This is a genomic window from Streptomyces griseoviridis (assembly GCF_005222485.1).
In the GTDB taxonomy this organism is placed as follows: domain Bacteria; phylum Actinomycetota; class Actinomycetes; order Streptomycetales; family Streptomycetaceae; genus Streptomyces; species Streptomyces hintoniae.
Window position 1 is genome coordinate 6072835 of the sequence record NZ_CP029078.1, and the last position, 56709, is coordinate 6129543.

At 72.4% G+C, this 56709-nt stretch carries 49 protein-coding genes, 1 pseudogene and 2 riboswitches (2 of these 52 cut by a window edge); of the genes and pseudogenes, 22 read left to right on the forward strand and 28 right to left on the reverse strand.

The genetic code is table 11. The features are described from left to right. Positions 1-1888, forward strand: partial view of a glycosyltransferase family 1 protein gene (locus tag DDJ31_RS26385; protein ID WP_127177891.1) — the 3' portion only. The gene continues 731 nt to the left of window position 1, outside the view; 1888 of the gene's 2619 nt are visible here — the last part of the coding sequence; its start codon lies beyond the left edge, outside the window; its stop codon occupies positions 1886-1888. 58 nt (positions 1889-1946) lie between these two features. On the opposite strand, the gene DDJ31_RS26390 is transcribed toward DDJ31_RS26385, so the two are convergent. The 8 genes from DDJ31_RS26390 to glgX all read right to left on the reverse strand — a co-directional run bounded on the left by DDJ31_RS26390 (position 1947) and on the right by glgX (position 16548). Beyond that, the gene (locus tag DDJ31_RS26390) at positions 1947-2468 is read right to left on the reverse strand and encodes a DUF1990 family protein (RefSeq protein WP_127177890.1); all 522 of its coding nucleotides are present in this window, start codon (positions 2466-2468) and stop codon (positions 1947-1949) included. A gap of 73 nt (positions 2469-2541) precedes the next feature. Further along, positions 2542-4203: a M4 family metallopeptidase gene (locus DDJ31_RS26395; protein ID WP_127177889.1), complete on the reverse strand. Its 1662-nt coding sequence runs from the start codon at positions 4201-4203 to the stop codon at positions 2542-2544. A gap of 317 nt (positions 4204-4520) precedes the next feature. Beyond that, positions 4521-6566, reverse strand: coding sequence for a M4 family metallopeptidase (locus DDJ31_RS26400; RefSeq protein ID WP_127177888.1), 2046 nt, complete (start codon positions 6564-6566; stop codon positions 4521-4523). A 429-nt stretch (positions 6567-6995) separates the two neighbouring features. Further along, complete coding sequence (locus DDJ31_RS26405) at positions 6996-8747, reverse strand: ABC transporter ATP-binding protein (RefSeq protein ID WP_127177887.1); 1752 nt, start codon at positions 8745-8747, stop codon at positions 6996-6998. Continuing rightward, positions 8744-10465 (reverse strand): ABC transporter ATP-binding protein, encoded by a 1722-nt coding sequence (locus tag DDJ31_RS26410; protein ID WP_127177886.1) that lies wholly within the window; start codon positions 10463-10465, stop codon positions 8744-8746. The genes DDJ31_RS26405 and DDJ31_RS26410 overlap by 4 nt, the downstream gene beginning before the upstream one ends. A 13-nt stretch (positions 10466-10478) precedes the next feature. Further along, entirely contained in the window at positions 10479-12419 is a 1941-nt protein-coding gene (locus tag DDJ31_RS26415; protein WP_127177885.1) for an ABC transporter ATP-binding protein, read from the reverse strand. Next, the gene (locus DDJ31_RS26420; RefSeq protein WP_127177884.1) at positions 12416-14251 is read right to left on the reverse strand and encodes an ABC transporter ATP-binding protein; all 1836 of its coding nucleotides are present in this window, start codon (positions 14249-14251) and stop codon (positions 12416-12418) included. The genes DDJ31_RS26415 and DDJ31_RS26420 overlap by 4 nt, the downstream gene beginning before the upstream one ends. 65 nt (positions 14252-14316) lie before the next feature. Beyond that, the gene (gene glgX / locus DDJ31_RS26425) at positions 14317-16548 is read right to left on the reverse strand and encodes a glycogen debranching protein GlgX (protein WP_127177883.1); all 2232 of its coding nucleotides are present in this window, start codon (positions 16546-16548) and stop codon (positions 14317-14319) included. A 153-nt stretch (positions 16549-16701) separates the two neighbouring features. Here glgX and DDJ31_RS26430 point away from each other — a divergent pair, with 153 nt between their 5' ends. The 7 genes from DDJ31_RS26430 to DDJ31_RS26460 all read left to right on the forward strand — a co-directional run bounded on the left by DDJ31_RS26430 (position 16702) and on the right by DDJ31_RS26460 (position 23975). After that, positions 16702-17934: a L,D-transpeptidase gene (locus tag DDJ31_RS26430; RefSeq protein ID WP_127177882.1), complete on the forward strand. Its 1233-nt coding sequence runs from the start codon at positions 16702-16704 to the stop codon at positions 17932-17934. 166 nt (positions 17935-18100) lie between these two features. Continuing rightward, entirely contained in the window at positions 18101-19345 is a 1245-nt protein-coding gene (locus DDJ31_RS26435; protein ID WP_127177881.1) for a L,D-transpeptidase, read from the forward strand. 89 nt (positions 19346-19434) lie between these two features. Further along, positions 19435-20202 carry an enoyl-CoA hydratase/isomerase family protein gene (locus DDJ31_RS26440; RefSeq protein WP_127177880.1) on the forward strand — a complete coding sequence of 256 codons (768 nt, stop codon included), beginning with the start codon at positions 19435-19437 and terminating at the stop codon, positions 20200-20202. A gap of 274 nt (positions 20203-20476) precedes the next feature. Further along, positions 20477-20980: an ATP-binding protein gene (locus DDJ31_RS26445; RefSeq protein WP_127177879.1), complete on the forward strand. Its 504-nt coding sequence runs from the start codon at positions 20477-20479 to the stop codon at positions 20978-20980. A 325-nt stretch (positions 20981-21305) separates the two neighbouring features. Continuing rightward, positions 21306-22085 carry a polysaccharide deacetylase family protein gene (locus DDJ31_RS26450; protein WP_127177878.1) on the forward strand — a complete coding sequence of 260 codons (780 nt, stop codon included), beginning with the start codon at positions 21306-21308 and terminating at the stop codon, positions 22083-22085. After that, a complete protein-coding gene (locus DDJ31_RS26455; RefSeq protein ID WP_127177877.1) occupies positions 22085-23263 on the forward strand; it encodes a beta-propeller fold lactonase family protein in 1179 nt (392 codons plus the stop codon). Before DDJ31_RS26450 ends, DDJ31_RS26455 begins: the two co-directional genes overlap by 1 nt. A gap of 91 nt (positions 23264-23354) precedes the next feature. Beyond that, positions 23355-23975: an ADP-ribosyltransferase gene (locus DDJ31_RS26460; RefSeq protein ID WP_127177876.1), complete on the forward strand. Its 621-nt coding sequence runs from the start codon at positions 23355-23357 to the stop codon at positions 23973-23975. Here DDJ31_RS26460 and DDJ31_RS26465 read toward each other — a convergent pair. Continuing rightward, positions 23929-24597, reverse strand: a complete 669-nt coding sequence (locus DDJ31_RS26465) for a GNAT family N-acetyltransferase (protein ID WP_127177875.1) — start codon at positions 24595-24597, stop codon at positions 23929-23931. The two genes, DDJ31_RS26460 and DDJ31_RS26465, sit on opposite strands and share 47 nt — an antisense overlap. Before the next feature lie 136 nt (positions 24598-24733). On the opposite strand from DDJ31_RS26465, the gene DDJ31_RS26470 reads away from it, so the two are divergent. Then, positions 24734-24946 carry an EF-hand domain-containing protein gene (locus DDJ31_RS26470; RefSeq protein ID WP_127177874.1) on the forward strand — a complete coding sequence of 71 codons (213 nt, stop codon included), beginning with the start codon at positions 24734-24736 and terminating at the stop codon, positions 24944-24946. Positions 24947-24995: 49 nt separating this feature from the next. Here DDJ31_RS26470 and DDJ31_RS26475 read toward each other — a convergent pair whose 3' ends face one another. Next, entirely contained in the window at positions 24996-25784 is a 789-nt protein-coding gene (locus DDJ31_RS26475) for an ABC transporter ATP-binding protein (protein ID WP_127177873.1), read from the reverse strand. 270 nt (positions 25785-26054) lie between these two features. Here DDJ31_RS26475 and DDJ31_RS26480 point away from each other — a divergent pair, with 270 nt between their 5' ends. Continuing rightward, complete coding sequence (locus tag DDJ31_RS26480) at positions 26055-26786, forward strand: FadR/GntR family transcriptional regulator (protein WP_127177872.1); 732 nt, start codon at positions 26055-26057, stop codon at positions 26784-26786. A 66-nt stretch (positions 26787-26852) separates the two neighbouring features. Next, the gene (locus tag DDJ31_RS26485) at positions 26853-27512 is read left to right on the forward strand and encodes an NADPH-dependent F420 reductase (RefSeq protein WP_127177871.1); all 660 of its coding nucleotides are present in this window, start codon (positions 26853-26855) and stop codon (positions 27510-27512) included. A 27-nt stretch (positions 27513-27539) separates the two neighbouring features. On the opposite strand, the gene DDJ31_RS26490 is transcribed toward DDJ31_RS26485, so the two are convergent. Next, on the reverse strand, positions 27540-28094 hold the full coding sequence (locus DDJ31_RS26490; RefSeq protein ID WP_127177870.1) for a glycoside hydrolase family 25 protein: 555 nt from the start codon (positions 28092-28094) through the stop codon (positions 27540-27542). Between the two features lie 136 nt (positions 28095-28230). Beyond that, positions 28231-29133: an alpha/beta fold hydrolase gene (locus tag DDJ31_RS26495; protein WP_276319304.1), complete on the reverse strand. Its 903-nt coding sequence runs from the start codon at positions 29131-29133 to the stop codon at positions 28231-28233. 82 nt (positions 29134-29215) lie between these two features. Between DDJ31_RS26495 and DDJ31_RS26500 the strand changes: the two genes are divergently transcribed. Beyond that, entirely contained in the window at positions 29216-29716 is a 501-nt protein-coding gene (locus DDJ31_RS26500) for a CGNR zinc finger domain-containing protein (protein WP_240678072.1), read from the forward strand. Positions 29717-29947: 231 nt separating this feature from the next. Here DDJ31_RS26500 and DDJ31_RS26505 read toward each other — a convergent pair whose 3' ends face one another. The 3 genes from DDJ31_RS26505 to DDJ31_RS26515 all read right to left on the reverse strand — a co-directional run bounded on the left by DDJ31_RS26505 (position 29948) and on the right by DDJ31_RS26515 (position 31945). Beyond that, positions 29948-30502, reverse strand: a complete 555-nt coding sequence (locus DDJ31_RS26505; RefSeq protein WP_127177868.1) for a hypothetical protein — start codon at positions 30500-30502, stop codon at positions 29948-29950. Between the two features lie 91 nt (positions 30503-30593). Then, a complete protein-coding gene (locus tag DDJ31_RS26510) occupies positions 30594-31475 on the reverse strand; it encodes an SDR family NAD(P)-dependent oxidoreductase (protein WP_127177867.1) in 882 nt (293 codons plus the stop codon). Further along, positions 31472-31945, reverse strand: coding sequence for a MarR family winged helix-turn-helix transcriptional regulator (locus DDJ31_RS26515; RefSeq protein ID WP_127177866.1), 474 nt, complete (start codon positions 31943-31945; stop codon positions 31472-31474). Before DDJ31_RS26515 ends, DDJ31_RS26510 begins: the two co-directional genes overlap by 4 nt. A 417-nt stretch (positions 31946-32362) precedes the next feature. Between DDJ31_RS26515 and DDJ31_RS26520 the strand changes: the two genes are divergently transcribed. Then, entirely contained in the window at positions 32363-34078 is a 1716-nt protein-coding gene (locus DDJ31_RS26520) for an FAD-binding oxidoreductase (protein ID WP_127177865.1), read from the forward strand. A 53-nt stretch (positions 34079-34131) separates the two neighbouring features. On the opposite strand, the gene DDJ31_RS26525 is transcribed toward DDJ31_RS26520, so the two are convergent. Then, on the reverse strand, positions 34132-34419 hold the full coding sequence (locus tag DDJ31_RS26525) for a hypothetical protein (protein WP_240678071.1): 288 nt from the start codon (positions 34417-34419) through the stop codon (positions 34132-34134). A 284-nt stretch (positions 34420-34703) separates the two neighbouring features. Between DDJ31_RS26525 and DDJ31_RS26530 the strand changes: the two genes are divergently transcribed. Next, positions 34704-36941, forward strand: coding sequence for an MMPL family transporter (locus DDJ31_RS26530; RefSeq protein WP_127177864.1), 2238 nt, complete (start codon positions 34704-34706; stop codon positions 36939-36941). A gap of 573 nt (positions 36942-37514) precedes the next feature. Next, positions 37515-38201 carry a DUF4232 domain-containing protein gene (locus tag DDJ31_RS26535; RefSeq protein ID WP_127177862.1) on the forward strand — a complete coding sequence of 229 codons (687 nt, stop codon included), beginning with the start codon at positions 37515-37517 and terminating at the stop codon, positions 38199-38201. Positions 38202-38303: 102 nt separating this feature from the next. On the opposite strand, the gene DDJ31_RS26540 is transcribed toward DDJ31_RS26535, so the two are convergent. Then, positions 38304-38918, reverse strand: coding sequence for a helix-turn-helix domain-containing protein (locus tag DDJ31_RS26540; protein ID WP_171480908.1), 615 nt, complete (start codon positions 38916-38918; stop codon positions 38304-38306). A gap of 125 nt (positions 38919-39043) precedes the next feature. Here DDJ31_RS26540 and DDJ31_RS26545 point away from each other — a divergent pair, with 125 nt between their 5' ends. Then, on the forward strand, positions 39044-39751 hold the full coding sequence (locus DDJ31_RS26545; protein WP_127177860.1) for a B3/B4 domain-containing protein: 708 nt from the start codon (positions 39044-39046) through the stop codon (positions 39749-39751). 125 nt (positions 39752-39876) lie between these two features. On the opposite strand, the gene DDJ31_RS26550 is transcribed toward DDJ31_RS26545, so the two are convergent. From DDJ31_RS26550 to DDJ31_RS26560, 3 genes are read right to left on the reverse strand one after another with little or no spacing between them, the layout of a single operon-like run. Next, positions 39877-40905: an alpha/beta hydrolase family protein gene (locus DDJ31_RS26550; protein ID WP_127177859.1), complete on the reverse strand. Its 1029-nt coding sequence runs from the start codon at positions 40903-40905 to the stop codon at positions 39877-39879. Positions 40906-40921: 16 nt separating this feature from the next. Then, a complete protein-coding gene (locus DDJ31_RS26555; RefSeq protein ID WP_127177858.1) occupies positions 40922-41272 on the reverse strand; it encodes a hypothetical protein in 351 nt (116 codons plus the stop codon). 14 nt (positions 41273-41286) lie between these two features. Next, entirely contained in the window at positions 41287-41787 is a 501-nt protein-coding gene (locus DDJ31_RS26560) for a TetR/AcrR family transcriptional regulator (RefSeq protein WP_127177857.1), read from the reverse strand. 571 nt (positions 41788-42358) lie between these two features. Between DDJ31_RS26560 and DDJ31_RS26565 the strand changes: the two are divergent. After that, positions 42359-43264 (forward strand): annotated as a pseudogene (locus DDJ31_RS26565) (non-reducing end alpha-L-arabinofuranosidase family hydrolase); the annotation flags it as partial. 170 nt (positions 43265-43434) lie between these two features. Here DDJ31_RS26565 and DDJ31_RS26570 read toward each other — a convergent pair. From DDJ31_RS26570 to gcvT, 8 genes are all read right to left on the reverse strand, one after another. Then, positions 43435-44400 (reverse strand): LysR family transcriptional regulator, encoded by a 966-nt coding sequence (locus DDJ31_RS26570; protein ID WP_127177855.1) that lies wholly within the window; start codon positions 44398-44400, stop codon positions 43435-43437. A gap of 42 nt (positions 44401-44442) precedes the next feature. After that, positions 44443-45156: a hypothetical protein gene (locus tag DDJ31_RS26575; RefSeq protein WP_127177854.1), complete on the reverse strand. Its 714-nt coding sequence runs from the start codon at positions 45154-45156 to the stop codon at positions 44443-44445. Between the two features lie 243 nt (positions 45157-45399). Further along, positions 45400-46299 (reverse strand): nucleotidyl transferase AbiEii/AbiGii toxin family protein, encoded by a 900-nt coding sequence (locus DDJ31_RS26580; RefSeq protein ID WP_127177853.1) that lies wholly within the window; start codon positions 46297-46299, stop codon positions 45400-45402. Then, positions 46299-46913 (reverse strand): type IV toxin-antitoxin system AbiEi family antitoxin domain-containing protein, encoded by a 615-nt coding sequence (locus DDJ31_RS26585; RefSeq protein ID WP_127177852.1) that lies wholly within the window; start codon positions 46911-46913, stop codon positions 46299-46301. The genes DDJ31_RS26580 and DDJ31_RS26585 overlap by 1 nt, the downstream gene beginning before the upstream one ends. Before the next feature lie 240 nt (positions 46914-47153). Next, positions 47154-48521 (reverse strand): L-serine ammonia-lyase, encoded by a 1368-nt coding sequence (locus DDJ31_RS26590; RefSeq protein WP_127177851.1) that lies wholly within the window; start codon positions 48519-48521, stop codon positions 47154-47156. A gap of 191 nt (positions 48522-48712) precedes the next feature. Beyond that, positions 48713-49975 (reverse strand): serine hydroxymethyltransferase, encoded by a 1263-nt coding sequence (gene glyA / locus DDJ31_RS26595; protein ID WP_127177850.1) that lies wholly within the window; start codon positions 49973-49975, stop codon positions 48713-48715. Between the two features lie 14 nt (positions 49976-49989). Then, entirely contained in the window at positions 49990-50367 is a 378-nt protein-coding gene (gene gcvH, locus DDJ31_RS26600) for a glycine cleavage system protein GcvH (protein ID WP_127177849.1), read from the reverse strand. Positions 50368-50545: 178 nt separating this feature from the next. After that, complete coding sequence (gcvT, locus tag DDJ31_RS26605) at positions 50546-51664, reverse strand: glycine cleavage system aminomethyltransferase GcvT (protein WP_127177848.1); 1119 nt, start codon at positions 51662-51664, stop codon at positions 50546-50548. Positions 51665-51733: 69 nt separating this feature from the next. Then, positions 51734-51841: riboswitch (glycine riboswitch) on the reverse strand. Then, a riboswitch (glycine riboswitch) is annotated at positions 51842-51954 on the reverse strand. It abuts the riboswitch before it with no gap. Positions 51955-52127: 173 nt separating this feature from the next. Between gcvT and DDJ31_RS26610 the strand changes: the two genes are divergently transcribed. The 5 genes from DDJ31_RS26610 to DDJ31_RS26630 all read left to right on the forward strand — a co-directional run. Beyond that, positions 52128-52832: an AAA family ATPase gene (locus DDJ31_RS26610; RefSeq protein WP_164785111.1), complete on the forward strand. Its 705-nt coding sequence runs from the start codon at positions 52128-52130 to the stop codon at positions 52830-52832. A gap of 40 nt (positions 52833-52872) precedes the next feature. After that, complete coding sequence (locus DDJ31_RS26615; RefSeq protein ID WP_127177846.1) at positions 52873-53664, forward strand: enhanced serine sensitivity protein SseB; 792 nt, start codon at positions 52873-52875, stop codon at positions 53662-53664. A gap of 93 nt (positions 53665-53757) precedes the next feature. Then, positions 53758-54558, forward strand: a complete 801-nt coding sequence (locus DDJ31_RS26620; RefSeq protein ID WP_127177845.1) for an enhanced serine sensitivity protein SseB C-terminal domain-containing protein — start codon at positions 53758-53760, stop codon at positions 54556-54558. Positions 54559-54849: 291 nt separating this feature from the next. Then, positions 54850-55857 carry an ABC transporter permease gene (locus tag DDJ31_RS26625; protein ID WP_127177844.1) on the forward strand — a complete coding sequence of 336 codons (1008 nt, stop codon included), beginning with the start codon at positions 54850-54852 and terminating at the stop codon, positions 55855-55857. 70 nt (positions 55858-55927) lie between these two features. Continuing rightward, positions 55928-56709, forward strand: the 5' end (the start) of a protein-coding gene (locus tag DDJ31_RS26630) for an ABC transporter substrate-binding protein (RefSeq protein ID WP_127177843.1). The gene runs 1012 nt beyond the window's last position; only the first 782 of its 1794 coding nucleotides appear in the window; it begins with the start codon at positions 55928-55930; its stop codon lies off the right edge, out of view.

The window sequence follows — 56709 nt, forward strand, 5'->3', positions numbered from 1 at the left end:
CGAACACCGGCTGCTCCAGGAGATGCTGCTCGGCATCGGCGGGGTGCGGGCGGTGCGCGCGTACTGCCGGCTCACCGGACACCCGCGACCCGAGGTCTTCCACACCAACGAGGGCCACGCCGGGTTCCTCGGCCTGGAACGCATCGCCGAACTCGCCGACGACGGGCTGGACTTCGACGCCGCCCTGGAGGCGGTACGGGCCGGCACCGTCTTCACCACCCACACCCCGGTGCCGGCCGGCATCGACCGCTTCGACCGCGACCTCGTCGCCCGGCACTTCGGCCCCGACGCCGAACTCCCGCGCATCGACGTCGGCCAGATCCTCCGGCTCGGCAGGGAGACCTACCCGGGAGGCGAACCCGACCTCTTCAACATGGCCGTGATGGGCCTGCGCCTCGGACAGCGCGCCAACGGCGTCTCCCTGCTGCACGGGCAGGTCAGCCGGGAGATGTTCGCCGGCCTCTGGCCCGGCTTCGACGCCGAGGAGGTGCCCATCACCTCGGTGACCAACGGCGTCCACGCGCCGACCTGGGTGGCTCCCGAGGTGCTCAGGCTCGGCGCCCGGCAGGTCGGCGCCCAGCGCACCGAGGACGCCCTCACCGTCGGCGGCTCGCAGCGCTGGGACGCGGTCGCCGACATCCCCGACCTCGACATCTGGGAGCTGCGCCGCACCCTGCGCGAGCAACTGGTGACCGAGGTACGGCGCAGGCTGACCGTGTCCTGGCGCCAACGCGGCGCGGGCACGGCCGAGTTGGGGTGGATCGACGGGGTGCTCGACCCGGACGTCCTGACCATCGGGTTCGCCCGCAGGGTCCCGTCGTACAAGCGGCTGACGCTGATGCTGAGCGACCCCGACCGGCTGAAGGGCCTGCTGCTGCACCCCGAGCGGCCGATCCAGATCGTGGTCGCGGGCAAGGCCCACCCGGCGGACGACGGCGGCAAACGCCTGGTGCAGGAGCTGGTGCGGTTCGCCGACGACCCGCGGGTGCGGCACCGGATCGTCTTCCTGCCCGACTACGGCATGGGGATGGCGCAGAAGCTCTACCCGGGCTGCGACATCTGGCTCAACAACCCGCTGCGCCCGCTGGAGGCGTGCGGCACGTCGGGCATGAAGGCCGCCCTCAACGGCTGCCTCAACCTGTCGGTCCTCGACGGCTGGTGGGACGAGTGGTTCCAGCCCGACTTCGGCTGGGCGATCCCCACCGCGGACGGCGCGGGCACCGACCCCGACCGCAGGGACGCCATAGAGGCGGCCGCCCTCTACGACCTGCTGGAGCAGCGGGTCGCGCCGCGCTTCTACGAGCGCGGCAGGACCGGACTGCCCGACCGCTGGATCGAGATGGTCCGCCAGACCCTCACCCTGCTCGGCCCCAAGGTGCTGGCGGGCCGGATGGTCAGGGAGTACGTGGAGCGCCTCTACACCCCGGCCGCCCACGCCCACCGCGTGATGACCCCGGACACGGCCCGCGCGCTGGCGGGCTGGAAGGAGCGGGTGCGGGCGGCCTGGCCCGGGGTGCGGGTCGACCATGTGGAGACGACGACGGCCACCCCGACGGCGGAACTCGGCTCGACGCTCGGCCTGCGGGTCCGCGTCGCGCTGGCCGGCCTCGGCCCCGAGGACGTCGAGGTCCAGGCGGTCTCCGGCCGGGTGGACCCGGAGGACCGCCTCACGGACGCGACGGCGACCCCCCTCAAACCGGTCGGCACCCCCGACCTGGAGGGCCGCTGGCTCTACGAGGGCCCGCTGGCCCTGGACCGCACGGGCCCCTACGGCTACACGGTCCGCATCCTCCCGTCCCACCCCCTGCTCGCCTCCCCGACCGAACTGGGCCTGGTGACGACACCGACGGAGGACGCGGCGGCGGGGGCGGGGGTGCTGCTGCGGTGAGCGCGCGCCGGGCGCCCGGTCGGCGGGCGTCCGGCCGACGGCGTCAGGGCGCCGGCCCTCAGTCCTCCGCCAGGTCCGCGCAGAGCCGTCGCAGGGTCGCCCCGCAGCGGCGGGCGTACGCCTGCTGGAGGGCTCGGGCCGCCGGGCCCGCCGCTCGGGCGTACCACTTCTGGCCGCGGCTGAAGGCGGCGACCGTCAGCCAGACCGTGCCGTCCCCGGTGCGGTCGACGGTGAAGGACTCCTCGCCGGACTCGGGGTGGCCGGCCAGGGTGCCGTAGGCCCAGCCGCGGCGGCGCGGCTCGTCCTGGGTCCACACCACCCGGCAGGGGGCCCGAATGATTCCGGCCAGGGTGACGGTGACGTCGACGTCGGGGGCCGCGCGGTCGGCGTCGGTCTCCATGCCGACGCCCATCGCGCGGTGCATCTCCCAGGTGAGGACCGCCTCCGAGGCTCGGCGGAAGACCTTCTCGCCCTCGCCGATGCGGGTCCGCACATGGAGGGAGTGGTAGCCGGGCGGGCAGAAGGCCGGATCGTCGCGGGTCGCGCCGACCGGCTCGTACGTGAAGTGCGGCGAGGACATGGCACCCAAGAGTAGGGCGGCCCCCGGGATCAGCTACCTCCCGGGGGCCATTGTTCGGTCAACTACCTTGCGCTCAGGTCACGTTGACGGCGGTCCAGGCCGACGCCACCGCGTTGTACTCGGTCGATCCCGAGCCGTACAGGGCGGCCGCGGCGGAGAGCGTGCCGGTGCGGGCCGACTTGTAGTTCGTCGTCGACGTGAAGTACGTCGTCAGCGCCTTGTACCAGATCTGCAGCGCCTTGGCGCGGCCGATGCCGGTGACCGTGGAGCCGCTGTACGTGGGCGAGTTGTAGCTGACGCCGTTGATCGTCTTCGCGCCGCTGCCCTCGGACAGCAGGTAGAAGAAGTGGTTGGCGACACCGGACGAGTAGTGCACGTCCAGGTTCTTCGTCGTCGAGGACCAGTAGTTGGCGGAGGCGCCGTCCTTGCTGGGCTGGTCCATGTACCGCAGCGGCGTGCCGTTGCCGTTGATGTTGATCTTCTCGCCGATGAGGTAGTCGCCGACGTCGGAGGCGTTGTTGGCGTAGAACTCCACGCCGGTGCCGAAGATGTCGGAGGTCGCCTCGTTCAGGCCGCCGGACTCGCCCGAGTAGTTGAGGCCCGCGGTGTTGGAGGTGACGCCGTGGCTCATCTCGTGGCCCGCCACGTCCAGCGAGGTCAGCGGGTGCGTGTTGGACGAGCCGTCGCCGTACGTCATGCAGAAGCAGCTGTCGTCCCAGAACGCGTTGACGTACGCGTTGCCGTAGTGGACGCGGGAGTAGGCGGCGACACCGTTGTTCTTGATGCCGTTGCGCCCGAAGGTGCTCTTGTAGAAGTCCCAGGTGGCCTGGGCGCCGTAGGCGGCGTCCACCGCGGCCGTCTGGTCGGTGCTCGAGCTGGAGGCGGCGCCGGTGCCCCAGGTGTCGTCCGCGTCGGTGAACAGGGACCCGGTGCCGGAGGTGCTCCGGGCCAGGTTGTAGGTCTTGTGACCGCCGCGCGTGGTGTCGTACAGCTGGTACGTCGAGCCCGACAGCGTGGTGTTGAGGGTGACGGTGCCCGAGTACAGGCTCTTGCCGGTGCCGGTCTCGATGCCCTGGTACTCGTAGAGCTTCTTGCCGCTGGCCGCGTCGGTGATGACGTGCAGCTGGTTCGGGGTGCCGTCGTCCTGGAGGCCGCCGACGACGGTCTCGTAGGCGAGGACCGGGGTGCCGTCGCCGGCCCAGATCACCTTGCGGGGGGCGGCGTCGGCGGCGGTGGCGGCCGAACCGGCGTCCTTCGCGACGGTCAGCGCCTGCTTCTCCGCCTTGGCCGCGGCGATCTGCGGCTTCACCGAGGCGACCTTGATGGTCGCCTTGACGGCCTTGGTGACGCCTCTGGTGGCGCCGGTCGCCGACTGGTGGACGATCAGGTCGCCGCCGAGCACGGGCAGGCCCGCGTAGGTGCGCTCGTAGCGGGTGTGCACCGAGCCGTCGGTGTCCTTGAGGACGTCCTTGACGACCAGCTTCTCCTTGGCGCCGAGACCTATCTCCTGCGCGGTCTCGGTGGCGTCGGCCTGGCGCTCCTCGACGAGCGAGGCGCGGGCGCCGGCGGAGAGTTGGAGCGGCGCCGCGGCGAGCGGGGCCTTGGCCGTGGTGTCCGCCGGGGTCTGGGCGGCGGCCGGACCGGTGGTCAGACCGGTGGCGAGCAGGGCTCCGGCGGCAACAGCGGTGGCGATGGCCAGAGTCGAGCGCTTGTGACGCGTGTAGAGGGGGGTCACACAAGCTCCTTGGAGTGGGGAGTCCGGACCGGCGTGGGGCGTCCGGCCGGGAGTTGCTTGAGGTTGTGCGGCGGTTGTGAGGAAGAGTGGCATCAAGGACGCGTACATGTCAGTCCCGCGAAGTGATGTTGGCTGAATATCGACGTCCGAGTGAACATTGCGGGAATGTGAACCCGCTTGACCTCCGTAAAGGCCCAACCAGCGGGCGGCATGGTGTTGGCAAAAAACTGGTCCCGCCCAGAGGCGTGGGAGGGCGCCGCCCCGGGGATTCGAACCGCCGGGGCGACGCCCTGGCACGGGCCCGCGGGCCCCGCGCCCTACGGGAAGGTCAGCGAGAACCCGTTGAGCTGACCGGTGTCCTGGGCTGCCTGGTCCTGGACCTTCAACTTCCAGGTGCCGTTGGCGACTTCGGCCGAGGCGTCGACGGTGAACGTCTGCTGGACGTTGTCCGCCGAGTCCGACGGGCTGGCGTTCTTCAGCCGGTACGCGGCCCCGCTCGGACCCACCAGATCGATCGCCAGGTCACCCCGGTAGGTGTGGGTGATGTCGACCGAAACCTGAAGGGCCGACGGGGCGTTGCCGGTCCGTCCGGTGACCGTCACGGACGACGTGACGGCCGCCCCGTTGTCCGGAATCGACACCGCGGTGGCGTTCTCGAACGAGGTGCCCGTGCCGCCGCCCGCCGTGGAGCGCGCGCCCACCGCGACGCCCGCCCAGGCGTCCTGCACCGCCTTGTACTCGGCGGAGGTGGTGCCGTACAGCTCACCCGCCGCCGCGAGGGTCCCGGTGCGGGCGGCCGCGTAGTTGGTGGTGGAGGTGAACTTGGTGGTCAGCGCCCGGTACCAGATCGCCAGCGCCTTGTCCCGGCCGATGCCGGTGACCGGAAGGCCGTCCGCGGTCGCCGAGTTGTAGCTGACCCCGTTGATGGTCTTCGCGCCGCTGCCCTCGGACAGCAGGTAGAAGAAGTGGTTGGCCGGGCCCGAGGAGTAGTGCACGTCGACCGAGCCGATGCCGGAGTACCAGCTGTCCTTGGACGCGCCGTCCTTGCTCGGCTTGTCCATGTACCGCAGCGGCGTGCCGTTGCCGTTGACGTTGATCTTCTCGCCGATGAGGTAGTCGCCGACGTCGGTGGCGTTCGCCGCGTAGAACTCCACGCCGGTGCCGAAGATGTCGGAGGTCGCCTCGTTCAACCCGCCCGACTCGCCCGAGTAGTTGAGCCCCGCGGTGTTGGAGGTGACGCCGTGGCTCATCTCGTGGCCCGCCACGTCGAGCGCGGTCAGCGGACGGGCGTTGCCGCTGCCGTCGCCGTACGTCATGCAGAAGCAGCTGTCGGTCCAGAACGCGTTGACGTACGCGTTGCCGTAGTGGACCCGCGAGTAGGCGCCGACGCCGTTGTTCTTGATGCCGTTGCGCCCGAAGGTGTTCTTGTAGAAGTCCCAGGTGGTCGCCGCGCCGTAGTGGGCGTCCGCGCCCGCCGTCGCCGCGTTCGACGTGGTGCCGTTGCCCCAGGTGTCGTTGGTCTGCGAGAAGAGCGTGCCGGTGCCGGACGAACCCCGGTTGAGGTTGTACGTCTTGTGGCCGCCGCGCGCGCCGTCGGTCAGCGTGTACGTCGAGCCGGACTGCGTGGTGGTCAGCGCGACCTGGCCGCTGTACTGGGTGTTGCCGGTGCCGTTCTTGACGCCCTGGTACTCGTAGAGCTTCTTGCCGGTCGCCGCGTCCGTGATGACGTGCAGCTCGTTCGGCGTGCCGTCGTCCTGGAGGCCGCCGACGACCGTCTCGTACGCCAGCACCGGGGTGCCGGTCGCCGCCCAGACCACCGCGCGCGGCGCCGCGTCGGCGCTCGCCCCGGTCGCCCCGAGGGCCTGCGCCCGCCGCACGGCCTGCCGCTCGGCGGCGGCCTCGGTGACGTCGGGGGTGAGGTCGACGCCGGTCAGGGCCGCGGTCGACGCCTTGACGACCCGCAGGGTGGCGCCCGAGCCGGCGGTGTCGACGATCAGGTCGCCGCCCAGCACCGGAAGGCCGCCGTAGGTGCGGTCGTAGCGGGTGTGCAGGGTGCCGTCGGCGTCCTTGACGACGTCCTTGACGACGAGCTTCTCCTGGGCGCCGAGCCCGATGTCGCGGGCGGTGGCGGCGCGGGCCGTGCCGGCGTCACGGAGCAACTCGGCGCGCAGGGAGGGGGAGAGGGCGACGGTGGCGCGGGTCTGCCCGGCCGCGGGGGCCGGCGCGGCGTTCGCGGCGCCCGACTGGACGGCCGTGGCGATCAGGGCGGCGACACCGGCGAGGGCGACGGCGGCGGCGCGGCGGTGCGTGGTGGGGCGGGGTGCGGTGTGGGAGGTGCGTCCGCGAGAGGAACTGCTTCTCAACACTGACTCCTTCTGCGTGGCCGCGGGTCGCGCGGCCGGGGGAGACCGGACGGCGAGGGGGCCGGCCGGGCGGTACGCGGAACCAGGTGCGTGCAGTGCGGGCCGGTGCACGGCGGTACTCCGTGGGGTGAAGCTGTGGGGTCGCTGTGAACGGGCCGTGGGAAGAGTCGCAGGAGTTCACCCCGTATGTCAGGGGCGCGTCAGGAAGTTGGCCGGAATTGGTTCGTTGTCCGGTTGTTCATGTTCGCTATGCGGACTCGCCATCTGGCGAGAGGGCGGACGGCGCCCCGGAAAGCCCCGCGGAACCGCCGAGGGGCTCAGGGCCGCCCGCCGGGAAGACCGACCGCCGCCGGACCACTCCGCCGCGCCAACGACCCGTCCCCGCAACCCGCTTGACCCACCGTGGCCCCGGGTCGTCGTCCGCTCGCCCTACGACGGCTCCCCGTGCCAGGTCCGCCACAGGGCCGCGTACGCGCCGTCCGCCGCCACCAGCTCCTCGTGCGTGCCGAGTTCGGTGAGGAGGCCGTGCTCCATCACCGCCACCCGGTCCGCGTCGTGCGCGGTGTGCAGCCGGTGCGCGATCGCGATGACCGTACGGCCGGTCAGGACGGCGGCCAGGGCGCGTTCGGTGTGCCGGGCGGTCGTCGGGTCGAGCAGCGCCGTCGCCTCGTCGAGGATCAGCGTGTGCGGGTCCGCCAGCACCACCCGGGCCAGGGCGAGTTGCTGGGCCTGCGAGCCGTCGGTGCGCGCACCGCCCTCGCCGAGCCGGGTGTCGAGCCCCTCGGCCAGCTCCCGCACCCAGTCGTCGGCGCCCACCGACGTCAGCGCCGCCCACAACTCCTTGTCGTCCGCGTCCGGTTCGGCGATCAGCAGATTGTCCCTGACGCTCCCGAGGAACACATGGTGCTCCTGGGTGACCAGCACCACCTGCCGCCGCAACCGCTCGGGCCCGAGCGCCACCACCGGCACCCCGCCGACCGTCATCGTGCCGACGGTCGGCGCCTCGACACCCGCGAGCAGCCGGCTCAGCGTCGTCTTCCCGGCGCCCGAGGGGCCCACCACCGCGAGCCGTTCACCTGGCCGCACGGTCAGGTCCACGCCGCGCAGCACCTCGCCGCCCCGCTCGTAGGAGTACCGCACCCCCGACACGTCGACGCGGCCGTCGACCGGCTCCGCCGATCCGTCGGGCACCGCGCGCGGCGCCCGCGCCAGCCCCTCCACCCGGGCGAACGAGGCGCCGCTGCTCTGGAGTTGCTCGATCCGCATCAGCACCTCGTCGAGCGGCCCGGCCAGCCGCTGCTGGTACAGGGCCGCCGCCACGACCTCGCCCACGCTCAGCGTGCCGCGCGCGTGCAGGACCCCGCCGAGCAGCAGCACCGCCGCCACCGGCACCAGATAGGAGACCTCGATCACCGGGAAGAGCACCGTGCGCAGGAACAGCGTGTACACGCGGGTGCGGCGGGACTCCTCCACCGCGTCCCGGCTCGCCGCGATCCGCCGCCCGCCGAGACGCAGCGCCTCGACCGTGCGGGCGCCCGCCGCGGTCGTCGCGACGATCTCCGCGATCCGGGAGGTGGCGGCGCCCTCGGCGAGGTAGCCGGGCCTGGCCCGGCGCAGGTACCAGCGCATGACGGCCCAGATGCCGGCCAGGCCGAGCAGCCCGCAGGCGCCGAGCCGCGGGTCGAGGGCGAACACCGCGCCCATCAGGAACAGCGCCTGCGCGGAGTTGATGAGCAGCTCGGGTCCCGCGTCCCGCAGGGTGGCGCCGACCGTGGTGACGTCGGCGGTGCCGCGCGCGGTGAGGTCGCCGGTGCCGGCCCGCTCGACGGTGGCCGCGGGCAGCGCCAGGGTGCGCCGGACGAACTCCTCGCGCACCCGCGCCAGCACCCGTTCCCCGAACCGGTGCCCCACGTACCGCGCCCAGCGGGCGAGCAGCAGCTGTCCGAGCGCGCAGAGCAGGATCCACAGCGCGAGCCGGTCGACCGCGCCGACCCCGGCGCCGCCCCGCACCTCGTCCACGATCCGTCCGACCAGCCAGGGCCCGGCGAGCCCGGCGCCGGCGGCGAGCGCGTTGAGCGCGAGGACCAGCCCGAACGCCCGGAGGTCCGCGCGCACCAGGCGGCCCACGGCCCGGCGGACGTCGGCGGGCCGGGCGACGGGAAGGTGTGCGGCGGTGGTCATCGCCCCACCCCCTCTCCCGCGGGCTCGTCGGCGTCGCGGGCCACCAGCGCGCGGTAGCCCGGTTCGGTGGCGAGGAGGCGGGCGTGGGTGCCGGTGGCGGCGACCTTGCCGTCCACCAGGAAGTGGACGGTGTCCGCGTGGTCCAGGACCAGCGGGGACGTCGTCGTCACCACGGTCGTCCGGCCGGCGCGGGCGTCCCGCAGCCGTCGCGCCACCCTGGCCTCCGTGTGGGCGTCAAGGGCCGACGTCGGTTGGACGGCCAGCAGCACCTCGGGGTCGGCGAGCAACGCCCGTACCAGCCGCACGCGTTGGCGCTGGCCGCCGGAGAGGTTGCGTCCCTGCGCGTCGATCACGGTGTCGAGTCCGTCGGGCAGCCCCCGCACGATGTCCTCCGCGACGGCCGCCCGCACCGCCCGCTCGATGTCGGCGTCGGCCGGGTCCCGGCGCCCGCGGACCAGGTCGCGGAAGCTGCCCCCGAACAGGTCGGCCTCGTGGTCGGCGACCAGGATCCGTTCCCTGACCTGGGCCAGCCGGATGTCGGCGAGCGGCACCCGGCCCCAGGTCGCCGCCGACGGCAGATAACGGCCGAGCCGGTCCACGACGGCCACCGCGTCGGCCGGGCGGGCGCAGGCCAGCGCGGTCAGCAGCCCCGGCCGCACCCGCACCCCGGACACCGGGTCGTGCAGCGCGGACGGTTCGGCGGGGGCGTCCAGGGTGCCGGTGTCCGCCATCGGCGCGAGGCTCAGGAACCGCACGACCCGGCGGGCCGCGACCACCCCCCGGCTGATCTGGTAGCCGCACTCCACCCAGAACCCCACCGGCAGCACCAGCACCGCCACATACCCGTACACCGACACCAACTCGCCGACGGTGATGTCGCCCCGGGCGGCGAGCCGGGCGGCGAGCCAGGTCACCACGGCGAGGAACACCGTCGGCAGCCCGACGCCGAGGGCCTGCACCCAGCTGGTGACGGCGCCGACCCGGTACCCCTGCCGCAGCAGCCGTCGTGAGTCGCGCCGGAAGGCGTCCGCGACCAGGTCCTTGCCGCCGAGCCCGTTCAGCACCCGCAGCCCGCCCGCGAGGTCGGAGATCCGCGCGGTGAGCACCCCCTGCCGGTCCCGGTACTCGCCCTCCGCCCCTTGCAGCCGCGCGAGCAGCGGCCCGACCAGGACGACGATCACCGGGATGCCGAGCAGCACCACGGCGGCGATCAGCGGCGAGACGGCCACCAGCAGCCCGGCGACCACCAGATAGGCGACGACGGCGCCGACGCCGGGCCCGACCACGGTCAGCGCCGTCGCGATGGTCTGCACGTCACCGACCCCGATGGTGACGACCTCCCCGGCCCCCACCCGGCGCGGCAGCGCGGCCCCCAGCCGGGTCGCGTGCCCGACGACCAGCTTCACGGTGCGGAAGTTGGCGTCGAGCCTGACCCGGGTCATCGTCCGGTGCCGCATGACGCTCAGCCAGGCGTTGAAGACGCCCACCCCGAAGAGCGCGGCCGTCCACCCGGCCAGCACCGCGAAGTCACCGGGTTCGAGCCCCCCGTCGACGGCCCGTGCCAGCAGGTAGGGCGAGACCGCGAGCAGCACCATCCACCCGCTGCCCAGCAGCGCCCCGGCGATCGAGCGGCCCCGCTGCCGGCACACCAGCCACCACAGGTACCGCCCGCCCCCGCGCAGATCCGGCGTCCCGGGGTCCTCGTACGCGTCGATCATCCGGCACCGCTTCTCACGCCAGACTGTCCCGCCACGCCCGGTGCAGGTCCGCGAACCGCCCCGTGCCCGCGATGAGTTCGGCCGGGCTGCCGTCCTCCACGATCCGGCCGCGCTCCATCACCAGGACCCGGTCGGCGATGGCCACCGTGGAGAGCCGGTGGGCGATGACGACGGCCGTGCGGCCCTTGAGCACCGTCGACATCGCGCGCTGCACCGCCCGTTCGCCGGGCACGTCGAGCGAGCTGGTCGCCTCGTCCAGGATGAGGACCGCCGGGTCGGCGAGCAACGCCCGTGCGAACGCCACGAGTTGGCGTTGCCCGGCGGAGATCCGGCCGCCCCGCTTGCGGACGTCGGTGTCGTAGCCGTCGGGCAGCGCCTCGATGAAGTCGTGGGCGCCGATCGCCTTCGCGGCCCGCTCGATCTCCTCCCGGTCCGCGTCCGGGCGGCCGATCGCTATGTTCTCGGCGACCGTGCCGGAGAACAGGAACGCCTCCTGCGTCACCATCACCACCCCGCGCCGCAGTTCGGGCCCGGACAGCTCGCGCAGGTCGACGCCGTCCAGCAGCACCCGGCCGGCGGACGCGTCGTAGAAGCGGGCGAGCAGCTTCGCCAGCGTCGACTTGCCCGCGCCGGTCGAGCCGACCACCGCGACCGTCTGCGCGGCCGGGATGCGCAGGTCGAAGCGGGGCAGCACCTCGCCGCCCGTGCGGTAGCCGAACGCCACCCGGTCGAAGACCACCTCGCGCCCCGGGCTGCCGTCACGCGCGGGCGGCAGCCGGCGCGGGTCGGACGGCTCCGGCACGGACGGCGTCTGCGCCAGCAGCCCGGCGATCTTCTCCAGCGAGGCGGCCGCCGACTGGTAGGAGTTGAGGAACATGCCGAGCCGGTCGATCGGGTCGTACAGCCGCCGCAGGTACAGCACCGCCGCCGCCAGCACCCCCAGCTCCAGCGTGCCGTCCGCCACCCGGTAGGCGCCCCACAGCACGATCCCGGCGACGGCCGTGTTGGCGACCAGGCGGGAGCCGACGACGTACCGGGCCATCTCCAGGAGCGCGTCGCCGTTGCGCCGTTCGAGACGGCCGTTGAGGACCTCGAATTCGGCGTCGTTCACCGTCTCCCGGCGGAACGCGCGCACCGGGCGGATGCCGTTCATCGTCTCGACGAACTTCACGATCACCGAGGCGATCGCCGTCGACCGCGACCGGTACACCCGGCCCGCCCGCCGCCGGTACCACCGCACCAGCAGGTACAGCGGCCCGAACGAGGCGACGGCGACCCCGCCGAGACCGAGGTCGAGCCAGAGCAGCATCGCCGAGATGTACACGAACGACAGGACGACCGTGATCAGTTCCTGGAGGCCCTCGTCGAGGAGTTCGCGCAGGGACTCCACGTCCGTGGTGGAGCGGGAGATCAGCCGGCCCGAGGTGTACCGCTCGTGGAAGTCGAGGCTGAGCGCCTGCGCGTGCCGGAAGATCCGGCCCCGCAGGTCGAGCAGCACGTCCTGGTTGACGCGGGCGGAGACGATGAAGAACGCGTACTGGAGCCCGCCGGACACCAGCGCGCACAGCAGGTACCCGACGGCCACCGCGGTCAGCGGACCGAGGTCGTCGCGCCGGAACGCCGGGACGGCGGTGTCGATCGCGTACGCCACCAGCAGCGGGCCCGCCTGCACCGCCGCCTGCTGGAGCAGGATCAGCAGCGCGGTGACGGTGACCCGCGCCTTCATGGGCGCGAGCAGCGAACGCAGCAGGGCACCCGTGGCGCCCGGGGGAGTGGGCAGGGCGTCCTGGTCGAAGGGGTCGCCCGCACCCGCGGGACCCGCCGCGGGACCCGGCCCACCGGCCGGCGGCCCGACGGCCGCAGCGCTCTCCGCGGGCTCGGGGGCCGGCCCCCGAGCGGGTCCCTCCGGCTCGTCGTCACCGGGTTTCGGGACCGACGTCGTGGCGGATGTCATCGGTCGCCCTCCGTTTCCCCCGCGCCGACGGCCGGCGGCGGCCCGTCACCGTGGTCGTCGCCCCCGGACATCAGATACGCGTACTCCGGGTGGGTGCGCAGCAGTTCGTGATGGGTGCCGACCGCCGCGATCCGCCCCCCGGAGAGCAGCGCGACCCGGTCGGCGAGCAGCACCGTCGACGGGCGGTGGGCGACGATCAGCGCGGTCGTGTCGGCCAGCACCTCCCGCAGGGCCGCCTCCACGGCCGCCTCGGTGTGCACGTCGAGCGCCGACAGCGGGTCGTCCAGGATCAGGAACCTGGGCCTGCCGACGACCGCGCGGGCCAGCGCCAGCCGCTGCCGCTGCCCGCCGGACAGGCTGAGGCCCTGCTCGCCGACCTGGGTGCCGGCGCCCTGCGGCAGCGCCCGCACGAAGTCCGCCTGGGCGACCCCGAGCGCACGCTCCAACTCGGCCGCGCCCGCACCGCCGTCGGCCCCCATCAGGACGTTCTCGCCGACGGTCGCCGAGAACAGGGTGGGCTCCTCGAAGGCGACGGCGACCCTGGTGCGCAGCTCCTCGCGGGAGAGCGCGGTGATGTCCTCGCCGTCCAGGGTGATCCGCCCCTCGGTCGTCTCGTGCAGCCGCGGCACCAGCGCGGTGAGCGTGGTCTTGCCGCTGCCGGTCGCGCCGACCAGCGCCATCGACTCGCCCGGCCTGATGTGCAGGTCGATCCCGTCCAGGACGGGCGGCGAGCCGGGCGGGGCGTCGGGGTAGCGGAACCGCACGCCGTGGAAGCGCAGCCCGCGCGCCTCCCGCCCGCTCTCCGGGGCGCGGGTCCGCTCGCCGCCCGCCGACTCGGGCCGCTCGTCCAGCACCTCGAAGTACCGTTCGGTGGCCGTCGCCGCCTCCTGGCACATCGCCAGCAGGAAGCCGATGGAGTCCACCGGCCAGCGCAGCGCGAGCGCCGTCGACAGGAACGCGACCAGGGTGCCGGCCGACAGATCGCCGTCCGCGACCCGGACGCTGCCCAGCACCAGCGCCGCCCCGATCGCCAGTTCCGGCAGGGTCACGATGACGCCCCAGATCGCGGCGAGCAGCCGCGCCTTGCGCAGCTCCGTGGAGCGCAGCGTCCCCGACAGCTCGCGGAACGCCCGCGCCTGGCTGCGGTGGCGGCCGAAGCCCTTGATGATCCGGATGCCGAGGACGCTCTCCTCGACGACCGTCGTCAGATCGCCGACCTGGTCCTGCGCGAGCCGCGCCACCGCCGCGTACCGCTTCTCGAACACCAGGCACATCACCATCACCGGCACCGCGGGGACCAGGATGACCAGCCCCAGCGTCCAGTCCTGGAGCAGCATGATGCCCACCCCGACCAGGATCGTCACTCCGTTGACCAGCAGGAACGTCAACGGGAAGGCGAGGAACATGCGCAGCAGCATCAGATCGGTGGTGGCCCGGGACAGCAACTGCCCCGAGGACCAGCGGTCGTGGAAGGCGACCGGCAGCCGCTGCGCGCGCCCGAACAGGTCCGCCCGCAGATCCGCCTCGACCCGGGAGAGCGGCCTGGCCACCAGCCACCGCCGCAGCCCGAACAGCAGCGCCTCGGCGATCCCCAGCAGCAGCAGGAACAGCGCGCCGAGCCACACCCCGGCCGGATCGCGGTGGGTGACCGGGCCGTCGACCATCCACTTCAGGACCAGCGGGATCACCAGGCCGAGACAGGAGGCGACGACGGCGACGAACGCGGCGGCCGAGAGCCGGGCCCGCACGGGCCGGACATAGGGCCACAGGCGCAGCAGGGTGCGGACCGCGGAACGGCCGGGGGCGGGCGCGGCGACGGGTGTAGTGGACATCAGACGCGAGCCTACGGACCGGCACCGACAACGCCCACCGAGTTTCCGCCCGGCCCGGTGCCCCCTCACCCCACCCGCAGCAGCAGCACCGCCCGCGCCGGAACGGTGATCGACGCCCCCGCCCGGTACGTCACCCCGGGCGCCGCCGCCTGCTCCTCGCGCGAGGTGTCGACGACGACCTCGTACCGCCGCGCCCACGGCGGGCCCGGCAGCACGAACGCGGCCGGGGCGTCCCCGGCGTGCAGCACCGCGAGGAAGCTGTCGTCGACGATCGGCGCGCCCCGCTCGTCCCGCCCGGGGATGTCCCGCCCGGAGAGGTACATGCCGAGCGTGGCAGCCGGCGCGTACCAGTCCCGTTCGGTCATCTCGGCGCCGCGCGCGGTGAACCAGGCGAGGTCGCGCAGCCCGTCCGCCGAGTGCGCCCGGCCGGAGAAGAACGCGCGGCGGCGCAGCACCGGATGCCGGTGGCGCAGCGCGATCAGCCGCGAGGTGAGGTCGAACAGGGCCTGCCAGCCGGGGTCGTCGAGGAGCCCCCAGTCGACCCAACTGGTCTCGTTGTCCTGGCAGTACGCGTTGTTGTTGCCGCCCTGGGTGCGCCCCAGCTCGTCGCCCGCGACCAGCATCGGCACGCCCGTCGACAGCAGCAGCGTGGTCAGCAGGTTGCGCAACTGGCGTCTGCGCAGCGCGCGGACGCGTCCGTCGTCGCTCTCGCCCTCCGTCCCGCAGTTCCAGGACCGGTTGTCGTCCGAGCCGTCCCGGTTGCCCTCGCCGTTCGCCTCGTTGTGCTTGCGCTCGTAGGTCACCAGGTCGCGCAGGGTGAGACCGTCGTGCGCGGTGACGAAGTTGACGGACGCGTAGGGCCGCCTGCCGCCCCACGCGTACAGGTCGCTGGAGCCGGAGAGCCGGTAGCCGAGGTCGCGCACATCGGGCAGCGCGCCCCGCCAGAAGTCCCGGACGGCGCCCCGGTAGCGGTCGTTCCACTCCGTCCACAGCGGCGGGAAGGCGCCCACCTGGTAGCCGCCCGACCCGACGTCCCACGGTTCCGCTATCAGCTTCACCCGGCGCAGCACCGGGTCCTGCGCGATGACCGCGAGGAACGGCGACAGCATGTCGACGTCGTGCATGGAGCGGGCGAGCGCCGCCGCGAGGTCGAAGCGGAACCCGTCGACGCCCATCTCGGTCACCCAGTAGCGCAGTGAGTCCGTGATCAGCCGCAGCACGTGCGGTCGCACCACGTGCAGGGTGTTGCCGCACCCGGTGTAGTCGGTGTAGCGGCGGGCGTCGGACTGGAGCCGGTAGTAGCCGCGGTTGTCGATGCCCTTCAGGGAGAGCGTCGGACCGAGTTCACCCGCCTCGGCGGTGTGGTTGTAGACGACGTCGAGGATCACCTCGATGCCGGCCGCGTGCAGCGCCCGCACCATCCGCTTGAACTCGCCGACCTGCTGCCCCGCGGTGCCCGACGCGGCGTACCCGGCGTGCGGGGCGAAGTAGCCGACCGAGTTGTAGCCCCAGTAGTTGCGCAGGCCCCGGCGCAGCAGATGGTCCTCGTGCGCGAACTGGTGCACCGGCAGCAGCTCCACCGCCGTCACCCCGAGCCGCGTCAGATGCTCGACGGCCGCCGGGTGCGCCAACCCGGCGTAGGTGCCGCGCAGTTCCTCGGGCACCCCCGGGTGGGCCCGGGTGAAGCCCTTGACGTGCAGCTCGTAGATGACGGAGTCGGCCCACGGCGTCTTGGGGCGGTGGTCGTCGGCCCAGTCGTCGTCGTCGTGGACGACGACGCCCTTGGGGACGAAGGGCGCGGAGTCCCGTTCGTCGCGCACGGTGTCGGCGACGTGCTGCTGCGGCCAGTCCCTGACGTGCCCGTACACCTCGGGCGGCAGCGCGAAGTCGCCGTCGACGGCCCGCGCGTACGGGTCGAGGAGCAGCTTCGCCGGGTTCCAGCGGCCGCCGGTCCACGGGTCCCAGCGCCCGTGCACCCGGTAGCCGTAGCGCTGGCCCGGCAGCACCCCGGGGACGAAGCCGTGCCAGATCTCGTGCGTCAGTTCGGTCAGCGGCGCGCGGGTCTCCCGGCCGCCCTCGTCGAAGAGGCACAGCTCCACGGCCTCCGCGCCCCCGGCCCAGAGCGCGAAGTTGGTGCCCGGCACGCCGTCGGGCCCGGCCCGGAACCGGGCGCCCAACGGGGTCGGCGCACCCGGCCGCACCGGCACGCCCGGCGTCCCGCGCGGGGCCGCCTCCGTCACGACGACCGGGGCGGTCCGCTGCTCGGCCACCGCCTCCCGCTCGGCTGCGCTGGACACCTGTCAGCCTCCCACGGCTCGGGGGACGAGCCGGAAAAAGGGCGGGTGACGTCCCGGTCACCGCACCCCTTCACGTCGTCCTCCCACATGTTCTGCCCAGAGCACGCGTCGCACTCACGTTTCCCCGGACCCGCCCCGCTCGTTGCACACCCCGTGAGGCACGTACACGGGCGCGCACGGCGCGCGGGGGCCACGCTGGCCGCCCTACTGACATGCGCAGGACTACTGGCGGGGGCCGCGGGCTGCACCTCGGGCGGCCACCGCACCATCGATCTGGGCGGGTCGTTCGGCAAGCCGGCCGCCCCCGAGGACGTCATCAGGATCTCGCCCGACGACGGCAGCAAGGGGGTGACGTCGCGGGAGCCGCTGCGGGTCCACGTCCCGGACGGGCGGCTCGAGTCGGTGCGGGTGGTCCGCTCCCAGGACGCGCAGGAGTCCGAGGTGCCGGGGCGGATCGCGGAGAACGGCCGGAGCTGGGAACCGGACGAGGCACGGCTCGGGCTCGCGGCCCGCTACACGGTCGACGCGGTCGCCGTCGACGACGACGGCCACCGCTCGGCCCGGCACACCACGTTCACGACGTACGTGCCCGACGAGCGCTTCATCGGGTACGTCACACCGGAGAACCGGGCCACGGTCGGCACCGGCATGATCGTCTCGCTGGACTTCAGCCGGGAGATCCAGAACCGGGCGGCGGTGGAGCGCGCCGTCCAGATCACCGCGCGCCCCGCGGTGGAGATCCGCCCGCACTGGTTCGGCGCGTCACGGCTCGACTTCCGCCCCGAGCGGTACTGGCAGCCGGGCACCGAGGTGACCGTCTCGCTGAAGCTGCGGGACGTGGAGGGCGCCCCCGGCGTCTACGGCCTCCAGTACAAGACGTTCTCCTTCACCGTCGGCCGCAGCCAGGTCTCCCTGGTCGACGCGGCCGAACACACCATGGAGGTGCGGCGGGACGGCGAGCTGCTGGCGACCGTGCCGATCACGGCCGGCGCCCCCAAGACCACCACGTACAACGGGAAGATGGTGGTGATGGACATGCTGGAGGTGACCCGTATGAACAGCCGCACCGTCGGGTTCGGCGGCGAGTACGACATCCCCGACGTGCCGCACGCCATGAAGCTGACCAACACGGGCACCTTCCTGCACGGCAACTACTGGTCGCCGAACGCCCCGGGGCGGGTGAACGTCAGCCACGGCTGCGTGGGGCTGCGGGACGTGAAGGGCGGCAGCTCCGACACCCCCGCGGGATGGTTCTTCGACCGCAGCCTCATCGGTGACGTCATCGAGGTGGTGAACAGCAAGGACACCACCGTCGCGGCCAACAACGGCCTCGGTGGCTGGAACATGTCCTGGAAGGAGTGGACGGCGCGCGGCGCGGTCAGATGATCGGTGCGGGCCCGTCGGAGGTCGGGCCCGGACAGTCGGTGATGTTGCTGCTGAACGGTGACCTCCACCTCACATCTTCCCCAAATCCCTGCGGTTAATATGCGCCAATGTGCGCGCGGGACGCGCCGGGGAACGGGCCCGACCAGGCCCGTCGAGGGGAGAGATCGTGAACGTGCGACCGATATCGGGGGCGTCGGTTGACGCGCGGGGACGGCACGCCAGAAGGCTGTCGGCCCTGCTGCTCGGAGGACTGCTGCTGACCGCCACCGCGTGCGGCGGCTCGGACTCCGGTCCGGGGGACGCGAAGGGCGAGGGCGGCGGCGAGGCCGGTGCGACCGCGCGCGGTACGCAGTCGACGGCCGTCGTCGCCATCGCGCCGAAGGACGGCGCCAAGGCCGTCCGCACCAGCGGGGCGCTCGAAGTCACCGCTAAAAAAGGCAAGTTGACGAAGGTCCAGGTCAAGAACGCCAAGGGCGACGCGGTCGCGGGGGAGATCACCGACGGCGGCGCGACCTGGACACCGGCCGCGCATCTGGCCGCGGCCACCACGTACACCGTGCACGCGGTCGCCCGGGACGCCGAGGGGCGCGAGGCGGCCGAGGACTCCCGCTTCACCACGCTGACCCCGAAGAACACCTTCATCGGCACGTTCACCCCGGAGGACGGCTCGAAGGTCGGCGTCGGGATGCCGTTCTCGATCCGCTTCACCCGGGGCATCACACGTCCCGAGGACGTCGAGAAGGCGATCAAGGTCACGACGTCGCCCGCCGTGGACGTCGAGGGCCACTGGTTCGGCAACGACCGCCTCGACTTCCGCCCGGAGAAGTACTGGGCGTCCGGCACGAAGGTCACCGTCCGGCTCGACCTCGACGGCGTGGAGGGCCGGCCGGGCGTCTACGGCAAGCAGGCCAAGACGGTCTCCTTCACCATCGGCCGCAACCAGGTCTCGATCGTGGACGCCAAGGCCCACACGATGAAGGTCACGCGGGACGGCGAGGTCGTCAAGACCGTCCCGGTCACCACCGGCAAGCCCGGCTACGAGACCTGGAACGGCCAGATGGTCATCAGCGAGAAGCTCCGGGTGACCCGGATGAACGGCGAGACGGTCGGCTACGGCGGCGAGTACGACATCAAGGACGTCCCCGACGCCATGCGCCTGACCGACTCGGGCACCTTCGTGCACGGCAACTACTGGGGCGGCGGCGCCTTCGGCAACTACAACGCGAGCCACGGCTGCGTCGGCCTGCGGGACGTGCGCGGCGGCTCTGACCGGGGGCTGCCGGGCGGCTGGTTCTTCGACCACTCCCTGATCGGTGACGTCGTGGTCGTCAAGCGCTCCGACGACCGCACCGTCGCGCCGGACAACGGCCTCAACGGCTGGAACATGTCCTGGGAGAAGTGGAAGGCGTGAGCTGACCGCCGTCCCCCGGCGGCAGCGGGCCCGGTGCTGTGACCGACAGCACCGGGCCCGCTGGCGTTAGTGGCCGTTAACCTGCCTGCATGACCGTGAATCTCGAAGTCGCCGAGGGCGTCGGCACCGTCCGCCTCGACCGCCCGCCGATGAACGCGCTGAACGTCGCCGTCCAGGACCGGCTCAAGGAACTGGCCGAGGAGGCCGCCCGCCGCGAGGACGTCAGGGCCGTGGTCCTCTACGGCGGCCCGAAGGTGTTCGCGGCCGGCGCGGACATCAAGGAGATGCGGGACATGGACCACACCGCGATGGTCCTGCGGGCCCGCGCCCTCCAGGACGCCTTCACGGCGGTGGCCCGCATCCCCAAGCCGGTGGTCGCGGCCGTCACCGGCTACGCGCTGGGCGGCGGCTGCGAGTTGGCGCTCTGCGCCGACTTCCGGATCGCCGGCGCCGACGCCAGGTTCGGCCAGCCCGAGATCCAGCTCGGCCTGATCCCGGGCGCGGGCGGCACCCAGCGGCTGGCCCGGCTGATCGGCCCCTCCAAGGCCAAGGACCTCATCTTCACCGGCCGGATGGTGAAGGCCGAGGAGGCGCTGACGCTCGGGCTCGTCGACCGGGTGGTGCCGAACGAGGAGGTCCACGAGGCCGCGCACGCGTGGGCGGCGAAGCTGGCGAAGGGCCCCGCCATCGCCCTGCGGGCCGCCAAGGAGTCCATCGACACCGGCCTCGAGACGGACCTCGACACCGGCCTCGCCCTCGAACGGAGCTGGTTCGCGGGCCTGTTCGCGACCGAGGACCGCGAGCGGGGGATGCGCAGCTTCGTGGAGGAGGGTCCTGGCAAGGCGACGTTCCGCTGAACCACCGCGTGATCGAGCGCAGTTGACACGATGTCTGATGCGGGGTCCCTCGAAGGGGCGGTTTATGGGAGCCTTAAGAGGCCCTTAAGCCTGTCGTGTCGAGGGAGCCCGACGCTTGTCCGCAGTCGAACCTCCGCCCCAGGTCAGACCGGCCGCCCACCCCTCCGAAGTGCCTGGGGCATATGCCGAAACGGTTATTCGGAACCTGGGGTTCCGGGGGGTGGATTCCCCGGGAACCGCCCCGGAGGTCGCGGAGGGCCGCCATGATGGTGGCATGGCGGGGCTGGACGGCATCGAACAGCCGCGGGGAGGGGACCGTGCTGCCGCGGCCCGCTGGTCCCCCGCGGTCGCGGACGAACGAGGGCTCCAGGCACTGGAGTTGTTCGGCAACCCGATCGACGCCGAGGTCCCGCTGCCGTCCCGCCCCGAGTCCGCGGCCACCGCGAGACGGCTCGCCCAGGTCGTCGTCCTGCGGCACTGGGGGCTCAGTCCGCAGCTCGCCGAGGACGCCGTCCTGCTCGTCTCCGAGCTGGTCGGCAACGCGGTGCGGCACACCGGCGCCCGGGTCTTCGGCCTCCGGATGAAGACCCGGCGCGGCTGGATCAGGGTCGAGGTCCGCGACCCGTCCCGCGGCCTGCCCTGCCTGATGCCCGTCGCGGAGACCGACCTCAGCGGCCGGGGCCTCTTCCTCGTCGACAGACTCGCCGACCGCTGGGGCGTCGACCTGCTCCCGCGCGGCAAGACGACCTGGTTCGAGATGCGCGTCACCGACCGCTGACAGCCGCTCCGAACCGCGGGGGTTGCTCCGGGCATGCGGATCGCCGGCCACTGATACCTGTACGGACGCGCGGGTCAACGGTCCTCGGCGGTGGGTTCGTCGCCTGCGGGTGCTTCGGTGCAGGGGCCTGCGACGGCCGGCGGTCGCAGCGCGTGCCGGGTGCCGCGTGTCTGTGCCCGCGGTCGCTTCCGTGTGCCCGGGGTACTCACCGCCGTGGTCGTTCCCTCGGTCGTTGCGGCGGGCAGGGCGCCGGAGGTCGACGGTCACTTCGTCGCCGTTCGGGTCAATGGCCCGTTTTGTCGGTCTTGCGCCCTTAAATGGTGCGGTGACCACGACCGACCGCCGAACAGCGCTGCGTACGGGCGCCGCTGTGGTGGCCGGGGGCGCGCTCGCCGCCGGATGCTCCACCACCGGCGCCGTCGCCCACCCGGCAGCCACCCCGCGCACCACCCGCCCCGCCGCCGTCGAACCCGCCGCGGCCCCCGCGCCCCGCCGCTACCCGGGACAGCCGCAACAGCTCACCCACGGCCCCCGCACCCACCGGAAGGTCGCCCTCACCTTCCACGGCCAGGGCGATCCGGCCCTCGCCAGGACCCTGCTCACCGAGGTGGAGAAGCGCGGCGCCCACGTCACCGTGCTGGCCGTCGGCGACTGGCTCGACGCACACCCCGAGATGGCCCGCCGCATCCTCGACGGCGGCCACGACCTCGGCAACCACACCCAGCGCCACCTCGACGTCAACGCCATGCCGGAGGCCGGGGCCCGCGCCGAGATCACCGGCTGCGCGGACCGGCTGCGGAGGCTCACCGGCTCCATCGGCACCTGGTTCCGCCCCTCCCGCGCGCCCGGCGCCTCGCCGCTCGTCGCCCGCCTGGCCCGCACCGCCGGCTACCCGCACGTCCTCTCCTACGACGTCGACTCCCTCGACTACACCCGTCCGGGCGCCGCCGCCGTCACCCGCACGATCCTCGGCCAGGTCCGCGCCGGCTCCGTGGTGAGCCTGCACTTCGGCTACCCGGACACGGCCGCCGCGCTCCCCGCCGTCCTGGCAGAACTCGACCGTCGCGGCCTGGCCGCGGTGACCACCACGGAGTTGTTCAGCTGATGCACCGCACCCTCCTCGGCCGCGCGCTCGCCGCGGCCGTCGCGCTCGCCGCCCTCTCCGGCTGCGGCGCCGACACCCGCGACCGCGCGAACGCGGCCCACGGCACCGAGGCCGCCGTCCCCGCCCCCGCCAAGAAGGAGGCGGACAAGGGGCTGCCCGGCATGCCGCCGGTCCTCGACCCGAAGGACCTCTACGCGGCGGACCGCCCCGGCCGGCTCTCCCCCGTGGTCCGCGGCTTCCCGTCCCGGATCTACGTCCCCAACACCAACTCCAACACCGTCACGGTGATCGACCCGAAGACGTACAAGGTCATCGAGACCATCCCGGTCGGCACCCAGCCCCAGCACGTGGTGCCCTCCTGGGACCTCAAGACGCTCTGGGTCAACAACGACAAGGGCAACACCCTCACCCCCCTCGACCCGAGGACCGGCAAGGCCGGCCCGCCCGTCGACGTCCACGACCCGTACAACCTGTACTTCACCCCGGACGGCAAGTACGCCGTCGTGATGGCCTCACTCGACCGCCAACTGGTCTTCAGGGACGCCCACACCATGGAGGTGAAGAAGTCGCTGCCGGTGAGCTGCTACGGCGTCAACCACGCCGACTTCTCGCCCGACGGCCGCTACTTCATCGTCTCCTGCGAGTTCAGCGGTGAACTCCTCAAGGTCGACACCGCGAAGATGGAGGTGATCGGGCACCAGAAACTGCCGTTCCACGGCGCGATGCCGCAGGACGTCAAGATCGCGCCCGACGGCTCGAAGTACTACATCGCCGACATGATGGCCGACGGCATGTGGGTCCTGGACGGCGACCACTTCGGCAAGCCGTCCTTCCTGCGCACCGGCAAGGGCGCCCACGGCCTCTACATCAGCCGCGACTCCCGCGAGATGTACATCTCCAACCGGGGCGAGGGCAGCGTCTCCGTCTTCGACTTCGGGCGCGGCAAGCTGACCAAGAAGTGGCACCTGCCCGGCGGCGGCAGCCCCGACATGGGCGGTGTCTCCGCCGACGGCAAAGTCCTCTGGCTGACCGGCCGTTACCACTCCGAGGTGTACGCCATCGACACCCGCACCGGCCACCAGCTCGCCCGCATCAAGGTCGGCAGCGGCCCGCACGGACTCGCCGTCTACCCGCAGCCCGGCCGCTACTCCCTCGGCCACACCGGCATCTTCCGCTGAAACAGCCCGAGTTGACGTGTCGACGGCGCAACACGCCGCCGATCGGGTGACGGTCCCCGGCCTGCCGCGGGCGAACCGGGATCGTGCCCCCATGATCACAACTCGCCTGCGGCGCCGCGCCGCCGCCGCCGTCCTCTCCCTCGCGGCCGTCCTCGCCACGACGGCCGCCACCACCACGACGGTCTCCGCCGACACCCGAGCCCTCGCCGCCACCCGGGCCGCCGCGCCGTCCTGCCCGCAGCTCTACGACCCGATCCGCGCGGCGGCCGACCGCCGCGTCGACATCGGCCGCATCACCCCCGAACCCGTCTGGCGCACCACCTGCGGCACCCTCTACCGCAGCGACGGCCGCGGCCCGCAGATCGTCTTCGAAGAGGGCTTCCAGCCCAAGGACGTGGTGAACGGCCAGTACGACGTCGAGAAGTACGTCCTGGTCAACCAGCCCTCGCCGTACGTGTCCACGTCGTACGACCACGACCTGTACAAGACCTGGTACAAGTCCGGCTACAACTACTACATCGACGCCCCCGGCGGCGTCGACGTGAACCGGACCATCGGCGACACCCACAAGTGGGCCGACCAGGTCGAGGTCGCCTTCCCCGGCGGGATCGCCCGGCAGTACGTCATCGGCGTCTGCCCGGTCGACAAGAAGACCAAGACCGAGATCATGAGCGAGTGCGAGAGCAACCCGCACTACGAGCCGTGGCACTGAGCAGCAGCGCCTCCGCGCCCACCGGCCGGTAACCGGCCGCCAGGAACGCCCGCAGACTGCGGGCGTTCCCCGGCGTCACCTGCGCCCACAGCGGCTCCGCCGTCAACCGCCGTGCCGCGCCCGCCAGCAGCCGCCCGAGCCCGCGCTGCCGCGCCCCCTCGTCGACCTCGACCGACACCTCGAGCCGCCCGCCGATCCCGCGCCCCATGACCAGCACCCCGCCCTCGGCGGCCCAGGCCCGCACCCCGTCACGCCGGCCGCGCGCGTACCCGATCCGGGAGTGGTCGCCTTCGGTGATCTCCACCAGCGGCAGCGGGAGCCGCCCCGGCAGCGGCGGGCCGACCAGCATCGTGTCGATCGTCTCCGTGGTCCGGCCGGTGCGCTCCAGCAGGGCCGACAGGAACCGCGGGTGCATCGGCGCCGCCAGCGGATCGCACTCCACCGCGCGCAGCGCGGCCCGCACCCACGCCGGGTCCTCGTCCGTGAAGACCACGGCGTGCGCGGTGAACGCCAGCACCCCCGCGTCCCGCGCGCACTCCTGCGGCACGACGACGGTGACGCCGTCCGCGGGCGGCGGACCGCCGTGCGCCACCGCGTCGAGAATCTCCCGCAACGTCTGCATCGCCGCGCCTTTCCGCGCTCCCCGGCAGCCGCCGCACAACGGTCGGGCGCGGGCCGTTAATCTGACCTGCGTCAGTCAGACAGCGAGACGGTAACGCAGCACGACACGGCTGCACGAGAGAGTAAGGGGCGGGCCGGTGGCGGACATCGAAGAGGCACGCAAGGAGTTCCAGCGGATCGACACCGACGGCGACGGATTCATCACCGCCGCGGAGTTCAAGACCGCCCTCGCCCAGGGCGGCGACTGGAACGTCACCGAGTCGGTCGCCGAGGTCGTCATCAAGGCGCGTGACCTCGACGGCGACAAGGTCCTCTCCTTCGACGAGTTCTGGACGTACCTGAACAAGTAGCGGATGCGAGCGGGGCGCCCGGCCAGGGAACGGGGGGCGCCCCGCGCCGTCATCCCCGGCGCCTGATCCGCACGCTCCACCTGCCGTCGTGCCGGTCGAGCGCCAACGGAAGGTCGAAGCACTTGCCGACCTGGTCACCGGTGAGCACGTCGTCCACCGCGCCCTGCGCCAGCACCCGCCCGTCCCGCAGCAGCATCGCGTGCGTGGTGCCCGGGGGCAGCTCCTCCAGGTGGTGGGTGACCAGGACCGTCGCCAGCTCCGGGTGCTCCTCGCGCAGCGCGTCCAGCGCGCCGATCAACTGCTCGCGGCCCGGCAGGTCGAGGCCCGTCGCCGGTTCGTCGAGCAGCAGCAGCCGCGGATCGGGCATCAGCGCCCGCGCGATCAGGGTCCGGCCGCGCTGCCCCTGGGAGAGCGTCGGCCAGCGCGCCTCCCGGCGGTCGGTCAGTCCGAGGGTGGCGATCAGCCGGTCGGCGCGCGCCTCCTGCTCGGGCGTCGGACGCCAACGCGGCACCAGCGCAACGGAGTTGGTCAGCCCGGTCAGGACGACGTCACGGACCCGCAGCGGCTCGTGCAGCGGATGGCGCGGGTCGACATGGCCCACGTACGTCCGCAACTCCCGCAGATCCACCCGGCCGAGGCGCCGGCCGAGCACGTCGACGGTGCCGCGGGTCGGGTGCACCAGCGCGCCCAGCAGGCTCAACAGGGTTGATTTTCCCGCGCCGTTGGCGCCGAGCAGCGCCCAGTGCTCGCCGCCGCGCACGGTCAGCGAGACCTCCTGGAGGATCGGCCGCCCGTCCCTGACGACGTGGACGTCCTCGGCCCGCAGCACGTCCGTCATCGCCGCACCGCCCGCTCGGTCACGGACGGCAGGGGGCGGTCTCCGGCGGCGCGGCGGGAGGCGGGGAAGGGGGTGGGGGCGGTGCGGGTCATCGTCTGCTGGTGGCCTTCGGCTCGGTCGTGCGGTGACCGGCGGCATGACACTCCCGCGGCGGGGTGCCGGTCGCGTCAGGCCCGCCGCGGCAGCCGAGAATCCCCGAGGGAAGGAGACCGCGAAGCGTCATGGCGCTACGCTATCCACTCCTCAGCTCCTCAGACAAGTGGTGACTTCATGGCGTCGTCCGTACCGCCCTCCCTCGGCGCCCTGCGCCCCAGCCCGCTGGTCGAACAGGCGGCGGACCGGCTGCGCGCCCAGATCACCGGCGGCCACTGGCCGGTCGGCACCCGGCTGCCCGGCGAGACGACCCTCGCCAAGGAGCTGGGGGTGGGCCGCTCCACCGTCCGCGAGGCGCTGCGCGCGCTGGCCGGCGCCGGTCTCGTCAGGCCCCGGCAGGGCGCCGGCGTCTTCGTCATCGCCACCGTGCCCGACGAGGACTGGCCCACCCGGCTGCGGCGGGCCGCCGTCACGGAGGTCTACGAGGTCCGGATGGCCGTCGAGGTGCACGCGGCCCGGCTCGCTGCCCACCGGCGCACCGACGAGGACGTGACGGCCCTCACCGCGGCGCTCGCCGCCCGGCGGACGGCCGCGGACGCCGACGACGCGACGTTCGTCGAGGCGGACCTCGCGCTGCACCAGGCGGTGGTCGCGGCCGCCCACAACCCCCTGCTCGCCTCGCTGTTCGCGGACTTCGCGCCGTCGCTGCGCACCGGCCTGACCGAACTCCTCGCGCTGTTCCCGCTGCGCGAGGCCGACCCCAACACGCACGACGACACCCACGCGGCCCTCGTCTCGGCGATCACCGAGGGTGACGGCGAGGCGGCGGTGGAGGCGCTGACCCGGGAGCTGTCCGAGACGCTGGCGCTGCTCGGCGCGGGCCACCCGTTCGGCGGGCGTCCGGAATAGCCGTGCCGGGGGAGGGGTTGGGGGTGCGTATCCGCACGTACGTCATTCCGGAAGGTCGAGGCAGCAATGAAGATCGGCATCATCGGAGCGGGCAACATCGGCGGCAACCTCACCCGGCGGCTCACCGCGCTCGGCCATGACGTGTCCGTCGCCAACTCCCGCGGTCCCCAGACGTTGACCGCGCTGGCCGAGGAGACCGGCGCGACACCCGTGCCCGTCACGGAGGCGGCCCGCGGCGCCGAGGTCGTCGTGGTCACGGTCCCGCTGAAGTCCGTGCCCGACCTGCCGTCCGGCGTGCTCGACGGCGCGGCCGACCAGGTCGCGGTGATCGACACCGGCAACTACTACCCGCAGCGCGACGGCCGGATCGCCGGGATCGAGGACGACGGTCTGACCGAGAGCCGCTGGACCGAACGGCACCTCGGGCACGCCGTCATCAAGGCGTTCAACGGCACCTACGCCCAGGACATCCTGGACCGCCACCGCCCGGCGGGCGCCGCCGACCGCATCGCCCTGCCGGTCGCGGGCGACGACGAGACGGCGAAGCGCACGGTGCGCGCGCTCATCGACGAGCTGGGCTTCGACACGGTGGACGCGGGCGGTATCGACGACTCCTGGCGCCAGCAGCCGGACAGCCCGGTGTACGGGCTGCGGGCGGGCGTCGAGGGCGTCACCGAGGCGCTCGCGAAGGCGCGCCCGGAGCGCCCGGAGGCGTTCCGGGCGTAGCGCCTGCCGTCCCGCGCGCGGGTCCTGTCAGCCGACGGTCGCCCAGTCCTGGAGGGCGGCCTTGTCGGCGAAGTCGGCGACATCCTTGTCGTGCGGGTCCTCGGTGTACTGGTGGAAGCGCCAGTTCGCCTTGATGCGGGGCTCGCCCGCGGTGACGTAGTCGGCGATCCAGAGGCCGTCACCCGCGTACGAGGTGGTGTCGATGTTGAGCCAGAAGTTGCGGTTGCAGTACAGGACGACCCGGTTGTTCGGCCGCAACTTCTTCACCTGGCGGATGAAGCTGTCCTTCTCCGCGTTGCTCGCGTGGGTGCCGTCGCCGGTGGTCTCCCAGTCGACCGCGAGGATGTCGCCCGGCTTCTCCGGCGCGTTCTTGACGAAGTACTCGGCCTGGGCGGTGAGGTTGCCCGGCCACAGGAAATGGTAGAAACCGACGACGAGACCGGCGTCCCGGCCCGCCTTGGTGTGGGTGGTGAGCCGGGGATTCACATAGGAACGCCCCTCCGTCGCCTTGATGAAGACGAAGGAGAGACCGTCGGTGTCGTACGACGACTGATACGCGCTCACGTCGATGCCGCGCAACATGGGGTACTCCCTGAAGTGCTGGTGGGGGGACGGAAGTTATCTGGGGGTGTACCCCCACCCTGGCACGCCCGACCGCCACGGGAGGGTGAAAGCGAGGGGTTCCACCCGGGCAGGGGACGGTCGTCGACGACGTTCCTCACGACGGGCGTCGTGGCCGACGGCCGCCGTCCTGCGCACCCGTCACCCGCGAGCGGAACCGGAGGACCGCGTCGGCGACCTCGTCGCCGTGGCTCTCCAGGAGGAAGTGGCCGCCGTCGAGCAGGACGACCTCCGCGTCCGGGGCGTCGCGCCGGAAGGCCTCCGCTCCGGCCGGTCCGAAGATCTCGTCGTTGCGGCCCCAGACGGCGAGGACGGGCACCCGGCTCGACCGCAGCCACGCCTGCACCGCCGGGTAAAGGGCGCGGTTGCCCGAGTAGTCGCGGAACAGGGCGAGTTGGGCGCGGTCGACGCCGGGGCGGGCAAGCAGCGCGAGGTCGTGCTCCCAGGCGTCGGGGTCGATCAGGCTGGGGTCGGGGACGCCGTGGGTGTACTGCCACTCGACGGCTTCCCGGCCGAGCGCGGGCCGCAGCCGCGCCTCGTTCTCCGGGGTGGGGTGCGCCCCGTAGGCCCAGACGGGCTCCCAGAAGTCCGCCACGAACCCCTCCTCGTAGGCGTTCCCGTTCTGCGAGACGACGCCGAGGACCGCGTCGGGGGACGCCAGCGCGAGCCGCCAGCCGATGGGGGCGCCGTAGTCCTGCACGTAGAGCGCGTAGCGGTGCACGCCGAGAGCGGTCAGGAAGCCGCGGGTGACCTCGGCGAGGGCGTCGAAGGTGTAGGGGAAGTCCGCGGTGTCCGGCGCCGAGGAGCGGCCGAAGCCGATGTGGTCGGGCGCGATCACCCGGTAGGGGCCGGCCAGCGCCGGGATCAGGTGCCGGAACATGTGCGAACTCGTCGGATAGCCGTGCAGCAGCAGGAGGACGGGGGCGTCCGCAGGGCCCGCCTCCCGGTAGAAGACGGTCAGTCCCCCGACGTCCACGGTCCGGTGGTGAACAGCGACCACGGTAACCCCTTAATCGAATTTAACCGGTTAGGTTATGCTGATCATCCACAGAGCCGGACGGCATGTCAACGGGGAGTGGGCCGTGGTCGAGGACGAGGATCTGCTGCTCGCCGTGCTCAACAGCGCGCCGGTGATCGACGGGCGCCCCGCGGACTTCCTGACCGGGGAGGGCGCCGCGGACCGGATGCGCGCGCTGGGCGGGCGGGGCACCGGGCAGGAGCGCGACCGGCTGGTCCTGGTGCGCGACACGTTGCACGCGCTGATCCGGGGCGCGTCCTCGGACGTCGGCGGCCTCGCCTCGGTACTCGACCGGGCCCGGCTGCGTCCCGCCGTCTCGCCCGCGGGCGTGACCTGGGGACTCGAAGCGGCGCCCGGGGAGGAACTCGCGGTCCGGGTCGTCCTCGCGTGGTCGCGCGTCACGGCGGAGCTGCCGGGGCGGCTGCGGCCGTGCGCGAACGACGCGTGTCGACTGTTCCTGGTCGATCACAGCAGGCCGGGGACCGCCCGCTGGTGCTCCATGGCGGTCTGCGGCAACCGGATGAAGGCGCGGACCCACGCCCGCAAGCGGCGCGACGAGGAGTGACGGACCGCGCGGCGCGGGACTGCGGTGCCCGCGAGGCGCGTGCGCAGGAGCGGCGGGTGGGCGGTGTCCTGGTCGGGGCAGTGGCGGGTGGGCGGTGCCCTGGTCGGGGGAGTGGCGGGTGGCGATGTCCGTCGAGCGCGGGTGAGGTCACCGGCGGGTCGGAGTGCTCGGGGAGTCAGTGGTAGTCGGGCAGCAGCCCCCCCGGTGACGGCCTCGGTCCGCGCGGAACCCTCAGCCGCGCCTGTCCGGCGGGACGTCCGTGCCGTCCAGGGCCGCCCGCGCCGCCGCCGTGAAGCCGCCGAGGCGCTCGGAGACCAGGGTCACCTCGACGGCATGACGCTCGACGAGGCCGACGTCGCGATCCGCGGCGCCTAGGGAGTCGCGCCAGGCGAGAAGGGTCGTATGCATCGAGTGGAGTGCCACGTGGACGCTGTGCGCGGCATGCTCCACCGCGTCGGGTCCCTCGATCGCGAGCCCGGCCCACGCCGCCTGCACCAGGACCAACTGATCCCGCGCGATCCGGAGCCGGTGATCGGCCTCCGTCACATCTGAGGCATCGCCGATCAGCGCTCGTCCAGCCGATTTCAGAGCGGTGCGCGTCTCGTTGGCCGGTGCCAGGAAGGCGCTGTACGCGTCCCGCCGCAGTTGTCTGCGCCAGTGGGCGTGCTCGACCTTGGCCTGCCCCTCCAACTGCCGCCTGGCCGCGCCGCTGGAGATCGCCGATGCCGCAACTGTGCCCAGAACGCCCACCGTTGCGCCCAGCAGCGCCGCAAGTCCCTGATCCATGCGCGGGATTATCCACCTCGGCGACCGCGGGCCGTCCGGGGTGCGGCGAGGCGGCCGACACCGGTGTGACGGCCGGTTCCGGGCCTCGGCCCTACCGCGTGAGGGGCTCCACCCCCAGGAGGGCCGCGGTTCTGGTGTAGACGGTCAGGGCGAGCGCGTCGTCGAGGGCCAGGCGCGAAGGGGTCTCCGGCCGGGACCTGCTGAAGAAGCCGCCGCTGGGGCGCGGTGCGGGCGAGGCGCAGGCGAGCCAGACCGGGGTGCGCACCCCTTCGTCCGGGGTGATGGAGAACGGACGGAACAGCGGGGCGGTCAGCCGCATCAGGCCGCCCGCGTTGCTGTTCATCCCGGTGCCCTTGACCATCCCGGGATCGGCGTTGTAGACGCTCATGCCGTCAGGGAGGCGGTGCGCGAGTTCCCGCGCGGCCAGGAGGCTGACGAGTTTGCTCGTCGCGTAGACGTTCATCTGGTGGAAGAAGCGCCTGTTCCACGAGGTTCCCGCGACATCCGGATCGGTGGCGTCGAGCCTGGCGCGCTTCTCCACGAACGAGGACATGTTGATGATCCGCGCGTCGGGTGTGAGCGCCTTCTCGGCCAGCAGGGCGTGGGTGAGCAGGAACGGGGCGTGGTGATTGAGCGCGTAGGTGCGCTCCACGCCGTCCGGCGTCTGCTCGTACCGGGGGAACGCCGCCCCCGCGTTGTTGACGAGGACGTCCACGTGCTGTCCGTCGGCGGCCAGTCGCGCTGCCAGTGCCTGGACCTGCGACCACTGTTCCAGGTCGGCGGTGTACGTCCTCGGCGGTGCCGCGTCACCGCCCGCCGGGGCCAGGCCGCGCAGGCTGTCGGCGGCGGCCCGGGTGCGCGTCGCGTCCCGGCCGACGAGGACGACGCGCTGGCCGGCCCTGACCAGGTGGCGTGCCGTCACGAGACCCAGGCCCGAGGCTCCGCCCGTGACGACCGCCGTCCTGCCGCTCATCGCCGCTCCTTCTTCTCGGTGCCCTTGACGCCGGTGGCCTCACCTGTCGGGCGGGCGCCGTCGATCACTTCGCGGAGAAGCGCGTGGAGGCGCTGCCTGCTCTCGCGGTCGAGGTGGGCGAAGGGCGAGTGCTCGGTGGTGTGCTGGATGACGCGGTCGCGCAGCGCGCATCCCTCGGGGGTGAGCTGGATGACTTTCGCGCGGCGGTCGGTGGGGTGAGGCACCCGGCGGACCAGGCCGCGCCTCTCCAGCCGGTCGATCATCGCCGTGGCGGTCGAGGCGTCGCACTGCAGGAGTTCGGCCAGACGGCGCGCGGTCATCTCCCGCCCGCGGCTCAGCCTCCACAGCGCGTCGGCCTGCGTGTCGGTGAGCCCCGCATCCCGCGCCAGCTCCTTGAGCTCGCCCTGCACCTGGGTGCGGATCGCGAACAGGCAGTCGTAAAGCTCTTCGTTCAGCTGCCGATCATCCATGACTCCCACGGTACATGGATTATCCAATGATTGGATAATCCATGCATTGCGCTCCGGTCCCGCCCCACGGCGCACGGATCACGGATCACGGATCACGGGCCCACGCACCACGGACCACGCGGATCCTTCGCGCGTCCGGGGCGCGGAATCGTCCCCGTGCCCGTGCCCGTCCTCCACTCGGACCGGCTAAGGGGCGGCTCCCAGAGTGGCGGCCGGGTTCGGCCCCGCCGCGTCGGTAGCGTTCGCCGACGGATCGTCGTCGGGGACGGATCGTCGGCAGGGACTGGTTGCGGTCGCGGACAGGTCGTCGGGGACGGGCCGGGGTCATGGACAGTTCGGCAGGGACGGGCCGGGGTCATGGACGGTCGTCGGGGACGGGCTGGGGGTCACGGACAGATCGGCAGGGACGGAGCAACGATGGGCCGCTCGACGGAGGAACCGCTGAGGCGTCGCCAACTGCTGGGCCGGGCGGGCGCGGTGGCCGCCGGCCGGGTGGCGGGTGTGGCCGGTGCGGCGGCCGGGCCGGGCGGCGAGCGCCCCGACGACGCGAACGGCCCCGGCCACGGCCCCAGTTCCGTGTGCCGGCCCGGTGCCGGGCCGGACGGCGGGGTGTCCTGGCCGGTCGTGGTCCGACCGGGCGACCTCCGCTACGACAGCCTGCTGCGCGGCGACAACTTCCGCTTCGTCGGCCGCCCGGACGAGATCCGGGTGGTCGGCTCCACCGAGCAGGTGGTGCGGGCCGTCGACGACGCCGTCCGCTCCGGACGGCGGATCGCGGCGCGCAGCGGCGGCCACTGCTTCGAGAACTTCACCGCCGCCCCCGAGATCCGGCTCCTGCTCGACCTCTCGCCGCTGGACGCCGTCGGCTTCGACCCGGCGATGGACGCGTTCTCGGTGCGGCCGGGGGCGACCCTCGGCCAGGTGTACCGGACGCTGTTCACCGGCTGGGGCGTGACGATCCCGGCGGGCGGCTGCCCCGAGGTGGGCGCGGGCGGGCATCTGTGCGGCGGGGGATACGGTCCGCTGTCCCGGCGCTACGGGTCCGTGGTCGACCATCTGCACGCCGTCGAGGTGGTGGTGGCCGACCGGGCCGACGGCGCCCGCGTCGTCGTCGCCACCCGCGACCCGGACGATCCCCACCACGACCTCTGGTGGGCCCACGCCGGAGGCGGCGGCGGCAACTTCGGTGTCGTCACCCGCTACTGGCTGCGCTCCCGGGACGTTCCGGCCGGGGCCGGCCGGCACGACCCCGCGCGGCTGCTGCCGCCCGCGCCGGGCGAGTTGCTGGAGACCCTGGTCACCTGGGCCTGGGACGCGACGATGGACGAGCGGACCTTCACCGCTCTGCTGCGCGGCTTCGGGACCTGGCACGAGCGGGACAGCGCACCAGGCTCGCCCGCGACCGCCCTGTATGCCAACTTTCTCGCCGGGCACCGCAGTTCGGGCGTGCTCCAGATGGTCGCGCAGATCGACGCGGGGCTCCCGGACGCCGGGGCCCTGCTCGACGGACTCGTCTCCGCCGTGACGGCCGAGGCGGGCGTGCCACCGCTCGCCACGCTCCGCCGCACGATGCCCTGGCTGCACGCCATGACCTGGCCGGGGACGGGCGAGGCGGGCAACGTGGTCTCCCGCCGCTACAAGGACAAGGCCGGCTATCTGCGCCGCCGCTTCACCGACACGCAACTCGCCACGGCGTACCGGCACTTGACGGACGACACGGACGGCACCGAGAGCGGTCTGCTCCTCGTCGGCTACGGCGGCCAGGTCAACACGGTGGCCCCGCACGCCACCGCCGTCGCCCAGCGCGACTCGGTGATGAAGGCCATCTACTACACGGTGTGGACCGACCCGTCGGACGACGCGGCGCGGCTGGCCTGGATCAGGGACTTCTACCGCGAGGTGTACCAGGACACCGGCGGCGTCCCGGTGCCCGGCGGGATCAGCGACGGGTCGTACATCAACTACCCCGACGTCGACCTCGCCGACCCCGCGTGGAACACCTCGGGCGTTCCTTGGCACACCCTGTACTACAAGGACAACTACCCCCGCCTGCAACGGATCAAGGCCCGCTGGGACCCGCGCGACGTCTTCCACCACGCCCTGTCGATCGAGCCGCCACGCCGACGGTCCTGATCGCCCGAGTCCTGCGAGGGGGGCGAGCGGAGGGGTCTATCTAGGCGTCGGGATCAGGGCGTGCCACGCTCCAGTTCGTCCACGACCCGCGCGTGGAACCGGAGTTCACGGCCTCGCCCCGGACTCGTCAGCACGATGGTCTTGGCCGCACCGAGAGCCCCCGGACCCGCCCCCAGAAGTTCACGCGTGATCACCACCGCGTCGAGCACCTCGACCCGGCGCTCACTCAACAGCGCCTGCACGGCGGCCATCCCGCCGTCCGTGCCCAGCAGCGACCGGCACTCGTCCACCAGCGGCTCGACCCGAGCCGCCCTGTCAGGACTCAGCCCTCTGATCACCATCGCGCCGTCCCCTCGCTCTGTTCCGACGAGCCACGCGGGCCATTCTCCCGTCCGACGCCGAAGCACCTCGGACAGGGGGACTCCCTCCAGCCCGGACGACGGCGCGTCCGCCGGGGTGTAGCCCGCTACACCCCAGGTCCGGGAGGGTGCTCCCTCGTGGTGGGGGTCGGTGGGCGGGATCGTGGAGATCGATGAGGCACGCCGCGCCGGCCCCCGGCCGACGCGGACAAAGACGCCTCTCTTCCCCTGTTCCGCACCGCCGACGTGGAGGCTCTCTCACCGCCATGGCAACTCTCCTTTTTCATGTGGGCCGTATCGCCTTCCGCCGGCGGTGGCTGGTCACCCTGCTGTGGGTGGCCGTCCTGGGCGCCGTCGGCTTCGCCGCCGTGAAGGCCCCGGCCGCTCCCGACGACGGCTTCGCCATGCCGGGCATCGAGTCGCAGAAGGCGTTCGACCTGCTGGACCAGCGCTTCCCCGGTTCGGGGGCGGACGGCGCGAGCGCCCGCATCGTCTTCATCGCGCCGGGCGGCGAGAAGGTCACCGCCGCAGGGAACAGGGCCACGATCGAGCACCTGGTTACCGAGGCCGCCGAAGGACCGCAGGTGACCGGCGTGGCCGACCCCTTCCAGGCGAAGGCGGTCAGCGAGGACGGCTCGACGGCCTACGCCACCGTCTCCTTCAAGGCCCCCGCCGCCGATCTGACCGACGCGGGCAAGGAGCATCTGGAGCGCGCCGTCGAGCAGGCCAGGGACGCGGGTCTGACCGTCGAGGTCGGCGGTGACGCCCTGGCCACCCAGCCGGCCGCGGGCGGCTCCGCCGAGGTGATCGGCATCGCGATAGCCGCCGTGGTCCTCCTGGTCACCTTCGGGTCCATGGCCGCGGCCGGGCTGCCGCTGCTGACCGCGATCATCGGCGTCGCCGTCAGCATGACCGCCATCATCGCCCTGGGCAGCACCTTCGGCCTCTCCCTGACCAGCGGCACCCTCGCCTCGATGCTGGGCCTCGCCTGCGGCATCGACTACGCCCTGTTCGTCGTCTCCCGCTACCGCGAGGAACGCGGCAAGGGCCGCGCGCCGAGGGAGGCCGCGGCGATGGCCGTCGGCACGGCCGGGTCCGCGGTGGTCTTCGCCGGCCTGACCGTCGTCATCGCGCTCGCGGGACTGTCGGTGGTCGGTATCCCGATGCTCACCAAGATGGGCCTCACCGCGGCCGGCGCGGTCGTCGTCGCCGTGCTGATCTGCCTCACGCTGGTCCCCGCCCTCCTCGGCTTCTGGCCCGACGCCGTCCTCGCCCGGCGGGTCCGCAAGGGCGGCAGGCCCCGCCGCACCAGGACGGACGGCGCGGGCACCGTGCGGAACGCCGGCAGCCGCTGGGCCCGCCTGGTGGTGCGCCACCCGCTGCCCGTGCTGCTGCTCGGCGTCGTGGGCCTCGGCGCCCTCGCCGTACCGGCCGCCGACCTCCAACTGGGCATGCCGGGCGACGAGGCGAAGTCCACCGCCACCACCGAACGCCGCGCCTACGACGCCCTCGCCGACGGCTTCGGACCCGGCTTCAACGGCCCGCTGACCATCGTCGTCGACACCAAGGGCGCCGCCGACCCGAAGGCCGCCGCCACCCTGATCAGCGACCGGATCGCGGCCACCGACGGCATCGTCTCCGTCTCACCCGCGCGGTTCAACGAGAGCGGCGACGCCGCGATCCTCTCCGCCACCCCGTCCACCAGCCCCACGGACGCCAGGACGATCGACCTGGTCAAGACCATCCGCGCCGAACGCCCCGGCACGGAAAGGGAGTCGGGGGCGACCTACGAGGTCACCGGCAGCACCGCGATGAACATCGACGTCGCGAAGCGGTTCCAGGACGCGCTGGTGCCGTACCTCGTCGTGGTGGTCGGCCTGGCGATCGTGCTGCTCCTGCTGGTCTTCCGGTCCCTCCTGGTCCCGCTGAAGGCGGCCCTCGGCTACCTGCTCTCCGTCCTCGCCTCGCTGGGGGTGGTCGTCTCCGTCTTCCAGTACGGCCACGGCGCGGAACTCCTCGGGGTCGAGCAGACCGGCCCGATCATGTCCATGATGCCGATCTTCCTGGTGGGCATCGTGTTCGGCCTCGCCATGGACTACGAGGTCTTCCTGGTCTCCCGGATCCGCGAGGCGTACGTCCACGGCGCACGGCCCCGGCAGGCGATCGTCTCCGGGTTCCGCACCAGCGCCCGGGTGGTCGTCGCCGCCGCGCTGATCATGATGGCGGTCTTCGCCGGATTCGTCGGCGCCGACGAATCCATGATCAAGATGATCGGGTTCGGCCTGGCCACCGCCGTCCTCTTCGACGCCTTCGTGGTCCGGATGGCGATCGTGCCCGCCGTCCTCGCCCTCCTCGGCGACCGCGCCTGGCGCCTGCCGCGTTGGCTCGACCGGATCCTGCCCGGCGTCGACATCGAGGGCGAGGCGATCACCCGCAGGCACCCGGCCCCCGCGGCGCCGTCCCCGGTCGACCAGGACGACCCGGAACCCGTCCTCAGCCGGTAGCTCCCCCGGTGGCCGCCTCCCCTCGGTGGCCACCGCCCGAGACCGGGGCCGCCATGGCGGTATCGGCCCCGCACTCGCCGCACCCGTGGGGACGGGGAACGGCGAGAACCCGAGCCCGGCGGCGAGCACCTGCTCGCCGCCGGGCTCGGCCGTCGTCCGGAAGGACGGCGGTCAGGTGCGCTGATCACGCCGTGAAGTACCGCGCGGTGGAACGCCGTTGTCTCACCGGCAAGGCCCGCCGCGTCACGGGTCTGTCCCGGCGGGCCGGCCGGCGAGGCGGCTTCGGCCGTGCGGCGGCCGGGGCCCGGACGCCCGCCGATGTCCCCGGCGACGACGGCTGCCGCGCCCGGCCTCGTGTAACAGGGATGTCTTGGCGGGTGACCGCGAGGAACGCACCGTCCGCCGACCCGGTCCTGCTGGGCACAACGGGCCACCGGCACCGCCGCGGTGACGAACGGCCGGCCCACCACCCGGGACCCACGGGCCCGATGGGAACCACGGGACCCACAGCACCCGCCGGACACACAGCACCCACCGGTCCCGCCGGACCCACAAGACTGAGGAAGCCACACCATGCGCGCTCACAAGCTCACCTTCGCCGCCCTGATCGTCGCCGCGGGACTCTCGCTCACGGCGTGCCAGAACGACGACGGCGCCGTGGGACAGAGCGACCCGTCGGCAGCGTCCACCGGCGCCTCCGCGTCCTCCGGCACCGCAGGTTCGGGCCAGAACGGCACGGAGGGCTCCGCCGGGAACGGCTCGACCGGGAACACCTCGGGCGCCAAAAGCTCCGGCGGACCGGGGACGACCACGGGGTCCGGCTCCTCGGGCGGACAGTCGGGGGCGGAAGCGTGCCGCACCGACGACCTGGCGATCACGGCGGCCGACGGCACCGTCGGCGGCGACGAGGAGAACACCGTCGCGGTGGAGTTGCGGAACCGCGGCGGCAAGGACTGTGTGATCTCCGGGTGGGCGGGCGTCGACCTGAAGACCGGCGCGGGTGTGGTGTCCGCGGAGCGCGCGGGCCGGAACAGCGGTCCTGACACTCTGAAGGACGGGGATTCGACGTTCTTCGGGATCACCTACCCGGCCAACGACTCGGGCGGCAGCGGTGTCCGCGTCACGTCCCTGCTGGTGACCCCGCCGAACCAGACCAAGACGGTCACCCTCACCTGGCCGGGCGGCACCCTGCCCGTGACCGAGGGCGGCGGCCCCTCGGTGAAGGTCGGTCCGATGGGCGGCGTGGGGCAGGGCGGCTGATCCGGGCGGACTGTCCCGCACGGGCGGCAGCCGGTGGCACACCCAGGTCCCGCGCCGCTCCGCGTCGATCGGCCCGGCCTGGCCCTGGCATCCGTGGCTCGATCAGGACGCGGACGCGGATACGGACGCGGATGTGGACGCGGGCGCGGGCGCGGGGGGCAGGTGGACGGTCATGATCAGATGGCAGGTCTCGTCGCCCGCTCCCCGATAGGTGTGGGGGGCGTCGCCGTCGAACGTGGCGGTCTGCCCGGCACGGACCGGATGCTCCACCCCGTCCACCACCAGGACCATGTGCCCGGCCGTGACGCTGACGGTCTCCACGACGCCGGCCTGATGGGGGTGGCTGGGGTACTCCTCGCCCGGCGCGAGCCGCCAGCGCCACACCTCGACCGGGGCGGGGCCCGAGGTCGTCAGCATGAGCCGGGCCTCGCTGCCCCGCTCTCCCGCCCACAGCGGCATCACGGCGTCGGCCGAGACCACGCGGACGCGCCCTTCGGCCGGACCCTCCATCAGCGCGGAGACCGAGACGCCCAGCGTGTCGGCGAGCCGCACCAGGGTCGCGAAGTTCGGGTTGCCCTGCGCCTTCTCCAGCCCGACCAGGGCCCCCTTGCTGACTCTGGCCCGGCGGCCGAGTTCGTCGAGGGACAGTCCGGCGCGCGTGCGGGCTGAGCGGACGTTGTGCGCGAGCGTGCGCAGGGCCGCCTCTGTCTCGGCCACGTGGTCACCTGCTCCCATCGGTCGGTGGAATGCGCCACTCGGTCGTTCGGTTGACAAAGGGCGGTCGTTCCGTTGTGCGGTTCAGTCGTTCCACTGTAATCGTAAGGGATCATCCCGTGACAGCCATGACCACCTTCCGTATCGCCCCCGCCGTCGCCGACGCCTTCCCCGACACGCTGATCGCCGTAGTCACCGCCGGCGGACTGCGCGGCCGTGAGCCCTGGCCCGACACCGCCGCCGCACTCGACGACCTGGAACAGCGGCTCGCCGCCGGCACCTGGGCGCCGGCCGACGAGGCCGACCCCCGGATCGAGGCGTGGCACACCGCCTACCGCTCCTTCGGCACCAACCCGCGCCGTATCCGCCCCAGTGTCGATGCCCTGGGGCGGCGCATGGCCAAGAAGGGCGCCCTGCCGCGCGTCAATCCGGCCGTCGACTCCTACAACGCCGTCTCCGTCCACCACGGCCTGCCCGCCGGAGCCTTCGACCTCGACCACGTCACCGGCGCCGTCGAGATCCGGTACGCCGACGGCACCGAGGAGTTCACCCCGCTCGGCGAACCCGACACCACCGAGAACCCCAAGCCCGGCGAGATCATCTACGCCGACGCCGCTGGTGTGCTGACCCGGCACTGGAACCACCGTGACGCCCACCGCACCCGCGTCACCGAGGACTCCACCCGCGTGGCCTTCGTCCTCGAGACCCTCCGTGCCACCCGCGACGCCCACCTGCTCAAGACGGCCGCCGAGGAGCTGCACGGCCTGCTGATGCTCCACGCCGCGCAGACGCGCCTGTACTACCTCAGCCCCGAGGAGCCGGAAGTCACCGTGTGAGCCCGCCGGTTCGGTGACCGAGCGCCCAGGTGACCGAGCGCCCAGGTGCCCACGTGCCCATGTGCCCAACTGGCCATGGAGTTTGGTGCTTTCGTGGTCGCCGCTCGGCCGTCGCTCGGCCGGTGTCAGGGTCGGGTGAACCGGCGCAGGGCGTCGAGTGCGGGCGGCGCGAGCGTCGCCTGATGGCCGGCGTCGTGCAGCAGATGGTCCACGCCCGGCAGCGCCACTCGGGCAGGGCCACCGGTACGCGCGCGGCGCAGGGCGGCCGTCAGGGCGTCCGTGGTGGCACAGGGGACCTGGGCGTCGTTCGTGCCGCAGGTCAGCAGCACCTTCGTCGCCGGCCGGAGCGCGGCGGCGGTGTCCGGCGGGTGAACGGCGTCGTCGCTCCGCACGAACCGGGCGTTGGGCCCTTGGAACGCCTCGAAGAGCCGGGCGACCGGCGGGGGCAGGTCGGTGGTGTCGACCGGTCGGTTCTCCCGCAGGGCGGTGACGGCGTCGTCGACGGCCGCGTCGACGACGCGTCGCTGCTCCGGTGTGAACTGGCCCTGCCGGGCCGCTTCGGCGATCTGGGCCTTGAGCTGGAGCGCGACCAGGTCCAGCAGACGGATCGCCTGCGGTTGCAGCAGCGCGAGCCCGGCGGGGCGCGGGCGGACGGTGCCGCCGAGCAGCAGTGCCGTCATCGCGCCCTCGCTGTGTCCGACGACCAGCAGGGCGTGCGGGTCGGTCTCCGGCTGAGCGCGCAACGACTCGTAGGCGGCCCGTGCCTGGCGGACGAACGCCGGGTAGTCGAGTTCCTCCGGGTGTTCCCGGTAGGCGCCGAGTCCGGTGCGGCCGGTGCCGTACTTGTCGAACCGCAGCGTGGCGATCCCCTCCGTGCCGAGGGCGTCGGCCAACTGCGCCAGGGTGTCGGGCACGGCCCCGGGCGGTTGGTTGCCGTCGCGGTCGGTGGGGCCGCTGCCGGGCAGCAGCAGTGCGGCCCGCAGCCGCTGTCCCGCCCGATGTCCTGGAATGTGCAGGGTGCCGTACGCGGTCGTTCCGTCGGCCGTGAAGACGACCTCGCGGTCGACGGCGGCCACCTGACGGGGCGTCGCCGCGGCCGGAGTGGCGGTGGTGACGACCAGGGCCGTCACAGCCGCTGCCAGGTGGCGAAGCATCGGTCCACCACCTCCTTCAGGTCAGGGCGTTCTCGACGAGGGCGACCGTCGCGCGGGGGTCGTCGACCTGGAGGATCAGGCGGGTGTACTCCTCGTCGGCGAGTTCGACCACGACCGCCTTCGACGGATCCCTGACGTCCCAGAAGACCTTGTCGCCGTCCTGATGGAAGGTGCCCGCGATGATCACACCGGGCAGGTGGGAGCCCGGCGCGCGGATTCCCTTGGGTTCGGCGGCGATGCCCGGATCGGCGGTCGCGCCACGGACGTTGGCCAGCGGGACGGTCAGGCTGCCCTTGAAGGCCCAGAGCTTGTCGAGCCCCTCCATCACGACGACGAGGTCGTCGCCGACGATACGTATCTGTGCCATGTCAGCTTCCCTTTTCAGGTGAGAGGGCCCAGTTGGTGGGCCAGCGCGGTGGCGACCTTGTCGGGGTCGCCGCGCAGGAGGATGCCCAGCGCGGCGGCGGTGAGGGCGGCGGCCAGGTCGGCGGGCACGCCGAGCGCGTCGGCGATCGCCCGGTCGACGGCGGCCAACGCGGCCGTCACCTCCGAGGCGACCTCCTCGTCGACCGGCGCGCGTTCGACCGCCGCGAGGAGCAGCAGACCGAGGTCGGCCGAGGTGACGAGCCGCAGCACGGCCGCCGCGTCCGCCGCGCCGGCGAGGGCGTCGAGCAGCGGGCGGACGTCGTCGGCGAGGTGGCGGCGCAGGGCCATCAGGTAGAGGCCACGTTTGCTGCCGAACGTCTTGTACAGGCTGTTGCGGTGCACGCCGAGGTGGGTGACGAGGTCGTCGACGGACACCCCGTCGTACGCGCGCCCGCCGAACAACCGCACGGCGGCGCGCACCACTTCGTCCTCGTCAAACGCTCTCGGCCTGCCCATGACCGCCACCGTAGACGGTTGAGGAACGATCGGTCAAGAACGATCGTTCCTCAAAGTGGGTCCTGTTCTGACGGGCTGTCAATACGTGGCGCGGGGAAAGTTTCGAATCTGCTTCCGGCAATTTCCGGAACTCCGGTGAGCCGCACCCGACCCCTGGGTGGCTGTCATGGGGTCGCGAACAGGGCGATTGAGCAGGGTACTTCCCGTCGACACGGGGCCTGGCGGGCTCGGAGTGGAGGCGCTGTTTGTGGACAGAACCGCGCCATCCCTTGACCGGACGGTCCCGCATTCCTAACTTGTGGCGTCGAAGAGTCGACGAACTCTTCGAATCTTTCGAAGTGAGCGCTGACAGCCGCTCAGCACTTCACCCCGGTCGCCTCACCCCCACCCCGAAGGAGGCCATCCGATGTGGTTCCGCCACTCGTTCCCGGCCCGTTCAGAACGCTTGTGGGCCGTTCTCGCGCCCCTGCTCCTCGTGACCGCCTTCCTCGCCGCCCAGCCCGCCGGCGCGGCCACCGCCGACCCCGGCACCTCATCCGCGCTGGTCAGGGCCAGCGACAACGCCAGTGCGTGCGACCTTCCGTCGGCGTACCGCTGGGCGTCGACGGGCGCGCTGGCGCAGCCCAAGGCGGGATGGGTCTCGCTCAAGGACTTCACCGTCGTCCCCTACAACGGCAGGCAACTCGTCTACGCGACCACGCACAACACGGGGACGAGCTGGGGTTCGATGAACTTCAACCTGTTCACCAACTGGTCGGACATGGCCTCGGCCGGGCAGAACACGATGTCGAACCCCACCGTCGCGCCCACGCTCCTCTACTTCGCGCCGAAGAACATCTGGGTGCTCGCCTACCAGTGGGGCGGGACCGCCTTCTCCTACCGGACGTCGAGCGACCCCACCAACCCGAACGGCTGGTCGTCGCAGCAAGTGCTCTTCTCCGGAAGCATCTCCGGCTCCGGAACAGGCCCCATCGACCAGACGCTCATCGGTGACGGGACGAACATGTACCTGTTCTTCGCCGGTGACAACGGCAAGATCTACCGGGCCAGTATGCCGATCGGGAACTTCCCGGGCAGCTTCGGCAGCAGCTCGACCGTGGTCATGAGCGACACGACGAACAACCTGTTCGAAGCGCCCCAGGTCTACAAGGTGCAGGGCCAGAACCGCTACCTCATGATCGTCGAGGCGATCGGTTCGCAGGGCCGCTACTTCCGCTCGTTCACGGCCACCAGTCTCAGCGGCTCGTGGACACCCCAGGCGGCGACCGAGGGCAACCCCTTCGCGGGCAAGGCCAACAGCGGCGCCACCTGGACCAACGACATCAGCCACGGCGAACTGATCCGCACCAGCCCCGATCAGACCATGACCGTCGACCCCTGCAACCTCCAGTTGCTCTACCAGGGACGCAGCCCCAGCAGCGGCGGCGACTACGGTCTCCTGCCCTACCGTCCCGGACTGCTGACACTGCAACACTGACGATGTGACACCGGCCCGGCTCGGAAAGGAGCCGGTCGTGGCGGGCTCGGTCTCACGGCCGGGCCCGCCCGGTCACGCGACGAGGTGCGCCGCCCACGTGGTCCCGCAGCCGCCAGGTGGCACCGCACGCCTGACGGGCAGCCGCGAGCGGCCCGCGGCGGACCCCGTGGTCAGACGAGGGTCTTCCGCACCACGGGTTCGCTCTCCAGGAGCCCGGCCCTGGAGAGTTCCTCGGCGACTTCGAGGGTCACCTCGGCCAGCCGGGTCAGTACGGCGGCGGTCGGCGCCGGCGTCCCGCCGCGGGCGGTGAGCCGGTACAGGGCCAGCGTCTCGAACATGCCCGGCACCGGCAGCGGGAGCAGGGTCAGCCCGGGGGTGCGCGAGGCGACCGAGTCGGGCAGGACGACCGCGCCGAGACCGGCGCGCACCATCGCAGCCACCGCGGACCAGTTGGTCGCCAGGTGGGCGGTCGGCCGGTCCGGCAGCCCGATCTCGGCGGCCAGCCGGGCGTGGGCCCAGGCCCGCGCGCTTCCCTCCGGGGCCCCGATCCAGGCCACCGCCGCCAGTTCGGCCGCCCCGGCCGGGGGATCGCCCCAGGCGCCGGGGACTCCGACCCGGTAGTGCTCCCGCGCGAGGATCCGCAGCCCGCAGTCCGGCGGCGGGACAGGGCGGTGCTCCTGGTCGCCGGTGATCAGCAGCACGTCCAGAGCGCCCTGGCGCAGCGCCCGCAGGCCGTCAGGGGCGGATGTCTCGCGCAACTGCGGCCGCAGGTCGGGACAGCGCTCGACGAGCGACGCGGTCGTGCGGGCCACCAGCGTGGTGAGGACGGCCAGCACCGACCCGATCACCACCGGACCCTCGACCGTCTCCGGGCCCGTGTCGGTCAACTCCCGCGCGGCGGCTGCGAGTTCATCGGCGATGCGGCCGCCGTGCGCGGCGAGCGCCAGGCCGGCGCGGGTGAGTTCGGCCCGGCCCTCGGCCCGGTCCAGCAGCGGGACCCCGGCCTCCTGCTCCAGCCTGCGGACCGTCTGGGAGACGGCGGAGGGGCTGACGCCGAGCAGCCGCGCGGCGGCGGCGATCCCGCCGGCCTGCCGCACGGTGTGCAGCACGACGAGCCGCCTGGGGTCCACATCCATGTCCGCTCCCTCGGCGGCGGTCGGTCGGGTGAGGACAGTCCATCACGATCCCGCGGGCCGTTCGACGGCGTCCCTGACCTTCCGCATCAGCGGGGCGACGACGCCGGCCGGGGTGTTGGTCAGGAAGTGGTCGCTGCGGGTGTTCGGGTAGTACGTGACCAGGCCGAAGGTGGTCGGGGTCAGCCACAGGCAGGACGAGGACAGGGCCGCGAGGCCACCGGAGCCGATCATGGTCTCCTGGCAGCCGGCCTGTCCGCCGTGGTCGCCCGTCGCGGTCGGCTGCCAGTCCTGGGTGATCCGGTCACCGGTCCCGTCCTGGCGGGTGGCGGGCACCTGGTCCATCCGCTTCAGCGTCGACGGGTCGTAGCCGGAGCCGTTGAGACCGGCGAAGACGAGATAGCCGCCCTGGCCGGGATCGTCGTAGACCGCCTCGACCGCGCTGCCGGTGATGCCCAGTTCCGCGGCGGTCCGGTCGAGTGCCCCGGTCAGCTTCGCCAACGGGGCGGCCGGCGGCCGGAACCTCGCGAGCCCGGCCGCCGAATCCGGCGCGGTCAGGGTCCAGCCGTTCCCGGCCCGGTTCCCGGATTCCCTGCCGGAAGCCGCCGGACCGCCGGCGACGGCGGCCGAGTCGTCATGGGCCCGGGGTGTCGCCGTGGCCTCCGTGGCGGCGGTCCCACCGGCGCACCCGGTGGCCACCACGCACAGAACGGCACTCAGGACGAGCAGGGCGGCCGAGGCGACGGGCTGCTTGGGCATGACGACTCCTGGACGGAACGGGCGAGCGGAGGGGAACCACTCCACTGTGCCGACCGACCCACGAACGAGGAAGCAAGCTCCACTTCACCCCGGCAGAAAGCTCAGCTTCGTCCATGGTCGTCCGGCACCAGCACTGATCCTGTGGTGGATGCCCATGGAAGCCGGTGGATCGAGATCGGCCCCTTCCTCATGCGTAGGTTCCGGGGTTGCCCCGAAGGGCCTGGTCGGTCGGCCAGGCCCGGTTCATGACCACCTGAGGGTCGCCGCACTCCATGTGAGGTTGGCAGCCTCGCCGTTGAGCACCGGATCCGCGAAAACGGTGACCTGCCGGACGACGTCCGAGAACCGTCCGGGGTAGCTCGTTGCGGCGGTACCCTGCCGGCGGCGCCAGGCGGTGTAGGAGGTCTGGCGGCGCTCGCCGAGGTCGGTGATGGTGGTGCTGAGGGGTTTCAGAGTGACGCCGCGGTGCGCGGCGGTGGCGGTCAGCGCTGTGGTGAGTTCCTGGCCGTCCAGGTCGTTGAGGGTGAGCAGGAGGTACAGGTCGCCGTAGTCGCGGTCCCGGGTGTTGAGGTCGCCGAGTGAGATGGCGGTGGAGAGTTTTTCGGCGATGACGGTGGCGAGTGGGTAGCCGAGGAGCTGGAAGCTGTCCGTCGTGAGTTGCTGCGGATAGTCGATGATCCGGGGGCCGGGGGTGACGGGGTCGCCGAAGCTGATGTCCAGTTGGAGCTTGAGTCGTGCTCGGGCGATGGAGGCGGCCATGGACAGGCGTAGACCGTGGTACTGGTCCTCCTCGCGAATAGGGACCGTCTTGAGTGTCGCGGGATCGAATACGACGCCGTCATCGCTCTCGGTGGCGGCGATGGCCGCGATTCTGCGGATGATCTCTGTTTCCGTGCCGGGGAAAGACCGACCGAGGATGTCGACGTCCCGGGTCATTCGACGGGCGCCGAACTGAGCGAGCAGCAGGCCACCTTTGAGGACGAAGTGCTCCCGGCCCAGGGGCGATGAGGCCAGCCGGTAGAGGAACCGTTCGAGGACGTACTCGACCATGACCTCGTCCGTGGACCGGCTGTTGCGGCGCGCCAGGTTGCGCAGGTCGTTGTAGACGCGGCCTGCGGTGGTGTCGCGGGTGGGGTTGGCCATCAGGCGAGCACCGCCTCTACGGCGGGGCGGACGACGGAGAGGGCGTCCAACTCGTGTGCGATGTGCTGGAGTTCGCCAACCCCGCCGCGCCCGCTTCGACGCAGGTAGCGGCCGAGCGCGGACAGGGCAAGGGTTTCGCCGAGGCGGCTGCGGTGGCGCATCGCGTCGACGACGCTGCGAGCTGCGCTGTACAGGGGGATGGTTTCTCCCGGGGCCGCTTCGAACCGTTCGATACCGAGGTCGAAGGTCCTTGCGGCGTACTGCGCCACCACGGTCGGCGGGTAGGAGATCGTCGGGCGGCGTGAACCGCGCGGCACGGCGATGTGTACTGCTGCGGGGATGTCGTCGATCAGTTCATGCAGGGCCAGGGCGGATTCACCGCACACGACGGCGCGATGGGCCCGTGCGCACACGGCCAGCAAATCCGCGTGCGCCGTCTCCGGGGCGTCTGCCCGCCGGTACACCCCACGGGACAGTTCGTCTATCTCCCCCTCCGTGACCAAGTGCGCCAGATCGCGAGGGGAGAGCAGGGCCTGTCGCGCCTGCGCCGTCGTGAATGTGGGGGAGAGGCCGGCCAGCCGCTGCTCCAAGCGCGGGTTTTCCGCAGCGTTCATGTATCGAATGGTACCCCTCGGGTGGGAGTGAGGGAGCGATTTGATACATCAGCTAGTGGGTGAGCGGCGCATCCGGCGTTGCTCACGATGCCGCGAACCCGCAGGTCAAAAGCCCCTTCCAGGGGATGTCCAGGGGCTTCCACGTCTGTCCCAGGGCGTCTCCGGGAACTTCCACCGCGTGAGCAGCGAAGGCCCCGACAGCGCCGAAAGACATGAAGGCGCTGGTCAGGGCCCATTCCCCTAGCACTCGATGATGTTCACCGCCAGCCCGCCCCGCGCCGTCTCCTTGTACTTCACGCTCATGTCCGCCCCGGTCTCCTTCATCGTCTTGATGACCTTGTCCAGGGACACCTTGTGCGAGCCGTCCCCCCGCATCGCCATCCTCGCCGCCGTGACCGCCTTCACCGCGGCCATGCCGTTGCGTTCGATGCACGGGATCTGGACCAGGCCGCCGACCGGGTCGCAGGTCAGGCCGAGGTTGTGCTCCATGCCGATCTCCGCCGCGTTCTCGACCTGCTCGGGGGAGCCGCCGAGGACCTCGGCGAGGGCGCCCGCCGCCATCGAGCAGGCCGAGCCGACCTCGCCCTGGCAGCCGACCTCGGCGCCGGAGATGGACGCGTTCTCCTTGAACAGCATGCCGATCGCGCCCGCCGCGAGGAGGAAGCGGACGACGCCGTCCTCGTCCGCGCCGGGGACGAAGTTGATGTAGTAGTGCAGGACCGCGGGGATGATGCCCGCCGCGCCGTTGGTCGGTGCGGTGACGACCCGGCCGCCGGCCGCGTTCTCCTCGTTCACCGCCATCGCGTACAGCGTGATCCACTCCATCGCGTGCGCCAACGGGTCGCCCTCGGCCCGCAGTTGGCGCGCGGAGTTGGCGGCGCGACGGCGCACCCGCAGCCCGCCGGGCAGGATGCCCTCCCGGGACATGCCCCGGGTCACGCACGCCCGCATCACGCCCCAGATGTCGAGCAGGCCGTCGCGGATCTCGTCCTCGGAGCGCCAGGCGCGTTCGTTCTCCAGCATCAGCGCGGAGATCGAAAGGCCCGTCTCCCGGGTCAGCCGCAGCAGCTCGTCCCCGGTGCGGAACGGGTACTTGAGGACCGTGTCGTCCAGCTTGATGCGGTCGGCGCCGACCGCGTCCTCGTCGACGACGAAGCCGCCGCCCACCGAGTAGTAGGTCTTGGAGAGGAGTTCGGCGCCGTGCGCGTCGAACGCCCAGATCGTCATGCCGTTCGCGTGGTACGGCAGGGTCCTGCGGCGGTGCAGGACGAGGTCGTCGTCGAAGGAGAACGGGATCTCGTGGTCGTCGAGGAGGCGCAGCGCGCCCGACGCCTTGATCTCCTCGATCCTGAGGTCGGCCTTCTCGACGTCGACGGTGCGCGGCGAGGCGCCCTCCAGGCCGAGCAGGACCGCCTTGGGCGTGCCGTGCCCGTGCCCGGTCGCGCCGAGCGAGCCGTACAGCTCGCAGCGGACGGAGGCGACGGGCTCCAGCAGCCCTTCGTTGCGCAGCCGGAGCGCGAACAGGCGGGCCGCCCGCATCGGGCCGACCGTGTGGGAGCTGGACGGGCCGATGCCGATCGAGAACAGGTCGAAGACCGAGATGGCCACGGTGACTCCTCACATACGGGGGTGGTGCCAGGGGCGGGTCCGACGGTTCGCGGCGTCGCCCGGCGGGCGGTGGCGCGGTGACAGGCGGGTGCGTGGCGTCGCGCGTCAGACGGGGATCGTCAAACACGCCCTGGGGTACGGGCACCGCGCACGTGTCCTTCCAGTGTGCGCGGTGCCCGGCGGAAGCGGTCCTACGCGGAGAGCCCCGGGTACAGCGGGTGCTTCTCGGCCAGGGCGGTGACCCGGGCGCGCAGCGCCTGGGCGTCGTACGCGGGCTTCAAGGCCGCCGCGATGATGTCCGCGACCTCCGTGAAGTCCTCGGCGGTGAAGCCGCGGGTGGCCAGCGCGGGCGTGCCGATGCGCAGCCCCGACGTCACCATCGGCGGACGCGGGTCGTTGGGGACGGCGTTGCGGTTGACGGTGATACCGACCTCGTGGAGCCGGTCCTCGGCCTGCTGCCCGTCGAGCGCGGAGTTCCGCAGGTCGACGAGGACCAGGTGGACGTCGGTGCCGCCGGACAGCACGTCCACGCCGACCGCCTTCGCGTCGTCCTGGACCAGCCGCTCGGCGAGGATGCGCGCGCCCTCCAGGGTGCGCCGCTGGCGCTCCTTGAAGTCCTCGGAGGCCGCGATCTTGAAGGAGACCGCCTTGGCGGCGACCACGTGCTCCAGCGGTCCGCCCTGCTGGCCGGGGAAGACCGCCGAGTTGATCTTCTTGGCGAGTTCGGCGGTGGAGAGGATCACGCCACCGCGCGGGCCGCCGAGCGTCTTGTGGGTGGTGGTGGTGACGACGTGAGCGTGCGGGACGGGGCTGGGGTGCAGGCCCGCCGCGACCAGGCCGGCGAAGTGCGCCATGTCGACCATCAGGTAGGCGCCGACCTCGTCCGCGATCCGGCGGAACTCGGCGAAGTCGAGCTGACGGGGGTACGCCGACCAGCCGGCCACGATCAGCTTCGGCCGGGACTCCTTGGCGAGCCGCTCGACCTCGGCCATGTCGACGAGGCCGTCGTCATCGACGTGGTAGGCGACGACGTCGTAGAGCTTGCCGGAGAAGTTGATCTTCATGCCGTGGGTGAGGTGCCCGCCGTGCGCGAGGCTCAGGCCCATGATCGTGTCGCCCGGCTTGAGCAGCGCGAACATCGCCGCCGCGTTGGCCTGGGCGCCCGAGTGCGGCTGCACGTTGGCGTGCTCGGCGCCGAACAGCGCCTTGACCCGGTCGATCGCGATCCGCTCGACCACGTCGACGTGCTCGCAGCCGCCGTAGTAGCGGCGGCCCGGGTAGCCCTCGGCGTACTTGTTGGTGAGGACCGAGCCCTGCGCCTCCATCACCGCGACCGGCGCGAAGTTCTCGGAGGCGATCATCTCCAGGGTGGACTGCTGGCGGTGCAGCTCGGCGTCGACGGCGGCGGCCACGTCCGGGTCCAGCTCGTGCAGGGAGGTGTTCAGAACGGACATCGTGTCGCTCCTTCTCAGCCGGCGGTGAACGCGGCGTACTCGTCGGCGGAGAGCAGGTCGCCCGGCTCCTCGGAGACGCGGACCTTGAAGAGCCAGCCACCCTCGAAGGGCTCCGAGTTGACCAGCGACGGGTCGTTCTGGACGTCCTCGTTGACCTCGGTGACCTCACCCGAGACGGGGGAGTACAGCTCGCTGACCGACTTGGTCGACTCCAGCTCGCCGCAGGTCTCGCCCGCGGTCACCGCCGATCCGGTGCCCGGGAGGTCCGCGTAGACGACGTCGCCGAGGGCGTTCGCCGCGAACTCCGTGATGCCGACCGTCGCGACGCCGTCCTCGGCGACCGACAGCCACTCGTGCTCCTTGCTGAACCGCAGGTTCTGGGGGTTGCTCATGGCCTGAATTCTCCTGTACGCGGTGATGTGGTGGTGAAGGGGGCGTGCCGGGAGCGGCACGGAGGAAGCGCTGAGGGGGCGGGCGGGCGCTTCCGGACGGCGGCTCCCGCGCGGGCGTGCCGTCGCCCCGGCGGCCGGGGCGGGCTCCGCCGGGACCGGACGGCTCCCGCCGGTCCCGTTACTTCTGGCGCTTGTAGAACGGCAGCGCCACGACCTCGTACGGCTCGTGGGTACCCCGGATGTCCACACCGACCCCCGGCGTGCCCGGCGTCGCGTGCGCCGCGTCGACGTACGCCATCGCGATCGGCTTGCCCAGCGTGGGGGAGGGGGTGCCGGAGGTGACCTCGCCGACCACCTCGCCGCCGGCGACGACCTGGTACCCGGCGCGCGGGACCCGGCGGCCCTCGGCGATCAGGCCGACCAGCACCCGGGGTGCCCGCGACGCGGCCCGGTCGGCGGCCTCGCGCAGCGCCTCGCGGCCCACGAAGTCGCCCTCCTTCTCGAACTTCACCACCCGGCCGAGCCCGGCGTCGAAGGGGGTGAGCGACGTCGACAGCTCGTGCCCGTACAGCGGCATGCCCGCCTCGAGGCGCAGCGTGTCCCGGCAGGACAGGCCGCAGGGGACCAGGCCGACGCCCTCGCCCGCCTTGGTCAGCGCCTGCCACAGCTCCACGGCGTGCTCGGGGCGCACGAACAGCTCGAAGCCGTCCTCGCCGGTGTAGCCGGTGCGGGCGATCAGCGCGGGGACGCCCGCGACGGTGCCGGGCAGTCCCGCGTAGTACTTCAGGCCGTCCAGGTCGGCGTCGGTGAGCGAGGCCAGGATGCCGGAGGACTCCGGGCCCTGGACGGCGAGCAGCGCGTAGGCGTCCCGGTCGTCGCGGACCTCGGCGTCGAACCCGGCGGCCCGGTCCGTCAGCGCGTCCAGCACGGTCTGCGCGTTGGAGGCGTTGGCCACGACCAGGTACTCGTGCTCGGCGAGCCGGTAGACGATCAGGTCGTCGAGGATGCCGCCGTCGGTCCGGCAGATCATGGTGTAGCGGGCGCGGCCGACGCCCACCGACGCGATGTTCCCGACCAGGGCGAAGTTCAGCAGGGCGGCGGCGTCGGGGCCGGTCACCGTGATCTCGCCCATGTGGGAGAGGTCGAAGAGGCCGGCCTTCGCGCGCACGGCCAGGTGCTCGTCGCGCTCGGAGCCGTAGCGCAGCGGCATGTCCCAGCCGGCGAAGTCGGTCATCGTGGCACCGAGCGAGCGGTGCAGGGCGTCCAGCGCGGTATGGCGGAGTTCGGTACTGCTCATCGGACGGTTGTCTCCCAGGGCGATGGGGACCCCGCGCGCGGAGCCGGGCACGGGGGGAGGAGAGGTCGTTCCTCCCCATCTGTCATCGGAACCTGAGAGGTTCGCCGTGAACACGTCGTGATCACGGCTTGCACCTTGGGTGGAGCCACCGGTCAGCGGCTCGCTTTTCAGATGTGCCTCGCCCGCGCGGTACGGGGCCTGAGAGATTCAAGGGAGGGACTTGCTCCTTCGGCGCCCCGGGCGACGCGCTTCCATCGAAGCGCCGCCGGGGACTCTCCCGCGCGGATTCAAGCGGCCGGTATGCAGTTGGCGGGCACATCATCGCACGCCGCGTCGCGGCACGGCAGGCCCCCTCTGTAACGGGGCTGTGGCACGACGATGACAGAAAAGCGAGACACCGCACATTACCTTCTCTTTACACTCTGAGGGGATGGGGAATCCGTAGGGGCCCCAGGGGAGGACGATCACGGTGAACAGGACCACGGCGTACGCCACGACGTCGGCCGTCGCGTTGCCCGAGCAGCCCGCGGGCCCGGCCCGCACGGCCTGCCGGGACCGCCGGGCACCGGTGGTCCGCGATCTGCGCGACCGCTCGGGCCGCAGCCCGCACGCCCTGCTCTTCGGCCCCCACGACCTGGTCGTCGTCACGGGACTGCCCGGCAGCGGCAAGTCCACGCTGATGCGCAGGGCGGTGCGCGGCCCGCGCGTCGACTCGCAGGACACCCGCGACACCTGGGACGGCCGGCTCGGCCACCGGCTGCCCTACGCGGTCTACCGCCCGCTGGTCAGGCTCGCCCACTACGCGGGCCTGGCGCGGGCCCTGCGCGGCGGCGACGGCGTCGTCGTGCACGACTGCGGCACCCAGTCCTGGGTGCGCGGCTGGCTGGCCCGCGCCGCCAGACGGCGCGGCGGCACCCTGCACCTGCTGCTGCTCGACGTCACCCCCGACACCGCCCTCGACGGCATGCGCGAGCGCGGCCGGGGCGTCTCCCGGTACGCGTTCCTGCGCCACCGGGGCGCCGCCGCCCGGCTGATCCGCGCCGTCGAGCGCGGCGATCTGCCCCCCGGGGTGGGTTCCGCGGTCCTGCTCGACCGGGACGCGGCGGACGTGCTGCGCGGGATCGGCTTCACCGGCAGGTCCCGACCGCCCGCCCACCGGTTAGCCTGAGCCACCCACCAGTGGTACTCAGCAGGCGGTCGGTACAGAGATGGACTTCCCGGCGGAACTTCCCGCGGACTTTCCCCAGCAGGCACACCCCCAGCCGCACGGCGGCTGGCCGGGCAACGAACTGGAGGAGGTGCTCTCCGCGTCGTTCGGCGTTCCCACGGCAGGCGGCCGGATCGTCGAGGTGCTGGCCCGCAGCTTCCTCTGGATCCCGCTGCCCAACGGCGGCGGCCCCGACAGCGTCCCCCTCGATCTGCCCACCCTGGAGATCGAGGGCCAGGCGTACGTCCCGGTCTTCAGCTCCGAGGAGCAGTTCCGGCACGTCGTCGGCTCGCACATGTCGTTCACCATCGCGCCGGCCGTCGAGTTCGCCCGCGGCCTGCCCCCGCAGGTCGGGGTCGCGGTGAACCCGGACGGCACGGTCGGCGTCCCGCTGCCGCCCGCCGCCGTCGCCGAGCTGTGCCGGGCCGGCCACTCCTCGCCCGCCGGACCCGCCACCGGCGGCCGGGTGCGCCTGTTCGAACCCGACTGGCAGCACGACCCGGTCGACTTCCTCAACGCGGCCGCCGCCGAGTTCGCGACGACCGGCGTGGTCCGCACCGCCCGCCGCTGCCTCGCCGAGGTCGAGACGGCCCCGCCGGTGATGTTCGTGGGCGTCGAACTCACCCACTGGGAGGGCGACATCCACGCCCTGCCCACCCAGGCCCTCGGCCGGGCGATGGGCCTGGCCGCGCCCCCCTGGCCGGTCAACCTGGTCCTGCTCGACGTCACCGACGACCCGGTCGCCGGCTGGCTCCGCGACCACGTACGGCCCTTCTACCAGAGGGCGTTCTGAGCCCGCGGCCGTCCCGCACGGGCGACCGCCGCGGGCCCCTGGGCGCTTAAGCTGGTTCCATACTCCGGGCAACCTCCAGAAGGGGCGGTACAGGTGAGCGCCAGCGGCACCGCGGCGGCCGGACAGGTCGAGCACATGCTGCGCCAGGTGACCCCAGGGCGCTACGACGCCTACGAGGCCCTGCTGCGCGCCCTGGCGATGCCCTCCTCCGGCCAGATCTGGATGCTCCTGTGGCACGGTCAGGCCGGCTCCCCCGACGCCCAGTACGGGAACATGGAGGTCGAGGGGCACGGCTACGCGCCCTGCGTGACCTCCGCCCAGGAGCTGTCCGCCAGTGGCTGGAACCGCTCCTACGAAGTGGTCGACGGGCTCGACGTGGCGCGCACGCTCTACCCCGACCACTTCGGCCTCTGGCTCAACCCGCACGCGCCGGGCGGCGGCCTCGGCATCCCCTGGCTCGATCTGCGCCGTATCGCCACCGGCCTCGAGCGCCAGCCCGCCGGGCCGCTGCGGCTCTCCGAACCCGGCATCGAGGTGCCGCAGTTCTACGCCCTGCTCGCGCAGAACGCCCACCGCACCCCGGCCGTGCGCTCGTTGCGCCGCGCCTGGGTGCAGCCGGCCCTCGGGGCGCCGTATCTGGCCATCGGGCTCGACGTCTACGACACCTCGCCGCCGGCCGTCGACTCGGTGCGGGCGATGATGCAGCAGTCGATCGGCGCGGTCCCTGACGGGCTGCCGGTGTCGACGGTCGCGATGACCGACGAGAACGATCCGGTGGCGATGTGGATGCGGGCGAGCGCGCGTCCGTTCTACGACCGCGAGGCGCACGCCGCTCCCGGCGGCCACGCGCCGTCGGCCGGCTACGGCTACCCACCGGCGCACGGCGGTTACTGAGACGGTGCGAGCGGTTCTGCGCGCGTAGATGCAGCCGGAAGATCGACAAATGTCCGGTATTTAGGAATTCAGACCTGTCCGGCCCCCGTTACCCGCCGTCCGGATAACGGAACCCCCCTAACCGCATCACGTTTACGCATCCATTCACCGTCAACCCTGGCAGCAGATCGCCAAAGCGTTGAAGACTCCCGCACCAGGGGCCTTGTGCCTCGTGAGTACGACGGACTGAATCACGCCGCTACAGCGGCAAGTGCGGGCCGGCTACCGCCGGTTGAGAGGGGTCCCTGCCAGATGACGGCACCATTGCACGAGCCGACCGCGGAAGCGGCCCCGAGCGCGGCCGAGGAAGCGGCGGTCGCCACCACCGGGGTGACGGCCGTACAGGGGCGTTCCCTGGGGCGGATCGCCTGGGAGCGGCTCAAGCGGGACAAGCTCGCCCTCACCGGCGGCGTCGTCGTCCTCGTGCTCATCCTGCTGGCGCTGCTGGCCCCGGTGATCACGCACCTGGTCGGCCAGGACCCGGACGCCTACAACGAGAGCCTGATCGACCCCCTGTTCGGCACCCCGAAGGGTTCCCTGGGCGGCATCAGCGGCGACCACCTGCTCGGCGTCGAGCCGGTCAACGGCCGCGACATCTTCGCCCGCGTCCTCTACGGCGCCCGCGTCTCGCTCCTGGTCGGCTTCCTGTCCGCCATGGTCGCGGTGTTCCTCGGCACGATCCTCGGCATCCTCGCCGGATTCTTCGGCGGCTGGGTCGACTCGGTCATCAGCCGCGTGATGGACGGCCTGCTGGCCTTCCCGCAGCTGCTGTTCACGATCGCCCTGGTCTCCGTCATGCCGAACGCGATGCTGGGCCTCACCGGCTCGAACGTGCGCGTCTTCGTGATGATCCTGGTCATCGGGTTCTTCGGCTGGCCCTACATCGGGCGCGTGGTGCGCGGCCAGACCATCTCGATGCGCGAGCGCGAGTACGTCGAGGCCGCCCGCTCGCTGGGCGCCGGACGCCTGTACATCCTGTTCAAGGAGCTGCTGCCGAACCTCGTCGCCCCCATCGTCGTGTACACGACGATGATGATCCCGACGAACATCCTCACCGAGGCCGCGCTCAGCTTCCTCGGCGTGGGGGTCAAGCCGCCCACGTCCTCCTGGGGACAGATGCTCTCCAGCGCGATCGACTACTACGAGTCCGACCCCATGTACATGGTGGTCCCGGGTGTGGCGATCTTCATCACCGTCCTTGCCTTCAACCTCTTCGGCGACGGCGTGCGGGACGCGCTCGACCCGAAGGCGTCCCGCTGAAATCGCCGCACTCCAAGCGTCCCGTGGCTCCAACACGGGGTCTCTCATCTAATCCGGAGGATCCGAGATCGTGACTACCCAACGCACCCCAGGGCGGCGCAAGCAGGCGTTTGCCGCCGCTGCCGCGGTCGCCGCGCTGCTGACCACGGCGGCGTGCGGCGGCGGCGATGACGACAACGGCGGTTCGAAGAACGGCGCGGCCGGCTTCGACGCCGCCAACAACAAGGTCGCCCAGGCCTCCGAGGCCAAGAAGGGCGGCACGCTGAAGTTCGGTGGCGCCCAGGACGCCGACTCGTGGGACACCACGCGCGGCTACTACGGCTTCATGTGGAACTTCGCGCGCTACTACTCGCGCCAGCTCGTCACGAACAAGACCGAGGCCGGCAAGCCCGGCGCGGAGATCACCCCGGACCTCGCCTCGGGTCTCGCCAAGGTCACCGACGACGGCAAGACCTACACGTACACGCTGCGCGACGGTGTGACGTGGGAGGACGGCAAGCCGATCACGTCCAAGGACGTCAAGTACGGCATCGAGCGCGTCTGGGCCCAGGACGTCCTGTCCGGCGGCCCGACGTACCTGAAGGACTTCCTCGACCCCAAGGGCGAGTACAAGGGTCCCTACAAGGACACGTCCAAGGACAAGCTCGGTCTGAAGGCGATCGACACGCCCGACGACAAGACGATCGTCTTCCACCTGCCCGAGGCCAACTCGGACTTCGAGGAGGTGCTCGCCCTGGTCTCGGCCTCCCCGGTCCGCCAGGACAAGGACACCAAGTCGAAGTACAGCCTGCACCCGTTCTCCTCCGGTCCGTACAAGTTCGAGGCGTACAGCCCCGGCAAGAACCTGACCCT

What these genes read in the sequence shown, in the direction of transcription:
- DDJ31_RS26390 (WP_127177890.1), bottom strand. Translation starts at nt 2,468, where the DNA reads ATGTCCTCGCCGCACTTCACGTACGAGCCGGTCGGCGCGACCCGCGAC.
- DDJ31_RS26405 (WP_127177887.1), bottom strand. Translation starts at nt 8,747, where the DNA reads ATGACCACCGCCGCACACCTTCCCGTCGCCCGGCCCGCCGACGTCCGC.
- DDJ31_RS26410 (WP_127177886.1), bottom strand. Translation starts at nt 10,465, where the DNA reads ATGATCGACGCGTACGAGGACCCCGGGACGCCGGATCTGCGCGGGGGC.
- DDJ31_RS26415 (WP_127177885.1), bottom strand. Translation starts at nt 12,419, where the DNA reads ATGACATCCGCCACGACGTCGGTCCCGAAACCCGGTGACGACGAGCCG.
- DDJ31_RS26420 (WP_127177884.1), bottom strand. Translation starts at nt 14,251, where the DNA reads ATGTCCACTACACCCGTCGCCGCGCCCGCCCCCGGCCGTTCCGCGGTC.
- DDJ31_RS26440 (WP_127177880.1), top strand. Translation starts at nt 19,435, where the DNA reads ATGACCGTGAATCTCGAAGTCGCCGAGGGCGTCGGCACCGTCCGCCTC.
- DDJ31_RS26445 (WP_127177879.1), top strand. Translation starts at nt 20,477, where the DNA reads ATGGCGGGGCTGGACGGCATCGAACAGCCGCGGGGAGGGGACCGTGCT.
- DDJ31_RS26455 (WP_127177877.1), top strand. Translation starts at nt 22,085, where the DNA reads ATGCACCGCACCCTCCTCGGCCGCGCGCTCGCCGCGGCCGTCGCGCTC.
- DDJ31_RS26460 (WP_127177876.1), top strand. Translation starts at nt 23,355, where the DNA reads ATGATCACAACTCGCCTGCGGCGCCGCGCCGCCGCCGCCGTCCTCTCC.
- DDJ31_RS26465 (WP_127177875.1), bottom strand. Translation starts at nt 24,597, where the DNA reads ATGCAGACGTTGCGGGAGATTCTCGACGCGGTGGCGCACGGCGGTCCG.
- DDJ31_RS26475 (WP_127177873.1), bottom strand. Translation starts at nt 25,784, where the DNA reads ATGACGGACGTGCTGCGGGCCGAGGACGTCCACGTCGTCAGGGACGGG.
- DDJ31_RS26480 (WP_127177872.1), top strand. Translation starts at nt 26,055, where the DNA reads ATGGCGTCGTCCGTACCGCCCTCCCTCGGCGCCCTGCGCCCCAGCCCG.
- DDJ31_RS26485 (WP_127177871.1), top strand. Translation starts at nt 26,853, where the DNA reads ATGAAGATCGGCATCATCGGAGCGGGCAACATCGGCGGCAACCTCACC.
- DDJ31_RS26490 (WP_127177870.1), bottom strand. Translation starts at nt 28,094, where the DNA reads ATGTTGCGCGGCATCGACGTGAGCGCGTATCAGTCGTCGTACGACACC.
- DDJ31_RS26505 (WP_127177868.1), bottom strand. Translation starts at nt 30,502, where the DNA reads ATGGATCAGGGACTTGCGGCGCTGCTGGGCGCAACGGTGGGCGTTCTG.
- DDJ31_RS26510 (WP_127177867.1), bottom strand. Translation starts at nt 31,475, where the DNA reads ATGAGCGGCAGGACGGCGGTCGTCACGGGCGGAGCCTCGGGCCTGGGT.
- DDJ31_RS26515 (WP_127177866.1), bottom strand. Translation starts at nt 31,945, where the DNA reads ATGGATGATCGGCAGCTGAACGAAGAGCTTTACGACTGCCTGTTCGCG.
- DDJ31_RS26520 (WP_127177865.1), top strand. Translation starts at nt 32,363, where the DNA reads ATGGGCCGCTCGACGGAGGAACCGCTGAGGCGTCGCCAACTGCTGGGC.
- DDJ31_RS26525 (WP_240678071.1), bottom strand. Translation starts at nt 34,419, where the DNA reads ATGGTGATCAGAGGGCTGAGTCCTGACAGGGCGGCTCGGGTCGAGCCG.
- DDJ31_RS26530 (WP_127177864.1), top strand. Translation starts at nt 34,704, where the DNA reads ATGGCAACTCTCCTTTTTCATGTGGGCCGTATCGCCTTCCGCCGGCGG.
- DDJ31_RS26535 (WP_127177862.1), top strand. Translation starts at nt 37,515, where the DNA reads ATGCGCGCTCACAAGCTCACCTTCGCCGCCCTGATCGTCGCCGCGGGA.
- DDJ31_RS26545 (WP_127177860.1), top strand. Translation starts at nt 39,044, where the DNA reads ATGACCACCTTCCGTATCGCCCCCGCCGTCGCCGACGCCTTCCCCGAC.
- DDJ31_RS26550 (WP_127177859.1), bottom strand. Translation starts at nt 40,905, where the DNA reads ATGCTTCGCCACCTGGCAGCGGCTGTGACGGCCCTGGTCGTCACCACC.
- DDJ31_RS26555 (WP_127177858.1), bottom strand. Translation starts at nt 41,272, where the DNA reads ATGGCACAGATACGTATCGTCGGCGACGACCTCGTCGTCGTGATGGAG.
- DDJ31_RS26560 (WP_127177857.1), bottom strand. Translation starts at nt 41,787, where the DNA reads ATGGGCAGGCCGAGAGCGTTTGACGAGGACGAAGTGGTGCGCGCCGCC.
- DDJ31_RS26570 (WP_127177855.1), bottom strand. Translation starts at nt 44,400, where the DNA reads ATGGATGTGGACCCCAGGCGGCTCGTCGTGCTGCACACCGTGCGGCAG.
- DDJ31_RS26575 (WP_127177854.1), bottom strand. Translation starts at nt 45,156, where the DNA reads ATGCCCAAGCAGCCCGTCGCCTCGGCCGCCCTGCTCGTCCTGAGTGCC.
- DDJ31_RS26580 (WP_127177853.1), bottom strand. Translation starts at nt 46,299, where the DNA reads ATGGCCAACCCCACCCGCGACACCACCGCAGGCCGCGTCTACAACGAC.
- DDJ31_RS26585 (WP_127177852.1), bottom strand. Translation starts at nt 46,913, where the DNA reads ATGAACGCTGCGGAAAACCCGCGCTTGGAGCAGCGGCTGGCCGGCCTC.
- glyA (WP_127177850.1), bottom strand. Translation starts at nt 49,975, where the DNA reads ATGTCCGTTCTGAACACCTCCCTGCACGAGCTGGACCCGGACGTGGCC.
- gcvH (WP_127177849.1), bottom strand. Translation starts at nt 50,367, where the DNA reads ATGAGCAACCCCCAGAACCTGCGGTTCAGCAAGGAGCACGAGTGGCTG.
- gcvT (WP_127177848.1), bottom strand. Translation starts at nt 51,664, where the DNA reads ATGAGCAGTACCGAACTCCGCCATACCGCGCTGGACGCCCTGCACCGC.
- DDJ31_RS26615 (WP_127177846.1), top strand. Translation starts at nt 52,873, where the DNA reads ATGGACTTCCCGGCGGAACTTCCCGCGGACTTTCCCCAGCAGGCACAC.
- DDJ31_RS26625 (WP_127177844.1), top strand. Translation starts at nt 54,850, where the DNA reads ATGACGGCACCATTGCACGAGCCGACCGCGGAAGCGGCCCCGAGCGCG.